Raw genomic sequence first — 57,671 nt, forward strand, 5'->3', positions numbered from 1 at the left:
ATCACCCTCTCCATCAGGAAAAACGGTGAATCACAAGACGCCTTCAGTGTCACCTCTCGATTCAGGATTCAGTGGAACTGCTCTAGATAGCGGCGATCATCTACAAACGGACCAATGACATCAGCCGGGCGGCTGGCGCGAGAAACAATCCGCACGCACTTTGTGCCCGGTGGCAGCATGAAGCTATATTTGTCATCTTGCACACGCATCGGCCGAATGCTTGCACCCGTTTGGGTGACAAGGTGCAGATCAGGATCTGTAGTTTGTGCTACAATAACTTCCCTCACATGGGTACCACTCACGCTATTTTCCCGTAATTCCAACTGGCGGAACAAAGGTTCAACGAAAGCCCGATCAACACATAGCGGAGCTGCTGCATTGTCTACCCATGTGCGTGTCATGCCATTCAGGATTGCAACCTTGCCGACCTGATGGAAGGAACGACGGTTTCCGGTATCCAGATAGCTTTCCGTCAACATGCCATCAGCGGTAATGACAGAATGCTGTGCCGTTTCTACGTGGTAGTAATCGTAAGATGTGATGGATTTATCAAAGAAAATCGAAACACCATTTACCAGCATACGAACCGGCACAAACTTGTCCTCAAAGAACAGGCAATGTTCTGGCGTGATCAGCATATCCTTATACGGAACGCCATCGGCAATGGCATCCTTGAGGATACGCACGGGATAACCCGCTTCATCATCTGCTAGGCCAGCACGCACCGTGGCGTGGGATTTGCCAACCCAAACAACTGGGCTGCTGATTTCACGGTTGTTTTGCCAGTCAAAGACAACAACTTCATCACCAATCTGAACGTCTTCTACGGCAACATCACCTTTTGCTGTGCGAATCATGCTGCCAGATAGAAAACAGACGGTCTCATCTTCAACCAACCAGCCGGTTGTTCCATCTTGCACAATAGATGCTGTCGCTGGGGGTTCGTAGCCATTGGCAGGCACAACATCTGCATACTGAACGACATTCCCATCTGCCAACTGAACATTGAGCGTATAGGAGCCATCGCCATTATTCGTGTAAATTGCGGAAGTTGGTTCTGCTGTTAAACCGGAAATACCAAAATGCGTGTTTTTGGAAATACCATTAACCAGAACGTTGCCATTAACACCTTTATCACCACTATCATCAATATAAATGGTGTTTACAGTCTTTGGATCAACGTTAATGGTGGTTTTGTCCGAGTAGCTAATGCCCGGTTCTGCAAACAATGTGCTATTCTGCTGCATGTTTACAGTGCCGCCCTGCACCCATACAGGTTGATCTGTCGTACCCAGAGAGGCATTGATCAGATTAAGCGTGCCACCATTATTCAAAACACCGTTATCAAGGGTTACATGCCCTTGATTATTCATGATGGTGATGGTGCCATCACTGCGATTGGCGGTAACACCACCCAGTTCTACATTGGATGGGGTATCAATGATAATCGTTCCGTCATTTTCAAAACCAGCCGTTGCAAAAACATTCCCAACATATTGAGAATCACCCTGCGCCGTAATTTTAAGCGTGCCGTTTTTGTAAACACTCAGGCTACGGATCTGGTTGTAATCTGGAGCATTGTCCACCACAGTTTGCGGCGTAGTGGTATTACCCTCCCAACTGATATTCACATCCGCATTCTGTTGGCTCTGCGGAACAGGGTTGCTCGTCCAGACACTTGCATCGGATGTATCAACTTTATTGCCGGTAGAATCAAGCAACTCCCAGTTGGAAGAATCATTCCAATCACTACTGGTAGTCCCCGTCCAATGCCAAGACATATCATGCTGGTGATAGCTGGTTGGCGTACTGGAATACTGAGAGGTATCTCCCCCAGCGTTTGTTGAGCTTGTCGCAATGGCGCTTAGCTGTTGGTGCAAGGCGTTGTCTGTATAAGCACCTGTAGCAGAAGCAGATGATGTATCTTCAATATCCCAGCCAGAAGCTGCTGTATCCTGCACAATAGTGGCTGTAGCAGGCGGTGTATAACCATCTGCCATATGCAGGTTGCTGTATGTCAGATTGCTGCCATCTGCCATATCAACAGTCAACGTATAAGAACCATCCTTATTCTCTGCATACGTTGCAGATGTAGGCGCAGACGCCAGACCAGAAATACCGAAGCGTGTGTTTTCAGAAATACCGTTGATAACAACATTCTGAGCATTGGTCGCGCCAGCCCCGCCATGCAGAAAACCATTATCCTGCACGTAAAGCGTATTTACTGTTGCCGGATCAACATTGATGGTTGCAATAGATTCAGCCGAATTCATAAAGATGCTGCTATTCTGTTGCAGATTAACGGTTCCACCGCTCACCCACACAGGCTGTCCAGCAGACCCCAAGGACGCGTTGATAAGGTTAACCGTGCCGCCACTATTCAGATTGCTGTCATCAAAAATTACGTTGCCATGGTTATTCATGATGGTGATGGTGCCATCATCGCGATTCATGGTAACGCCACCGAAATCTACCTTCGATGGGGTATCGATAATAATTGTACCATCGTTTTCGAAACCAGCAGTAGCAAAAACATTGCCATCAATACTGGAACCAGCCTGAGCCGTCACTTTTAGTGTTGCATTCTGCCAAACGCTCAGGCTGCGAATCTGATTGTAATCGGGCGCATTCACAACAACTGTAACGGAATCTTCGCCACTTGCCGGAGACAGGCTAACATCTGCATTTTGTTCTGCCTGAGGTACGGAACCTTCTGTGGTAACTGGATTATTGGTGCCATCGTAAAGTGTCCAGTTAGCGGGATCGTTCCAATCACCTGTGGCGCCGCCAACCCAGCGCCAAGACATATCATGATGATGGAAACTGGTTGCGGTGCTGTCAGATGATGTACCGCTTCCAGTAGCGATTGCATCATCATTGATTGTTTTAAAATCTATGGGTGAATCTGCCATTACTTTAAACTTTCCTAAATCTTAATTTTAGCAATAAATTATGTTAGTATAATACTATCAATATAAAGTTTTATGTTGTGCCAACAATTTGTCTCGTGTAGTAATTGTTGCGTAGTACCCGTTAGGCAAGTCCACACATTTGAGCTTGCCAAAATTAAGATTAAAGCAAGGAACTCTTTTGTTTTTTCAGGAGTTTACGCTTTAATGAATATATCTAAATCGCACCGTAAAATCGGATATGCCCGCGTTAGCACGATAGGCCAGACTCTAGAACATCAAGTTAAAACCTTAAAGGAATACGGATGCCACCGGATTTATTGCGAAAAGGCAAGTGGAGCCGACACCAATCGGCTAGAACTACGCAAGCTCATTGAAAATCTGAGGGAAGGACAGTCCATTGTGGTCACACGCATTGATCGGCTGGCTCGCAGCACATTTGATCTATTCGCTATAGTTAAAAGTATTACCGATAAAAAAGCTCAGTTTTACTCTTTGGCTGAACCTTGGACCGACACAAGTACCAGCACCGGACGGCTTATGCTAGCTGTTCTCGGCGGTTTAGCTGATGTAGAAAGAGATCTCATCCGCACTCGCACCTCAGAAGGTCGCGCAAGAGCGATAGCTCAGGGAAAGAAAATGGGGCGCCCTCGGCGCATTACAGATATCCAACGCATAGAAATTATCCAAAAACGCAAAAATGGCGAAACGCTAGAAAAAATTGCAAAAACTTTTGGCATAAATTCAGGAACTGTTTCTCGTATCATATCTCACGCTAAAAAAAATAATCATCATCGAAATTTCCAGAACATGTCATCAGTTAATTTCAGTGATGGTTGAAACGAGTTGGTCGGCTGGCAAGAAATACTGATATATTAGCCTGCCATAACGCGCCGCGATGCCCGTAGACTGTTTGAACCCAACGAACAATCATCTTGCCCAATTACTGCCAAACCCGTTGGATCTCAAACGCGCAACTGGTCACCGTGATCTGAAATCACTGGATATTCTACTATCAGCCCATTTCTGAGGAAATTAATCGGCAGATCGAAAAAGCAGAACATGTGCAAAACACACTTTGCGCCGATGATGCCAGCAGCCCATAATCGTTGCTTCCATGCTGCGATCCGTCAATGCCTCCAAAAAACGCAATACGATCTTCCAGAAGCATTGATGCAATAAAAGAGAATCTGGCCCAGCATGAGTACATCTTACTGGAAAAAAAACTCTCATAAGTCTTTACATTTAGGCCCTATTGCTTCTTTCCACACTCCAAGCGACACTCAGCAACAGAAGCGTGCCAACACAACATAATACAAGTGATGGCAGCGTCTGCCCCAAGCCAAGAAAAATAAAGAAGCCCAGTAATATTGGCATTGTCCATTGTGCCGCACGCGCTATGTAGAGCCCGGATGCCATACTTGTTTCACCTAACGCCACCATGACAAAAAGCTGACATCGTTCAACCAAATGACTGCCTAAAATTCGTATATGACCGCCCCAGAATGCGTTTATAACTGAGGATCAAGGCATGATTTGCAGGTAATTTGGCAACCACAAAGACTGGTCGCCCCATCTGCATCACTGCATAGCAGATCGGACAGGCTGAGGCGATTGCGCTGCATCTTCTGCCAGCGCTTTGCTTTCTGTAACACCCAATCCCACAGATACACCCAAAGCAACAGCCACGCGCAGACCCTTGCCTTGTGAACTCGGGTGAAACAAATCTGATCGACTCATTTACCGCACTCTTGGTGAACCCTAGCTTCTGGTTCACCTTAATGAGGTAATAGGGACGAAACGTATAGTTGATAATAATGCTTATATTCAGAAGCAAATGATTATCAAATCGTATGGGTGTGTGTTTGCTGCAACAGACTGTTACAGTGACCAAAAATATCTATGAACTAAAATTTGTAAAATAAATTTTAATTTTTCAATCTGTTAGCCAGATATCACTGTTTACATAAAGACATTTAACCATCTGAATCATACAGACACTTTGCAAAACATTAGGACATTCACGCTCAGATGATAGTGATTCTCACTTGCGTATTCGTGGGCTCTTTGTTATTTGCTGTTTGAGATATGCCGCGCGTGAGAAAGCATAGGGCACCTTTTTCTAATTACACCATTGGTTGTTCCCTATAGGTTCTTCCGTGCGTCGCTTCATTATCTGTATTTGCGAAAGCACTTGGTATCTTATGCCCTTATCAGAATCATCTAATCAGATTCCGCTTTCTTTCTCTCCATGGGAGATGTTCCTGAACGCAGGCTCTGTCGTGCAATGTGTCATGATACTTCTGGCTCTTGCCTCGCTTCTGACATGGACCATTTTTATCGCCAAATCTGTTGAGTTTTTAAGTGTTCGCAGAAAGCTAAAAACAGCAGAAAAAATGCTGGAAGAAGCCGACACATTGGCTTTGGGAGAAAGAAGCACACGCCCAAACAGTATTGCCCACACACTGGTTATGGCTGCGGAAACTGAAAAAGCTGTTTCTTACGATATTCCCAATGATAACGAAGGACTTAAGGAACGTATTGTTTTACATTTAGAGCGTCTGGAAGCTGCTGAAGGGCGCCGCCTGATGCGCGGCACAGGCTTATTGGCCACCATTGGTGCAACATCACCCTTTATTGGACTATTTGGCACTGTGTGGGGCATTATGACATCTTTTACAGGCATTGCCGCCAGTAAAGCCACCAGCCTTGCTGTGGTCGCCCCAGGTATTGCAGAAGCCCTATTGGCCACTGCACTTGGGCTTGTGGCCGCCATTCCTGCCGTGGTGATCTACAACCATCTTGCACGCCAATCTGCATCCTGCAGGGCACAAGTGGCAGATCTGACATCCCTTGTAATGCGCTTGGTTTCTCGTGATCTTGGCCGCACGCACAAACTTGCAACAAGCGCCCAGATTACTCCCTTTGATATCAACCGTATGGTTGGGGAATAAACCATATGCGCCGTATCCAACATGCTGATGAAAACCCGCATGAAGCAAGCGAGATCAATGTAACGCCTTTCATTGATGTCATGTTGGTGCTTTTGGTAATTTTCATGGTAACAGCCCCCCTTACCACAGTAAACGTGCCTGTAGATCTTCCTTCATCAACGGAAAAACCAGCTCCACGCCCAGAGAATCCAGTTTTTTTAACTGTAAATGCAGATCATGCACTGACACTTGGTGAAGAGAGTATCTCAACCGACAACCTGCCAAAAGCGTTAGAAATAGCAACCAAGGGCAACAAGGATGAACGCATTTTCCTGCGTGCAGACAAAACGATAGATTACGGCACACTGATGAGTGTGATGGATAGGCTTCGTTCTGCTGGTTATCTCAAGGTTGCTCTTGTTAATTTGCAAGATCAGGCAGATGGCTCTGCTCCAGCCGCAAAGACCGAACAATGAGCGCAACAACATCTTTTTCCGATTGGAAAATTCACCAAACACGCAGAACCAGAAAAGAAGATACTTTCCGTTGGGGCATGTCTTTTTTGATTGTTATATCATCAGCAGGAATTGCCACTTTATCTTTCCTGCACATACCTCATACAATTCCGCCTATACCGGAGGCCCCGCCAGCGGCTATTGCTATTGATATGGCGCCAGAACCTGTTGCAATCCCTTCTCCACCCACAGATACACCACCTACCCCTCACCAAACAATTTCGGAATCAGTTCCTTCTCCTGTTGATCCCGCTAAACTGGGGGCTCCTCCCGCGCCTGCCCCACATCCACCCCTTCCAGTTCCCAAACCCGAAAAACTGCGTAAAATTATAAAAAAACACAAACCTACCGTAAATCTTAAAAAACCAAATCCTGACAAAACACTACCGGCGGAAAAAACAACAGATCCCCCATCCTCCAAAGCGCCACCAAACCGAACACAGACAGCGCCTATTGATGGGTCATCTTCTTCTCACGTTTCCCAAAGTCCAGCCACATGGCAAGGGGCTTTGCTGGCGCGGCTGGAGAAATATAAACGTTACCCTGCAGAAGCTATGTCTGCTCATCAGGAAGGTGCGCCCAGGCTACATTTTACCATGGACCGAAAAGGACATGTACTTTCGGTACATATTGAAAAAAGCTCTGGCCATTCATTATTGGATAGCGAAGCCTTGGCATTAGTGCATCGTGCAGAGCCGTTACCTAGTCCACCCGAAAGCGTGGCAGGCGATTCCATTACCCTCACCGTGCCAATAGAATTTTATATGGAACACATACAGGATTAAAAATCACTTCTTTAATAATCATCTTTCAATACCTGTTCAGTGTGTTAAGAAAATACGATCCTTATCCTATTTTCTGGCGCAAGAGCGCCCATTCTGCCTCTACGCTGTCTGCAACGCGCCGTGCTACGACAGATAAAGGGCGCGCACGATCATGCGCAAGCGCCAACCGCAAAGGAGAAACATGCGCCCCTGCCAGCGGGGTAAAGGCCATGTCTCCATTTTGAACCTCATCCATCACATCCAGATAACTGAGAATAGTAATCCCCAGTCCAGCCTTAACCAAAGACTTTATCATCTGCACATTATTTGCCCCGGAAATCACATTCGGGTTCACCAAAGTATCTGCCTCCAGTTTTCTAAAAACAGACGAAAGGGCCAATGGTTCTTCTGGCACAATCACTGGATATTCTGCACAAACTGAAAACCGAGCTGAAGAGTGCTGAGTGACTGGATGCTGCGGCAGGCTTACCACGCCAAGTGGAAAAGAAAGCATTGAACGCACCTGCAAGTCTCGCAAATCTGCGGGGTCTAACAAAAATGCTAGATCTCCTTCTCCTGCAAAAAGACGTTCCCCCAATTCTGCATTATCATGGATATGGATGTTCAGAACAATTCCGGGATATTGTTCTTTTAGGCGCGCAGCAATGCTGGGTAAAAATACGCGCGCCAAAGCCTCTGGGGCCAAAATATCTATACGTCCACGGCGCATACCCTTTAAATCATCAATCTGGCGGTTCAGGCTTTCAAAATCCTTCGTCCACCGGCTGGCATGCGCATAAAATAACTCTCCCACCGCAGTTAAACGCATACCGGAAGAAAGGCGCTCAAATAACGGTGTTTGAAGAGCCTGCTCTCCCAAAAGGATATGTCTATCAATTGCAGAGGTCGCAATATGCAGATCTTCCGATGCTTTACGTATGGAGCCATGCCGTGCCACAGCCAAAAAATAGATCAAAAAGCGCGAAAAGGGATTCATTGACCTGTTCTCAGTTTGAGAATGGATACTGCATGAAATAGATATATCCGATAATATACGCTTAATGAAACACTGTCTCCTAAAGGAACGAGAAACATTCCCTATTCAGGAGATTAAGCTGTGACATCCCCAGCCTGCGCCCGCCCCGCCGACACCAAACTCCCCCGCAAGCTCAGTTTTGATGCTGATGACTGGCTTATTCTGGCCTCATACTGGCATCCCATTGCCCTTGTGCGTGAACTGGAAGACAAGCCCTTAGGCGTAACGCTACTTGATGCACCTTTGGTTGTTTATCGGGCTGGAGAAGAAATTGTTGTAGCAGATGACCTGTGCCCGCATCGTGGCGTGCCACTCAGCATGGGTAAGGGTAACGGCCAAACAGTTGCTTGCGCCTATCATGGCTTCCAATTTGGCCATCAAGGCCGATGTGTACGTGTTCCCGCCCACCCGAATAACGCCATTCCTTCCCGCCTGAACCTGCGGACTTATCCTGTGGTAGAAAGATATGGCTTGATCTGGACGTGCCTACGTCCCCAGGAAAATGCAGAAATATCTCTTCCGTCCATGCCACATTGGGATGAAGCAGGTTTCCAACACATCAACTGCCCTTGGATAGACATTGCCGGTTTTGCAGGGCGGCAGGTTGAGGGCTTTATAGACGTTGCTCATTTTGCATTTGTGCATACAGAAACTTTTGCTGACCCAGACAACCCTATAGTGCCAGCATACATGCCCAAAATGACGCCCTATGGATTTGAGGCAGAATATCGCAGCAATGTCGGCAACTACCCTATTGGACAATCAGAACGCGGCCGACCAGATTTTGAATGGCTGCGCCATTTTCGGGTGCATGTTCCTTTTACGGCCACGCTGGAAATTCATTTTCCCGATAACGGCAGGCTGGTCATCATGAATGCAGCGTCCCCTGTTTCCGCCAAGAAAACGCGCATGTTTGCACCCATGTGTCGTAACTTTGATACCGACCTACCTTTGCAGGATGTTTATGATTTCAACCTGAAAGTTTTTGAGGAAGACCGCGCCTTGGTAGAAGCCCAGAAACCCGAAAACCTACCGCTTGACCCTTCTTTGGAAGTACATGTGGTGGCAGATCGCAGTTCCATTGCTTACCGGCGCGCCTTACGCACCATTGGCTTGAGCCAGTTCTTTACCGCATGAAAGGATAAGATCATGGCTCCTTCTTCCTCCGTGAAGATGAAGGTTATTCTGGTATTGACCTACCATTTTCATGTGAACACAGGAGCCAGATTGCCCAATGCAGCCTCAGCACGCGCAGCCCCTTACCCACACTGAATGTCTAACATTCACAATAAAAATATGGTCAAACCCCGTATCATTACATCCATGTAATTATACCTCTATAATCTAGGACTTTATGCCTGAATATTCATCTTCCACATTGTTTACGCCTAGAAAACTCAAGAAAAAGAGATATACCCTCTCTTCCCAAACGATATAAACACGCGTTACCCTACGTGAGTCTGCGCGTATATTCTTGATATAACACTATATATTCCATCAGGATGCACCACAGGCACAAAAACAAGAACAGAAAGATTTTTAGGCGTGCTTCCATCATCTGCTCCCCTTTCCAGTTCACACCAACGCTTCCTTTACCTTCAGGTTCTGGTGGCTGTGGGTGCAGGCATTGCCGTGGGTGCAATGTTCCCCTCTGTTGCCACCGCACTTAAACCGCTGGGAGATGGGTTTGTTAAACTTATCAAAATGGTCATTGCACCTGTTATTTTTCTAACCGTGTGCACAGGCATTGCTGGCATGGCAGACCTTAAGCAAACTGGCCGCGTAGCTGGCAAAGCCATGCTGTATTTTTTGTGTTTTTCTACTTTGGCACTCGCCATTGGCATGCTTGTGGCTAACGTTCTGCAACCCGGTGCTGGGCTGCACATTCGCCCCGAAAGCCTTGATACAAGTTCTGTTACACAGTTTGTAAGTGCTGCCGCGCAGCATCATTCCTTTGCAGATTTTTTGTTGCAGATCATTCCTTCCACAACCGCCGGAGCATTTACATCGGGTGAAATTCTGCAGGTTCTGCTGGTTGCCATCCTGTTTGGCATCAGTCTGGCCAAAATGGGTAAAGCGGGGGAAGCCGTCCTTAATCTGTTTTACAGCCTGACAGAACTTGTTTTTGGGGTTGTACGTTTGGTGATGTATCTGGCACCTGTTGGGGCTTTTGGTGCCATGGCTTTTACCGTAGGTAAGTTTGGCCTGCATTCCATTCTGCACCTACTTGCCTTGGTGCTAACATTCTATCTTACAGCCATTCTGTTTGTAGGCGTTGTTCTGGGTGTTGTGGCACGATTAGCTGGTTTTAGCATTCTGCGGCTCTTGGTCTTTCTAAAAGAAGAGCTGCTGATTGTGTTGGGCACCAGTTCTTCTGAATCCGCCCTACCCGGTTTGATTGCCAAATTGGAAAGGGCTGGCTGCTCCCAAGGGATTGTAGGGTTAGTTGTGCCCATGGGCTATTCTTTTAATCTGGATGGCACCAATATTTACATGACTCTTGCTGCGCTGTTTATTGCGCAGGCAACTGATGTGCACCTAAGCTTTCAGGAACAACTTGCCCTGCTGCTAGTCGCTATGGTGAGTTCCAAAGGTGCTGCTGGTGTAACAGGCGCTGGTTTTATTACTCTGGCTGCCACACTTTCTGTTGTACCCAGCGTGCCTGTGGGTGGCATGGCGCTTATTCTGGGTATTGATCGTTTTATGTCTGAATGTCGTTCCCTTACCAATCTGGTTGGTAATGCTGTTGCTGCTATTGTTGTCTCACGCTGGGAAAATGCGTTGGATGATACGCAACTTCATGAGGCCTTGCACACGCAACCACAAATTACAAAAACACCTTCAGTCTGATACCTCTTTTACGTAGGTAGCTCCTCTGGCTGCCTACGGATTTCTTGTATTTGTAATTGAGAATAAACCTTGTTGTAACAGTGTAATTTTGTAAACTTTTTCTTGAGTATTCGTTATAACAGAAAAAAATCCTTGAATCTTTTTGATTGTAATTTAATTTCCATAATATGCGATAATAAAAACAAAAAGAAACGTGAGATCTAAAAAATGTTTGCTAAAATTACAAAATCTATTTTTTAAAGAGAAAGCACCCAGCCGCCTTTCCCTTTAATCTTTGTATTTCTTTCCCCTTGTTTCAGAGATGCGCCGTTGCTGCATGCTACTTGTACGCAATGGCCGTTCTTGCGCCATGAGGATCGGGCAATGCCCTCAACTTATATCATTTCAAATTCAGAACAAAAAACATCACGCTACCAGCAAGAGTGTTTATCCATTCTTCGCTTGCTTTATATCGGGACAGTTCTTTTCACATTTGATATTGCTTTTCACGCTACCTCTGCGCGCGCTCAACAGAATGAAACCACCAAGTCTTTTGAGAAACCTGAATTTTCTTCAAAACCTATCGTTAACGCCGAGATACCAAAAAAACACAAACGCCCGATAGCTGAAGAACGTCTGGACGCCCTGTTTGATACTGAAAGCCTTTCCTACCTGTTAAACCATAATAATACAGCGTTACGCAGGCAGGATATCAGTGCGGGGTATTTTGTTGCTGAACAGGCCTTTGGCAATCTGGCTCCGGGCCTTAAACCTTGGCGCGACAGACTAAGCGAACGCGGCTTTACCTTTGAGTTAACATATAAAGGTGAAGGTATAGCCAATCTTGCTGGCGGTCTTTCAAAAGGTATGGATTATACGCATGAAATTCGTGCCAGCATGTTGTTTGATCTCGGCAAGCTTACCGGTTGGAATCCGCTACAAGGGTGGTACCTGCATGGTATTGTTATGAACCGTGAAGGCCGACAAGTCGGCTGGGATCATGTTGGGGAAAGAAATGTACTTCTTACAGAAGTATGGAGTATTCACGGCCCCGCAGCAGCCCGCCTTGCCGATCTGTATCTAGAAAAATCTTTTCTCCACAACCGTATCAATATCAATGTCGGACGCATTTCACTTACACATACCTATTCTACTTCTATTTTACTGTGCACATTCATGACCATGTGCTCTGCACCCATGGCTATACGAGAACCGGCAGGTTGGAGCGTTTACCCCAAAACATCATGGGGAGGCACAGTGCGCTTTCGGCCAACACATGATCTTATCCTGCGCACTGGTATTTATCGCATAGGCCCCAAAGCACGTGACAATACAGGTTGGGCATGGGGCGATGAGCCTTATACAGGTATTCAAACTCCCATTGAGTTAACGTGGGAACCGTTTTTTGGCACGCGCAAGCTTCCGGGCCATTACAAAATCGGTTTTGGGCATGACACGTCTCCTTACCCCGATATGGTTGGCACCATTCCCGCTGCTTTTGCGGGCTCTGTGCATCCGCACAAACTCAAACCGCGTGATACATTTTATATAGAGGCAGACCAGATGGTGTATCGCAGCCATGGCGAACATCAGATGGCTGGCGGATATGTGCTAGCTGGCTTCATTCATAACACGCCAAGTAACTCCACATTCTCAAACGAGTTCTACGCAGGGGCTTCCCTTTTGGGTATTATCCCCCACCGGCCTTTGGATCGTCTGGGCGTCATGTATTCCTATTACCAACTCAGCCCACGCTTGGCCTATGGGCAACGTATGCAGGAAGCTGCGGGCGTTCCCCTTGGCCCCTATATCAATGGGCCACAAACACATTCTGCAATTCTGGAAGCATATTACGGCATTCCTGTCACACCGGGCTTGGTTATTACATCCGAGTTTGAGTACATGATGCGCCCCGGAGAAACCTCGGTTATTCCCAATGCTATTCTGGCAGGGCTTAAGGTTATTGCTGCCCTGTAAGGCAAAGCGAGGCGCAAAAACATCTCACCTGCCTTGCTTTTCTCATACTGGCACCAAACCTGCTTATTGCTAGAATATATATTCGAACAGATGGATGGTGCTGCGCAAGCGGCTTGAAAGGGAATGCCGTGTACGGATTTCTGCCTTAAATTGAAGCAGAATCTTTATAGTCGGCAGCTGCTCCCGCAACTGTAAGGGGAGGTTTGACCTGCTGCCGGTCACGGCTAGCCACTGGCCGATAAACACGGCTGGGAAGGTAAAAGGTCTAACATACCATATCCCCAAGCCAGGAGACCTGCCTCCATCAGGCACATCATACCGGGCGGGATGAACCGGCAGCGGCAAAACAGGCAGTAACATGCATAAACATGCCTTTAGCTCATTTTTAACAGCACTGCTTCTTGCATGGAGCAATATACCCTCCAACGCTCATGCAGAAAGCGCCTCCACACCAGCCATAACCGGACAATGGATTACGGAAGACGGTAAAGGCGTATTCAATATCCACACCTGTGGCGATAAAATGTGTGGGAACCTTGTAGGGTTAAACCTAACGCAAGATGAAGAAGCTTCTGGCCGTAGAAAAACAGAATGTAACCTTCAGATGCTCAAAGGCTTCCATCCCATGGAAGACCGGCATGACCACTGGAAAGGTCATATCTTTGATCCTCAGAGCAAAAATACTTACGATGCCATTATATGGATAGCGGACGATGGTGCCCTGAAACTGCATGGTTTTTTAGGTTTGGAGCTCTTTGGTAGAACAGATACCTGGCAGCCATTTCATGGCCGTATAGGCAACAACTGCCACATTAACCCCTAAGCATACCTGCTTCAACGAAGCATGAAATAACCTATTATTCCATTACAACAGCTTGCAAGCTCAGGCCGTCCCTATAAAACTACCCGTAATTTTGAACTCGATATTCTCCGCAATGTTTCATTCTGACAAGGCGGAGCCCGGTTTTGTAGGGAGAATCCGAAGAATGAGACAAACGCACGAGGGGCAGCCTGTGGCGGAGTGGTGTTCATCTCCTAACGCCATGCGCCTGAATAAACTGTTGCGCATGTCCCGTCGGGATGTGCTTTTAGGTGGTATTGGTCTTTCTGTTGCAGGCACAACAGGTGCGGCGCTTGCTAATACCGCGCCTACTACACCAAACACTGAAGACCTCTCTCACTTTATGCAGATATCCCAGCGACTGACAGATAGAGATACGCTAAACCCCCAGATTGGTGCGGCCCTATATGCCAATATCGTGCATGCCAATGCCGATCGACAGGATAAACTTAACGCCCTGCATACTCTACTAGAGCGAGAAAAATTTACGACGGCATCTGCCTTTGCTCATGCAGCAGAAAAATCTGATCCCAAACTTAAAAATGTCATCCACGAAATTCTAACCGGCTGGTACCGAGGTATTGCGGATGGCAAAGTGGTGGTTTACCGCTCCGCCCTGATGTTCGACATCACCAAGGATGCCGTTTACCCCAAAACCTATGCAACAGGCGGCCCATTCTACTGGACAAGCAAGCCACCAGAAGTTGCACGCCCAAAAGGGCACCCTGCACTTTCTGCTTCCGCCCTTGTTATCGAACCGACCTGATCTTACGGGATACCCCGCTTTATGCCCTCCGAAGAAAATCTTTCAGCCGACGTTGTGATCGTAGGATCAGGCGTTGCAGGTAGTTCTATTGCCAACGAACTGGCGCGCGCCGGTATTTCCGTCATTGTGCTGGAAGCTGGCCCACGTGTTGACCGCCAGCATTTTGTAGAAAACTTCCGCAATCTGGAAAACAAACCCTCTTATCAGGGGCCATTCCCGGCTGTACCTTGGGCACGGCATCCGCCTGATCAGCAAACCCCTAACGAGTATCTGCATACCTCCGGCCCAAATGCCGAAGCCTATCAGCAGGTTTACTTACGTATGATGGGCGGTACCACATGGCACTGGGCTGGGTGCGCATGGCGTTACCTACCATCAGACTTTGAACTCAAAACACGTTACGGTCAGGGCCGCGATTGGGCCTTGACTTACGATGATCTGGAACCCTTTTACTATCAGGCAGAAGTCATGATGGGGGTTTGCGGGCCAGATCCTGCGGTAGAAGATCTTGGGTCTCCTCGCAGGCAGCCATATCCTATGGATGCACTGCCCATTTCCTACGCTGCACAACAATTCCGCAAACTGATTCAGGAAAAAACGCCGTGGCGCGTGGTGCACGAACCACAAGCACGTAACACTCGCCCGTATGATAGCCGCCCAACGTGTGAAGGGCATAATAACTGCATGCCCATCTGCCCTATTGGGGCCATGTATAACGGTAGCTATTCCGTTTACCATGCAGAAGCTGCCGGGGCTAAGTTTATCCCCAACGCTGTGGTGTATAAGATTGAGCGAGACAGCGCGAACAAGCGCGTAACCGCCGTGCATTACTTTGACCCCGACAAAGGGTCACACCGCGTTACGGGCAAATATTTTGTTATTGCTGCGCACTGCATTGAAACAGCTAAACTGCTGCTGCTTTCTGCTGATGAACAAAGCCCGGATGGTGTTGCCAACAGTTCCGGCCATGTAGGCCGCAACATGATGGATCATACCGGTGTACAGGTTACCTTCATCAGTGGCGATCAAGCCTTGTGGCCGGGCCGTGGGCCGCTGGAAACCAACGTGATCGACAATTTCCGTGATGGAAACTGGCGCTCAGACCGTGGGGCCTACCTTGTGCACATGGTGGATGATAACCAAGTGGATCTGGCTACCCAGTTAGCTATTTCCAAAGGGTACGTTGGCCGGGAACTGGAAGAACAGATTCGTTACCTAGCTTCACACACTGTGCGGCTGTTCAGCCATAACGAAGCTCTGCCAGATCCCAACAACCGTCTGACACTCAGCAAAGATCATAAGGACATTCTGGGGATTCCGCACCCAGAAGTGTACTATAAGCTGCCCGAATACACTGTGCGCAGTTGTGAACACACACGCTATGTTTTCCGCGACCTAATCAAACTGATGCACGGTACGGATGAACAGTGGACTCCGGGCTACTTCCCGCAGGATCATCCCGCAGGCAGCACCATTATGGGCGCAGATCCCAAGGATTCCGTGGTGGATGGCCATTGCCGAACGCATGATCATGACAATCTGTTTATTGCCAGTTCCTCGGTTTTCTCAACCGTTGGCACCGGCAACATCACCTTGACTGTAGCTGCCTTGGCGCTACGTGTTGCCGATACGCTGAAAAAAGAACTTGCTCATGCCTGATTTTTCCAAAACCTTGCGCACCCTTCTTTCGGCAGGCACGGTGCTTGGTGTTTGCGCTCTTACCCAGCCACCTGTCCATGCAGAAGATGCAGCCCCGGATCAGGCTGTTCTGGATCGTGGTGCTTATATTGCCACTGCATCAGATTGTATTGCCTGTCACACCAAGCCCGGTTCGCAGCCATTTGCTGGTGGCCTAAAAATTGCAACACCTATGGGTGATGTAATTTCCACCAACATTACGCCAGATCCAGAGCGCGGCATTGGCAAATACACAGAGCAAGACTTTGAACAAGCCGTACGCCATGGCGTACGCAAAGATGGCGCTTACCTGTACCCTGTTATGCCTTATGTTTCTTACGCAGGCATGACAGATCAGGATGTGCATGCGCTTTATATGTGGTTCATGCACAGCGTAAAACCAGTTGCCAGCACCCCGGCAGAAACAACGCTGGTGTTTCCTGCCAATATGCGCAGCGCAATGGCGGCCTGGAACTTTGTAACCACCAAGGAAGAGCCAGAAAGCGGAGATTCCAGCACATATGATCCGCTACGCCGCGGCAAGTATCTTACCAATGCGCTGGAACATTGCGGCACCTGCCATACGCCGCGTAACTTCATGCTCAGTGAAAAGCAGGACAGATATCTGGCTGGCACGTCGCTTGATGGATGGTACGCCCCCAACATCACCACCAGCAAAACCGGCGGTATAGGCAACTGGAGCGAAGAGGATATTGTCGCCTACCTGAAAACAGGCCATGCCAATGGTCATGCTCAAGCCGCAGGCCCCATGGCAGAAGCTGTGGAACACAGCACCAGCCACCTGACAGATCAGGATCTGCACGCCATAGCTACTTATATTCACCAGGTTCCAGCTATGGACGATGATATGGAACATCAGGCACGAGATAGCTTTGGCCAAGCTATAGAAGCACTGGATATCCGCCAGAGTGCCCCAACCCGAATTGATGATCTGACCGAAATGGACGGACAGCACGCATACGATGCCAACTGCGCGGCCTGCCATGGCCAGACTGGTACGGGCACGAAGGATCAATACGCACCTTCATTGTTCCATAACTCAACCGTGGGCAGCGCACGGCCAGATAACCTGATCATGACCATTCTGCACGGGGTGCAACGCAAAACCGAAGCAGGCAATGTATCTATGCCAGACTTTAGCGGTCATTCAGACGTGCAGCGTCTGAACGATGCTGAAATTGCAAAGATCGTGAATTATGTGATGGCAACCTTTGGCAGCGGAGACCAGCACGTAACAGCAGATCAGGTTGCACAGTTCCATAAAGACAAATGACAGCCACACCATACATAGGCTGATAAGACCACACACCAAAAAGGGCGGAGAGGTTTAAACCCCTCCGCCCTTTTTTACATGATCTTCAGAAAAAAACTGAAGCGTTAGAAAGAAGGCTTTTCATGAAGAGCGGATACCAGACGTGTAATGGTATGTGCCTTCAAAGCTTCTGGCCCACCTTCCGTGCCATAACCAGAATCTTTCATGCCACCAAACGGCACTTCTGGCACGCCAATACCATGGTGATTGACAGCAACCATCCCGGCTTCCAGCTTTTCACCCAGCAGGCGCTCCGTGCGTTCACAACGCGTGTAAACATAAGCCGCTAAGCCATATGGTAGGCGGTTGGCTTCCTTTACGGCGTCCGCCAGATCAGAATACTCATCCATAATGGCAATCGGGCCAAAGGGCTCTTCCTGCATAACCCGCATTTCCAGCGTTGGCTTCAGCACCAATGTGGGTGGGAAGAAGCACCCATCATTCGGCATGGAAATATCAGGCTGCCAAAGTTCAGCGCCTTTCTGGCGGGCATCATCCACCAGTTCGGTCAATGCTTTTACGCGGCGCTCATTCACCAATGGCCCCATGGTAACGCCTTCATCCAGACCATTGCCAATCTTAAGCGCGCTCATCTGGGCTTTGAATTTTTCAATAAAGGGCGCTGCAATTTCCTTGTGTAAAAGGAAACGTGTGGGAGCAATGCACACTTGCCCGGCATTACGGAACTTGGCGGCTGCCAAACGTTCGGCTGCGGCATCCATATCTGCATCCGGGCACACAATAACCGGGCCATGGCCACCCAGTTCCATAGTGACCGGCTTCATCTGCGCGCCAGCCAATGCGGCCAGATGCTTACCGACAGGCGTAGACCCCGTAAAGGAAATCTTGCGCACAACCGGATGCGCAATCAGATACTCAGAAATTTCCGCTGGCACACCATACACCAGAGAAACCGCACCTGCCGGAATACCGGCATCACAAAAACACCGGATCAGTTCTGCCGGAGAAGCTGGCGTATCTTCCGGAGCCTTTACAATAACCCCACACCCGGCACCCAAGGCAGCACCCAACTTGCGTGCAATCTGGTTGATGGGGAAGTTCCACGGCGTAAAGGCAGCCACAACACCTACAGGGCGGTGCATTACACGCTGTTCTACATAAGGGGCGCGCGGGGGCACCAATTCATCATTTAGGCGACGGCCTTCTTCACCAAAATATTCAATAACACCAGCCGCACCCTGAATTTCAATAATCGCTTGAGCAAGGGGCTTACCCTGCTCTTCGCTCATAATACGGCCAATCTGCTCTGCCCGTTCACGCAGCATATCTGCCGCCTTGCGCATAATCACAAAGCGATCCCACGCAGTAAGGTTACGCCATGCTTCGTAACCCGCCTGCGCACCCGCAACCACTTTTTCCAGATCAGTTTTGGAGGCATGAGCAACCTGCCCAATAATCTGGCCCGTAGCCGGATTGGTTACCGGAATGGTGCGACCATCTGCCGCATCTTGCCATTTCCCGGCCACCAACAGCTGCGTGCGTATTTCTTTTTCTGACATCTACATCTCTCAAGCAGAACGGGCAGACATCCACCATGGAGCCTTTGTCCGGATTTTTTTTGCTGACACCATTTTATGTACTGCCATGCAAGAAAAAAGAGGTCTATACACCCCAGCGCATAATGGCCTCCTACCCGGTTCAGTTCCATACCGGCAGGGCTATTATCCTTCAAACCCTCAGTTGTATCAGTAGAAAGCCCATGCTTTTCAAAACCCTGTCCGGTCAGACAATAATCGGGCTGTGCGCCTTATTTGCCGCCACTTTTACGGCCATTACCAGCGAAGTTGCCCCTGTAGGGTTGCTGATAGATATGGCGAATTCCTTTCATATTACGGAAGGTAAAGCTGGTCTGGCCGTAAGCGCATATGCGCTGGTTGTGGCACTGGCGGCGGTGCCGCTTACCATTCTTACAGCCAGAATCAACCGCAAGACACTCATGCTTTGGGCTCTGATTGGCTATATCGCCTCTAATCTGATTGCCGCTTTGGCTCCTACCTTTGCCATTTTATGCTTGGGCCGTGCCGTGGGCGGGGCTGCCCATGCGCTTATGATGTCCATTGTTTCTGCCTATGCTGCGCATCTGGTACCCCCTCGCATGACAGGACGCGCCATTTCGTTTGTGTTTGGTGGCACATCGTTGGGGTCTGTTCTGGGGGTTCCCGGCACTGCTGCTATTGGGCAATTGGCAGGCTGGCGGGTTTCCATGATGGTGGTTACGGGTTTAGCCGCCATTCTAACCGTGTGCATCGCATTTTTTCTGCCCAAGGTGAATGCTTCCTCCAGTTCCGTGCATCTCCCTTCATTTCGCACCCCCGGTGTTGCTCGGGTTTTTGCGGTGGTGATTACCGTAAATACATTGTTCTTTTTGGGGCATAACCTTCTGTACACCTATGTTGCACCTCTGCTCATGTCTCATGGGTTGCCAGAAAGCGCGCTCAGCATTGCCCTGCTGGTTACAGGTGGCGTGAGTATTCTTGGGCTATGGGCTGCCGGACAGATAGTGGATTCCAAACCGGCACTTGGGCTGCTGGTAGCTGGCCTGATTACCGCATGTGGCATGGGTGCACTCTGCGGTTCTCTCCTTAGCGGATGGAGCGCGGTTGCGGCTGTTGGCCTATGGTGTGCCGGTTATGCCGCCCTTATCCCGGTTATTATGTCTGGCGCTATCCGTAGCCGCGCCACAACGGCTGATATTGCCGGTGCGGCCGTAAACGCCAGCAGCAATGTTGGTATTTTGTTTGGTTCCGCCGCAGGCGGAATGATTCTGAACACAGCTGGACTTTCTGTTTTACCGCCCATGGCTGTTGGTATTGTTATAATGGCTACAGCATTAGGGCTATGCAGCCCCGTTGCCTTCCCCCGCGTGTTGCATGATCATTCAGAATCTGAAAGCTAACACATAGCTGACAGTTATAAATCTTTCCCTTTAAGCACCAGTGGCAGCCCGGCTGCCACAAAAACAACTTGCCCTGCCTGCGCCGCTATCCGCTGGTGCAGGCGCCCTGCCTCATCTCTAAAACGACGGGCCAAAGCGTTTTCCGGCACAATCCCCAACCCAACTTCATTGCCTACAAGAATGGTGGGGGCCAAGCGCTCCGGCAACACCTCCAGCAGATAGTGTGTTGCCTCCTCAATATTTTGGTCATCCAGCAACATATTGGTCACCCACAAGGTCAGGCAATCTACCAACACAGGCAGATGTGCATAGGTTTTTAACACCCATGCAATATCCAGCGGTTCCTCAACCGTTTGCCAACCCTGCTCTGTTCGGCTGGCCTTGTGGTGTTCAATACGCTCCTGCATTTCTGCATCAAATGCCCGACCAGTCGCCAGATAGATCCAAGGAGAAGGCAAGCCTGTCAGCATTGCTTCGGCTAAACCACTTTTTCCTGAACGTGCGCCCCCCAAAATCAGAACAGTGCCCTGCGCCCCTGTTTCTGTTGGATTGAGAGATAGGACACTCATGGTATATGCGCCTCACTATTTTTGTTTGCTTACATCCTTATAACAGCACAAAATCAACGGCATGCCATCATCTCCTTCTTTTTCTAACGCGCCACTCTGCCTTGGTTCCATGCAGGAGCTCAGAAGCCTGTGTAGCAACTTGCCGCTGACAGATAAGATGGCCCAAAACGCCATTGCCCAGCGCGAACAGCAACTTACCAAGCCAGAAGGTAGCCTCGGCCGCCTTGAAGAGCTTACAAGCTGGCTAGGGGGGTGGCAGAAACGTGCCACACCAAAGCTGGAAAATGTGCAGGTTTTGGTTTTTGCAGGAAACCACGGCGTAACGCAGCAAGGAATCTCCCTCTGGCCTTCTGATGTTACAGCTCAAATGGTCAGTAATTTCCGTAACGGAGGGGCTGCCATCAACCAGATAGCCAAAACAGTTGGCGCATCCTTACACGTTATTCCTGTGCATGATCTGCAACCTACAGCCGATTTTACGCATGAAGCGGCCATGACAGAGCAGAATTTTTTGCAAGCTGTCACACTTGGTTACAACGCCGTTTCATCTCACTGCGATCTCTTGTGCTTGGGCGAAATGGGTATTGGAAACACCACTGCCGCAGCCACTTTGGCAGCAGCCTTGTTTAAGGAAAGCGGCATCATCTGGGCCGGACGCGGCACCGGTGCGGATGATGCCGGATTGAAACGTAAAGCCGCAGTTATTAACGCAGCACTTAGCCTGCATCGGCAAGCATGTTCTGATCCATTAGAAGCTGCACGCTGTGTTGGCGGATACGAACTGGCGGCCACATTGGGCGCCACATTGGCTGCCAGGCATAAAAGCGTACCTGTTCTGTTAGATGGCTTTGTTTGCACGGCTGCGGCCGCACCTCTTGCACGCTTGCACGCTGATGGGCTGGCCCATACCTGCCTTTCACATTGCGCGACCATAACAGGACAAACACATCGCCTTGCCTCTTATGTGAATCTAGAACCTCTTTTGGGATTGGGCCTCAGGTTAGGAGAAGGTTCTGGCGCAGCGCTTGCAGTTTCTATCATACGGGCTGCGCTTGCCTGCCACACAGGTATGGCTACTTTTGCAGAAGCCGCGGTAAGCCAGAAAACATGACCTCTTCTGGCCGCCTTTCTATACCAGATACATTACGTTTACATCTGGCCTGTGGTGTTGGGCTTCTTACGCGCATACCTGTTGGCTGGCTGTTGCCATCTGCTTACAAAAACAGTTCCGCTTCTTGGCCCTTGGCACAATCCATCTGGTGCTGGCCTCTTATTGGTGCAAGCATTGGAATATGTGCCGGTGGCCTGTCCACAGTATTACAATGTAGCCATATTCCGCCTCTGGCAGCCGCAGGCATAGCTTTAGGGATGCAAATTCTTGTAACAGGCGGTCTTCATGAAGATGGCTTGGCCGATACCACGGATAGTTCTGGCGGCATGACACCTGAACGCAAGCTGGAAATTATGCGTGACAGCCGTATTGGAAGTTACGGTGTTCTGGCTTTATGTTTGGCAATCTTAATACGCGCGGGCGTGCTTTCATCTATACATTCCATCGCACTGGCTTGCCTGATATGTGGCATTGCTGGCTGTCTGGCACGTGGCGCATTTTTGGTTGTTACAAAAACAATTCCACCGGCCCGGCCTGATGGTCTGGCACGATCACTTTACCCTTTGGCACAGCGCAATCTCACAATTGCTTTGGCTGGAATAATCTGTCTTTGCATTTTACTGACAGTATTTTTAATGCCAGCACCGCTTACGGTAGCATGTTTGCTAACATTTATAGTTTTTCCTATTCTACTGGCTTTGGCGGTAGCTTTGTTGATAGCCCGATATGCACAACGCAAACTTGGTGGCTACACAGGTGATATTCTGGGTGCCTGCGCCATTATAACCGAATGCACGATCATGACGGCATTATCTGCGCTTTTTTATTAAAGCGTATGCCAAGCCTGCAAAGCTGCTTCTAACCTGCGCCATTGCACCTCGGAAGCTGGTAACCCCATACGCAGCCAGTGCGCATTATAAGGAAAAATCCGGGTTACGATGCCTTGCTGACAAAGATGCTGCCATAACTCTGCTACACGTTCACATTCTACCAACTCAAACAAAACAGCTTGGCCTTTATGGCTTAAGCCCGCTTTAGTCAGCAATTTTTTTAGGCGTAAACTGGCAGCATACAGTTTGGTTGATGTCTGTTTTAACCATTCCTTATCCTGCAAGGCTTGGCACCCAACTGCCAGCGCAATGGTGCTAACGGGCCATGACCCTAATAAATCTCGCGCATATGCAGCCACACTGGGTTGAGCCAACAAAAACCCAAGCCTTACCCCGGGCAATCCATAAGTTTTTCCAAAAGAGCGTAAAACCAGTAAAGCTGGATGCGGCAGGGCAGATGCAACGCTCTGGCCAGTAATATCTGCAAAAGCCTCGTCCACCACCAACCAGCTTCCCGCTGCCTGACAGATATTGGCCAGATCCAGCAAGTGCAAGGCCCCTATCAAACGCCCATCAGGATTATTGGGATTACAGATAATACATACCGTATTTTTTTGCTGTGCCGCCAACTGTAGCTGAGCGAAATCAGGCACCTCGGATACCGGAATACCGTTCTTTTTCCATGCTTGCATATGTCCAGAATAAGTGGAGCCTAATATGCACGCGCGTTCTGCCTTCAGCACCCGTGGCAACAAAGCAATCAAGCTCTGGCTTCCTCCACCTGCAACCACCATGCTGGGGTCAGAAACACCATATGCTGTCGCAGCCGCCATCTGTAGCGCAGCTTCTTCTGCCTCCTCCGGTAATGTATGCAAAGCAGATAGATCAGGCAGTTTGGCCGGATAAGCAAAAGGGCTGATGCCTGTAGAAAGGTCTACAAATGGTTGCGGTGCGTTTGCAAACATCTGCATAACTTTTTGCACCTGCCCACCATGTGCAGGAATATGGCTTGATGCTGATGAAGATTTTGAAGGCATCACAGAAACCGCAGGTGCCTGTTGCGGCGGATACCCCTTGCCTTCTTGCCGCTTTTCCCGCACGCCTGCATCTGCCATGCTGCTTTATCCTTTTTCTATAACCCTGCCCGTTGCCGCCATGGCTGCGGGGCTGGAAGCCTTGTGCGGATATCCTGCACCGCTGTTTGCTGCAATAAGCCACCCCGTTGTGTGGATTGGCTTCTTGATAAACAGGCTGGAGCGGACGTTCAACAGGCCAGAGTGGTCAGATACAGCACGCCGGATATCCGGTTTTTTCGCGCTGTTGCTGCTTGTCGGTATTCCCGTCGGGCTTACGATATTTATACTCCATATCGGTTATATGTTTTTGCCGCCGCTTTTCATGCTTGGTGTACAGGCTGTTACGGCCTGTACACTGGTAGCTCAGAAATCTTTGTGGGTGCATGTCAAAGCAGTTGCCTCAGCGCTTCAACAGGCCGGATTAGAAGGTGGCCGCACAGCTGTAAGCCAAATTGTGGGGCGAGATACATCCGTACTGGATGAAACTGGCGTTGTGCGTGCCGCGCTTGAAAGTCTGGCAGAAAACTTCTCCGACGGCATTGTTGCGCCCTTATTTTGGACTGCACTACTCGGCTTACCCGGAACTGTATTTTACAAAGCCATCAACACGGCAGACAGCATGATCGGCCATCTTAACCCACGTTATGCTGCATTTGGCATGGCTGCTGCCAAAATGGATGATCTCATTAACCTGCCAGCTTCCCGCTTGGCCGCTTTGTGTATCCTGCTATCCACACGCCCCACACAGTGGCGCACGATTTGGTCCACCGCGTGGCGAGATGCCAGCCGCCATCGCTCCCCTAATGCTGGATGGCCTGAAACAGCTCTGGCCACTGCCCTTGGCGTAAAGTTTGGGGGGCCCCGCAATTATGCAGGAACTGTGGTTGATGATGGATGGATTGGAGAAGGCACCACAACGGCCACCCTACATGATCTGGAACGCGGCCTTATCCTTTACCGCAGGGCTTGTGGTATTCTGATAGGTGGGTTGCTGCTGGCCGCTATTGGCTGCATGATAAAGGCATGACAGCACCTTTTTTCTCACCTTCTTTTCAGAACCAATTAGAGCAACTGCTTATATGGCGGCGGGATGTGCGGCATTTTCGTACAGCACCTGTGCCAACACCTGTATTGGATGAATTACTGGAAACAGCCTGCTTGGCACCCTCAGTCGGGCTAAGCGAGCCATGGCGCTTTGTGCTGGTAAATGATTCCAACCGCCGCGATGCCATCCGCAAGAACTTTATGCGCAGCAATACGCAAGAACTGGAAGGGCGAGAAGGAAAAGACGCCCAGCGTTATGCGCGGCTAAAACTTGCCGGGCTGGATGATGCCCCTCACCATATAGCCGTATTTTGTGAGACCAATCCTCAACAAGGACGTGGGCTTGGACGGGCTACTATGCCACAAACCACCACATGGTCTGCCGTTATGGCCATTCACACTTTTTGGTTGGCTGCTACGGCCCACGGCGTTGGGGTAGGATGGGTTTCCATCCTTAATCCACAGGAAGCACATGCAGCTTTAAGCGTAGAGCCCAACTGGCAGTTTCTGGCTTACCTATGTGTTGGCTTTCCGGAACAACATGCCAACACACCAGAGCTTGAACGCCGAGGGTGGGAAAAACGTAACCCTGCAAGAAGACAGTGGATTCAGCGTTAAAGTAGTTGTCGTTTTTTAAATACCAGCCGGTACAGTAGCCAACTGCAACAAGACATCTAGATCAATGTGCTGTTCCAGATGGTTTGCCAACGCATCCAGCGCTTGTTCTACACTTTGATCATGCTGCGCTGGTAAATCTGCCCCGGCAGCATACCATATGCCATCTGGTTGAAATGCAGCCCCACCTACACGCGCAAGCAAAGCCATACGCGCAGCCCGGTGGTTAAAAATGCCATGCAGATAAGTGCCCCATACACGCCCATTTGCAGAAACAGCACCTTCTGGATGGTTATCCATGTATATCAAGGGGCTTTGGCAATCAGCCCCTGTTGTTTGGCCCACATGCATTTCGTATCCAGCAACTTTACTGCCTTCTGCCGCCAGTTTTCCTTCCTTGTGTTCTAGACTTTTATCTCGGCTTAAAACTGTATCAATTTTTAACAGCCCCAACCCTGCCGTCTGTCCTATAGCGCCTTCTGTTCCATAAGGATCAGCCACCGTAGCACCCAACATCTGATAGCCACCACAAATACCCATCACATAACCACCATTGGCAGCATGTTCTGCAATCTGCTTGTCCCATTTCTGTTCTTTCAAACAAGCAAGGTCAGATAATGTCGCTTTCGATCCGGGCAATATAATCAGATCGCATTCTGGCAAAGGCTCGCCACGTTTAACCAAGATAAGGTGCACACCGGGTTCTGCATACAGTGGATCCAGATCATCAAAATTGGCAATCATCGGCAAATGAGGCACAACAACACGTAGCGGCGCATTCTGATCTAAGTTTGCTTTTGAGTGCCTTACTGCATGCGCAAGTTTTTCATCCAGATCTGCGGCATCTTCTGCTGGCAGGGTTCTCACCTCTGGCAAATCCGGCACAAGCCCTAACGGCTGCCACCCTGTACGTTCGGCAATAAACTGCATGCCATCAGCAAACAGTGTTGGATCACCCCGCATACGGTTTACAATAAACCCTTTGATCCGTTGGGCATCTTTCTGACTTATAACAACTTGTGTACCCACAAGGCTGGCAATCACTCCGCCTCTATCTATATCTCCCACAAGCACAACCGGAGCATTTACAGCTTCTGCAAACCCCATATTGGCAATATCATGCGCTCGTAAATTTACTTCAGAAGCAGACCCAGCACCTTCTACCAAAACCAAGTCTGCCTTTGCGGCAAGTTTTACAAAGCTTTGCAAAACGGCTGGCATCAGAAGTGCTTTTCGGCTCTGATAATCCCGCGCTTTCACTGTTTCCTCAATCTGCCCCCGCACAACAAGCTGTGCGCCTGTCTCACCCTGTGGTTTGAGCAAAACTGGGTTCATATCAACGCTTGCAGGTACCCCACAGGCACGCGCCTGCAAAGCTTGAGCACGCCCAATTTCACCACCATCCCATGTTACAGCGGCATTATTGGACATATTCTGCGGTTTAAACGGCAAAACCCGCAGCCCTCGCCGGGTAAAGGCACGCGCAAGGCCTGCAACGAGTGTTGATTTTCCGACACTAGACCCTGTGCCCTGCACCATCAGAACACGGGTGCTCAAAACTCTATGCCTTCCTGCGCTTTTACACCCGCTTTGAAATGATGTTTCACCACTGTCATTTCAGTTACCAAATCAGCCGCTTCCAGCATGGCTTCCTTGGCATTGCGGCCTGTTACGGCAACGTGCAAGCTTGCCGGGCGTGCTGCAATATCTGCAAGAACTTGCTCCATAGGTAGGTAATCATACCTTAATGCAATGTTCAGTTCATCCAAGATCACCAACCCAACATCTGGGTTTGCCAACGCTTGTTGAGCAACATGCCATGCACGTTGGCATGCAGCAATATCCCGCGCCTTATCCTGCGTTTCCCACGTAAAACCTTCACCCAACGCGTGCCATTCTACCAAATCCTCAAAGCGTTCTAGCGCCTTGCGTTCTCCCGTATGCCATGCCCCTTTGATAAACTGCACCACAACAATACGCCGGCCATACCCCAACATCCGCAAAGCCAGACCAAACGCCGCAGTAGATTTTCCTTTTCCGGAACCTGTATTTACAATCAACAGGCCTTTTTCCACTGTTTTGCTGGCAACTTCTTTATCCTGCACAGCTTTGCGTTTTTGCATTTTAGTACGATGATGCTCTGCATCCTGTAATAATGCTGGCTTTTGCGGATCTATCATACCTGGCACGGCTCTTCCTTTTTATGATGTGTCAAAAAATCTCTTTGATTTGAAGCAAGTTCGTTCTTTTCTCCCACCATAAACAGGCGCGCAAAGCCTTGCGGCATGGATGGTGCGAGAAGGTGCGGTTTATACCCACCGGCAAAAGCGCTCAAAAGCCGCAATGGCCCTCCATGCGATAATACACACACATTTTCTTCACGTTGGCGCACTTCACGCCAGAAACTCTGAATCCTCTGGTACAGGTCTTGCCCGCTTTCACCTTCTGGCGGTGCAAAACCTTCTGGATTTTGGGCCCATTCATCCAGCAATGTGCGATCTATGTCCTGCCAACGCACACCTTCCCACCGGCCAAAATTCAATTCCGCCAATCGGTGATCCACGCGTAGTTCCATGCCTGCACTTTGCGCCAAACGCTGCGCCATCTGCCAGCACCTTTGCGCAGGAGAGCTATATAACACCTGGCAAACAGCACCCTTAGCCAGAACAGAAAGCCCAGAAACAATACTCTCCCACCCTGGGCTAAGGGCAACATCCTGCCTGCCGTAACAAATGCCCTGCGCAACCTGAACAGGAGCATGCCTTACCAGCAACACGGGAAAAGATCGCATTTCAATATCTCCTTCTCACCGCCTGCCCCGGCTTTATCAGGACGGCAGAACACTTTGTGCATACCTTGTTATCACACAACTTTCCGCGTTCGTTTTTGCATATGCTCTTTTCATAAAGAGGAAGAGTTCAAAATATTCTGATTGGAACACCGTGCCAGAACATGAAAGAATGACCCAGAAACTAAGCCACGCTGGCCACCACATGCACCAAGGGGCGTACCATCCCCTGCTGCCAGATCTGCCAATGGCGCGTCCTCACCTTTATCCATAACCGTTGCATAATGGAATTCGTGCCCGCGTAAACGTGTGCCTGTGTGGCCCAAAACATTATCTGTCAGCAACGTGGCCTCACGATAGCCTAAATGCAATTTTCGACGCGCGAAGGACGTTACATGTCCTAGCAAACCTGCCATAGCATGTGTCTGCCCCTGCGCATCTTCCAATGCACGACCCAAAACCATGTAGCCTCCGCACTCCCCATGTACAGGGTTCTTAAGCGCAAAATCCTGCAAGCCTTTTTTAAAATGCTCTGCTTGCGCAATCTGGCCTGCATAAAGTTCTGGATACCCCCCAGGTAACCAACAGGCATCGCAAGAGGTATCTGGCGCCTGATCGGCCAGTGGAGAAAACGGAACCAACTCCGCACCCACTTTTCTCCAAAACAAAGAAAGATGCCCATATAAAAACGAAAAAGCAGCATCATCCGCCACGGCAATACGTTGGCCCGGAGGCGGAATACATGCTTCTGCCAGAGATACTGGATCAGCCTTCTGTTCCACCAGAGGCGCTGCTGCTTCCAGAATAGCATCCAGATCCAGTTCACGTTCTGCCTTATCTGCAAGGTCTGATAACCACCCTGCCAGATTGCCATGCTCACGCGCTTGCACTAATCCTAAATGCCGCTCTGGCAGTACCTCACCCTTTTGGCGCATAAGCGCCCCACAAACAGGCAGGTCTGCCATGGCCACGGCAGAGCGCGCCAAACGCTCATGCCGTTCGGATGCAACACGGTTGATGACAACACCACGCACCTGCACAGTATCAGACCATCTCGCAAAGCCCTGTGCAATCGGCCCAACAGATTGCCCTTGCCCAGAAACATCCAGCACCAGCAAAACAGGAATCCCAAATAGAGCTGCAATATCAGAAGGCGCACCGCGTGCATTTTTTGGGGCCATTAATCCATCAAACAACCCCATTGCAGATTCCACCACAACCACGTCAACATCTTTGGCAGCGGCATTCATGATACCAGCCAGCAAATTTACAGGCATGCACCAGCTATCCAAATTAAGAGGTGACCGATGTGTGATAGCTGCATGAAAAGCGGGATCTATATAATCTGGGCCAGTTTTAACAGCCCCTACCCGTAATCCTCGGCGTTGAAAAGCCGCCAGCAATGCGAGTGTAACCGTTGTTTTGCCACCGCCAGAACGAGGAGCGGCAACCATAATAATACGAGGAGCTGTCATGCCTCATTTTCCTCATCCAGAACACAGGCCACACTATTCCCCTGTGGGTGCCACAAACCTCGCCGCCATACATCGGCAAACCGTGCACGCATAGCTTCCCGCGCTGCTGGGTTTTCCTGTTTTAAAAATGCATCACACGCGGCATTTCCCAATGTTTGAGCAAAAACCAGATCGAATTGCCTATCAAACCGTTGGGGCAATGTGGCTGCAAATCCGTGTAATGCATCTAATCCGCGCGCCATTTCTGCCGCACCCGCGTATCCGTGCTGCTGCATACCTTCAATCCATTGCGGGTTAGCCAACCGTCCGCGCACAATACGCGCCACTTCCTGCGCTGCTGTTCGCAACCGTGGCATATCTGGCCGAGATGTATCACCATGTAATACGGTCGGTGTTGCGCCCAATGTAGCGGCCGCAGCAGAAAGGCCACCTTCATGCGCAGCTATATCCGGGCTTTCTAAAATATCGGTTTCAGCATTGTCTTGCACATGCAGCACAGCTTCTGCTTGCCCCACCAAATTGGAAAGAGCCTGCATATCCTGCTGTCCATCTCGCCCACCACCATATGTCCATGATGAACCTTCCAGCCAAGCTGTTCCAAGTTCCTGCGTATGAGCCCAAGATCCCGCATTCAGGTGTTCCTCAACGCCTGTGCCGTAATTACCAACCGCAGCACCAAAAATACGAGCCGTAGCCCGCTTTCGGGCCTCTCCTTTCAGCCCTTTGGCAGATGCCGCCAAAGGATTCCATTCGGCAGGTTCATTCCGTTCCGCAACAGCCGCTACAGCCTGATCAAACAGGGCAATCTGATCTGCAAAAGCATCACGAAATAGGCCAGAAACACGCAACGTTACATCCACTCTTGGCCGGTCCAGCACTGGCAAAGGAATAATTTCAAACCCACAAACATGCCCTGTGCCAGCGGTGCGCTGTACCTCTACTCCCATAAGACGCAAGGCAAGGGCCATATCCTCTCCGCCGGTGCGCAAACTGGCAGAACCCCACATATCCATAATCATATGTGTTAGATGTTCACCCTGTTCCTGCAAATGCCTTGTCAGCAAAAGCTTTTCCATTTTCTCGGCCAACACCATGGCAGAAGGTGTGGGCAATGCGCGAGGATCCACGGTAAACAGATTGCGCCCTGTAGGCAGCACATCCACCCGCCCACGGGTTGGCGCACCGGCTGGGCCGGGTACTACAAAACGTCCATCTAATGCAGCAAGCAGGGCGTGTGCCTCTGCTTGCCCGCTTTGCATGATTTTATGCGCCACTTCAGACGTAAAAGCTGTATCCGCTTGCCGCCCACATGCCTGTGCAATAATTTGCACCAGTTTTTTGGATTGTACGGCTGGTTTGCCAAAAACATGCAAACCATCACGAATTTGCAGATCTTTTACATCGCACAAATAGGCATCAAGCCGCGCAAGCGCTTCTGCCTCATCCATTTCTCCGGGGCGCACGCCGCTTTCAGCCAACACACCCGTACGCACAGCTTTTTCTAAAATATCAGCACGTAGCAAAGCGCCTCGGCGGGGGTCTAGACCGTCTGCTTCAGCGTATTCATCAATCAGCCGTTCGAGTTCCTGCGCATCTACTGAAAGTTCCGCCTGCATGACAGGAGGCGTCATATGGCCGATAATAACAGCACCCAAACGCCGACGCGCAGCTGCGGCCTCACCCGGATTATTGACAATAAACGGATAAATAACCGGGACATCACCCGTCAGCACAACTGGCCCACAGGATGGAGACAACGCCACAGCCTTACCGGGCAACCATTCCAGCGTGCCGTGCGTGCCCAAATGCACCATGGCATCCAGCTTTTTTACATGTTGCAACCACAAGTAAAATGCAACGTATGCATGGCATGGAGGTGTGTCTGGATCATGATACAGCGCTTTACGGTCCGCTACTGCCCCTCTATCTGGCTGCACTGCCAGAGAAATATTGCCCAACTGGATGTAACGCTGACAAAACACGCCATCTTTTACATTAGCATCGTGTTCGGGATCACCCCATGCTGCAAAAACAGATTTTACAAAATCCGGATCTAAATATGCCAAAAACTGACGATACAGCTTTGTATCAAGAACAGGCTTTAAACTGCCACCAACAAGTGCTGCGGCAAGGGCTTTTGCATCAGGAACATTTTCTGCTCCTGTATGATAACCTGCCTTATACAAGAGCGTGAGAATGGAAGATGTAGATGCAAAACCATCTAACCCCACAGCATGCGCTATATGGGCCCCAGATTTTTCGAGCCCTGCACCTGGGTAGTCAGATAGAATAATAGATATTTTTTTGTCTGATTGCGCAATTTTCCGCAATTTAGCCCATGCAATTGCACGGCCTGCCACCAACTTTATACCCGGTTTATAAGGTTCTCTAAATGCAGGCTGTCCGGGCTGTGCATCTTTTCTGAAAGAAATTGGAAATGTTGCAATTGTGCCGTCCAGTTCTGGCAATACCACTTGCATGGCCATATCCGCCCGCGCCAGACCTCGTGGACTTTCTTGCCACAAATCCTGTGTGCACCCCGGCTGCAGAAGCTGCAAAATAGGCGCATCGGCCACATCCAATGGTGAAAAACCATTCTGGCTTCGTGCAGAAAAACACGTTGCATCCAGAACAACATCAGGTTTTACACGTTGTAGATAATAGCTTACATCATCAGAAACGTTAGGATCTTTCAAAGATGTAACATATACAATATCTACAGCACAGCCACGTTGCGCCAGTTCTTCTGCCAAACATTCCGGCCCTGCCACGTCTCCTACCAGCAAATGCGCGCGATAAAGAAGTATCACTGCTTTTATCTGCACCTGAACTGGCATGACGGTAGTAGGATAAGAACGATATACGCCCCATGCAGGCAATGCTTTAGGATGTGTCCCTTTATCTTCCTGCATCCCTGCCAGTGCAGACATAACTTCCAATGCTGCGCAGATGTTATCCGGCCCTCCTTGTTGGAAAAAACCGTTTAACCGCGCGTAATGTTCTGCGGAAATAGTGGAAAGTTCCGCCAGCCGTCCATCATCTCCGGTATGTACTGCCTGTTCCAGCACATCAGAAACAGAACTTTGTGACGTATCACCGGGTAACAAAGCCAGCGGCACGCCTGTTTCACGGCTCCATGCCGCCAGTTCTTCTGCCCCATAACGCCAGTAATCCAAACCACCCAACAGCCGCACCACAACACAGCGCGCTTTTTGCAATGTGGTTTCAATGTACAAATCGATCGACATAGGATGGCGTAATCTTGCCAGGCTTGTGACCTGCAAGGTGGGAAGCACTATGCCTTCTTCAGTTTGAGCACGTAGCAAGGCTTCTGCATGGCGCAGGGCCAGAAGATCACTTTCTGTAAAAGAAAGTACAACAAGATCAGCAGAGGGAAGATTAAGATCCTCTGCCATTTCCTGTTCATCGAGCGTCCGGTTGTCCCGCACCAAAAGATGCATAAGCCTACTCCGTCCTTAATCAGGCCGTTACCAAGGTGCCGCCAAGAGCCTTGGCTATGGATGCAGCATCCAGCCCCTTTTGCCCGATCACGACAATGCGGCCTTCTCGTTTTTCGTTAGCGGAAAGAGGACGATCAAATTCGTGCCGGAAACGCACCCCCACACCCTGCACAGCCAAACGCATAGCCTTGCCTGCTACCGCTGCAAAACCTTTCATGCGCAGTACATCATAACGGCGCGCCGTATCCTGCAAGAGCGTTAAAAACTGCTCGACGCTGTGCTGCTCAGGCACGCGCACGACAAAACTTTCAAAGTCATCATGTTCGTGTTCGCCATCCTCTGCATCATGATGAGAAGGACGCGCAGCCAAGTCTGCTTCTGCCGCTGCCCCAATCCCAAGCAATATGGCTGGATCCACCTTGCCTTCTGTGGCACGCACAATCTGAACTGGGCGTGGTGCCGTGTGGCGGATTTCATCTTCAACACGTGTCAGCGCATCTGCATCCAGCAGATCTGTCTTGTTCAACACCACAAGATCTGCGGCATTAATCTGATCTTCAAAAACTTCTGCTAATGGGTTGTCATGATCCAAGGAAGGATCTGCCGCACGCTGCTGGGCAATAGCTTCAGGATCATCTGCAAAACGGCCTGCTGCCACTGCTGGTGCATCTACTACCGTTATCACGCCATCAACTGTCATGCGGTTACGCACTGTTGGCCAACCAAAAGCCTTGAGCAATGGTTTAGGCAGTGCCAAACCAGATGTTTCAATAACCACATGTTCCGGTGGATCAGCCCGATCTAGCAGAGCTTCCATGGTTGGCAGAAAATCATCTGCTACCGTGCAGCACAAGCAACCGTTGGTCAGCTCTACAATGTCATCTTCCTTGCAGCCTTCCACTCCGCATCCGCGCAGGATTTCCCCATCAATGCCAAGGGAACCAAATTCGTTCACCACCACGGCAATACGGTGCCCTGCAGCACGCTGAAGCAGATTACGCAAAAGGGTTGTTTTACCTGCCCCTAAAAAACCAGTGATAATGGTTACAGGCACGCGAGATGCGATTGTCATGAAGGCTCCTGTTCATCATAAAGTTGTGCGGGAACACGCCCCAACACCATATTGGAAAGAGATGCCGGACGGCGCGAAGGCATGACTGTTCCCCGCGCAGACTTTGCATAGAGTTGGGCATAAGACAGCAGATCTTCTGCTTTTTCTGTACCCAGATGTCCTAATAACCATGTCCAACGCTCTGGCATAGCAATGGCTGCAGTGCATCCGCGATCGCAGGCTGCCAAACACTGAACCTGACGCAGCAGAACGGGAGCTTCCTGCCCAGTAGCTTCTGCTTCCTGCACCAAGGCCTGTAAACGTGCATATAGCTGGGCACCCGGCGGTTGATCCATAGCAGGCCCACCGCGCCGACACGTGACACACACATGCAAAACAGGACGATTCTGAGGTGATTTTTGAGAAGAATCGGGAGCTTCGGCCATGCTGTATCCCTGAAATAACCGCCATTCTCAAAGAACAGCCGCTTGACGGGGTGCAGACACCCGGCGCCTCTACCTCAGAGATAAGCAGAGGAAATATACCCTATGGTACATCTATGCCTGCCGGGCACCCCGCCAGCAGCAACGCCAGAACTTAATAATAACTAAGGCCCACCAACATGCTTACGCATACTGGCACCAATGGCAGGTTTCCTGGCTTGTACCCACATATACCCCAGCCTATAGGCCAGAACATAAAACGGCGCTCCCTACCTTCCCAGCCTGCATGCAGACCAGTGGTTGAGGCCCGAAAGCCCTTACGGAACACCATGGGTCACTTACAGTTGCGGGGGCAGCGACGGCCTTGCACCGTTCTTCCCTTTTCATCCCGTAAAGGACACCATTAGCCGGTGCACAATGCGCATAAGCGGCCTTTGCTTTCAACCCGCAGTTTTTATGACCTCACAACTTTAAGCTCTACCATCCGAAACAGGATTGAGGTTTCACGCTAATGTTCCTGTGCTTTGTAGCTTTATTTCCATTATTGACGCGCAAAACAGCTATGTTATATTCGTATGAATATACTTTATATATCAAATATTCTTTAGCTAACTAATGAGGATTCCATGACTTCTCCACGCGTTCTGCCCACACTGGATGAAACGCGTTTTTCAGACATGGCGCTTACCTTCCGTATTATGCGGTTAGCCACAGTCTGGCGCACGCAACTGGACAGGGCCTTGCGCCCCCATGGCATGACATTAGCCAGTATGCGCCCGATGGCTTATTTGATGATGATGCCCGATGGAGCCACGCAAAGTGATCTTGCAGCCGCCATGAACGTGGATTGTTCTGCACTGGTGCGTATTCTGGATTTGTTGGAAAAACAAAAGCTGATCACACGCCAACAGGATATGCAGGACCGGCGCGCCAAAAAGCTTGTGCTCACACCTGCAGGGCAAGAAAGATGTGTGCTGTTTCACACTATTTCTGCACAGCTTGAACAGACTGTCCGCCAGAACCTCACAGAAGACCAAGTGCGTAGCTTAATTCATGATCTTTCCTGCATGCTGGAAACACATCATGAACGCTAGATCCGAGCAAAGCAGTAACACACTATCTTCCTTTAACGCTGTGTTCTCCCGCTGCTTACCTGCCCTTTTTTCTGATGAAGCCCAGTGGAATGCCTTTAAGGCTACCGCAGGCTATTCTGCCCGCGTCTTTTTATGCATTGGCATTGCCGTTTTTCTGGCGTTCATGTTCCAGCTTCACTCTCCCCTCAGTGCAGCCACAACTGTTCTTATTGTGGCAAATCCAACTGTAGGGGCTATGGTTTCCAAAAGCGTATGGCGTGTTATCGGCACAGTTATTGGTGCCGTTATCAGCATTGGCATTATGGCTATATTTGTACAGTCCCCTGTTCTGTATTTTGCGGCTCTTTCTGTTTTTGTCGGAATAGCCTGCATGGTCGCCACATTCCTGCGCTTTTTTCGCGCCTATGCTGCTGTATTAACCGGTTATACAATTGTTATTATTGCCGCACCTGCTTTTGCGGACCCAGACAATATTTTTCTTTCTGCAATGGGGCGACTTTCTGCCGTAGTAACCGGTGTGGTGGTAACGGCTTGTGTATTTATGGTAACAAGCCCCCGTAAACCCAGTGCGGTGATGGAAAAACTGGGCAACGCCTTTCGTGACACCATTCTCCACGCAAAAAACTTTCATGCACAGGAAGGTATTTCTTCTCACCCAGAAGAAAATACGGAAAAAGAAAACAATCCTTCCGAAATAACAGATACTACAACCACAGGCACAGCATTCCGTAGCCTGCCGCAACCTCTTTATGATAGCCGCAGCCGCCTTCTGGCGGGTATGGCAGGATTAACACCAGCCATAGAATTTGCCGCAGCAGATGACCCCGACATGCAGGCCCGTATTTCCAACCTGCGCTTGGCACTTAACCGTTTAACCGGGCTTATTGTCAGCTATCATCCTTATTGGCTCAATCTCTCTTTGGTAGATGCGCAATCACGCCCTGTGCATCAGTATGTTGCCGAAACATTAGAGCAGATTCTGCACCTTACAGAACAACCCGGCTGGCTGGAAAACCCCGCCCCGGTTTCTGCCTGCCTGCATGAATGCCTGAAAAATCTGGAACAACTTTCACGCAACAATCCGGCACCCAGTTTGCTGGCCACATTGGATAATACGCGTGATATTTTGGTACAGATAGATCTTGCCCTATACGATCTTACAAGCCTGCGCCGCGATCGTGAATCTTCCCACACACGCCAATATCTGGAATGGCCTGTAGCCTTGCGCAATGGTGTGCGCGGCATGTTCATTGCACTTCTGGCTGGCATGCTGTGGTATGTGTTCCACTGGAGCGCAGGCCCTATGCTGATTGTGTATGTAGTCGCCGCATCAAGCCTGCTTTCAACAGCTCCCTCCGCCGGTAAAGCAAGCCCCATGATGGCAACAGGCACCATGTTGGCTGTGCCTATGGGTTTTTTATGCCATTCCCTGTTTCTGCCTCGTATAGATGGCTACCCGCTTTTATGGCTAACTCTCTGCCTGTTTCTACTACCTGGTGTATGGTTGCAATTTCACCCGCGCTACAGCATTGGTGCATTTGGATATGCAGTGTTTTTCACCATGCTGCTCTCTATTAACAACCCTATTATTTATAATGATCTCGCACTCACCAATAACTGGATAACCATGGTAGCAGCCTGCATACTTCTGGTGCTGGTTTTCCGGGTTATTCTGCCGCCAGACCATCGGTTGGATGCTGCGCGGCTGGTTTCTTCCCTTACGCGCAGCCTGCAACAACTCGCTCTTTCCCACAGTAACAAGCCCGTGCAATGGATTGCATGGGAAGGTCTCCAACTTCAAAAAATCACGCGGCTGATGATGCGTCTTTCCTTTATTCCTTCCGGAATAGACCGGCAGGGCTATACAGATGCGGCCTTTGCAACACTTTCTCTAGGTCGGCTAATTTTACGCCTGCGCTGGAATGCAGAACATACCAAGCTTGATGCGCAAGCCCACGCTGCTCTTGAAAATGCATTAAAAGCCTTTGCCCTATTGCGGCATACCCCACTGGCTACGGCAGATGCTCTGGAGCAGGCTGCTGCAATTCTCCATACAACCGCCACAGATCAGAATGGTGCCTCCCTTATGCGGGATAGAACCATCTCCTGCCTCATGCAAGCAGCGGGCATTATCCGCGCCATTCCCGGGTTTTATGGCAAATACGGCCCCATCCATCGCTCTGTGGATGAGGTTGGGGCAAATGCCTCTGTTTCTACACTTATGGAGTCTACTTCTGTGGGATGAAATAAAGAAAAAAGTTTCCTAAAATAAAAGTCATGATGATGAATTTAATTTTATCTAAATTTTCTTTTTATAGAGAACTTCTGCTCTGCCATTTACTTAATGCTTAAGTCATCACTCATAACAAGAAGTATCTGGCATGGCATATTCCGACACCTCGCCTCCGGTGACATACCGAAGAGCCAACCCAGCCCCATTAGGCTTAATGGGCTTTGGGTTAACAACCGTTCTTCTCAATTTACATAATGCAGATCTGGTACCTATGGGTTCTGTCATTCTGGCCATGGGGCTAACATTTGGGGGTGTTGCCCAAATTCTGGCGGGAATGCTGGAATATGGCAATGGCAATACCTTTGGCATGACAGCTTTTAGCGCCTACGGTGCTTTCTGGCTTTCGTTCGTGGCACTTATTGGCCTACCTCATACTGGCATTGTGGATGCCAGTAGCCCTAACCTTGTAGGAAGCTACCTACTCGCGTGGGGATTGTTCACATTTATCATGTTTATTGCCACGCTCCGTGCCTCACGGGCGCATCAGATTATTTTTCTAAGCCTGACAGTTCTATTCGCTCTCCTTGCCGCGGGTGATATGCTGGCTATGCCAGTTGTTACACAGTTTGCTGGGTATGAAGGATTGTTCTGCGGTTTTTCCGCCATCTATCTCGCTGCTGCTGAAATTCTGGAGGACGCCTTTGGATATGCAGTACTGCCGATTGGCAAACCTGCACCGGCTTCCATAGCTTTCCGAACTGCAGCCGCCTAAACACCCCAAAAACATTATGCCCCGCAGCACAAAATGCTCCGGGGCGACATGTTTGCATTACTTCTCAAAACAATTTTGAGCTTCCTGCTTATTCACTTCCGCCAAAGTTGGCGGCATCCACGCAGGCTGGTTATCTTTATCAATCAAACGTGCCCGAATTCCCTCTACAAAATCTGGCCGGGCCACCATATGGCGCACCATATTTTCCTCCAGCACAAAAGCTGCATGTAACGAGGAAGCAGCCCGTGCCTGGTACCATCCATACCATGCTACCTGCACAGAAAACGGACAAGCACGTGATAAAGCTTCAAGATCCTCTTGCGCATCTTCTGATCCGTCCGCTTTCAATTTTTCAATAACCTGCAAGATATCTGGCGCATCATAACAGGAATCCAAACTTTGCACGTCCAGACTTTCAGGCTGGGAATGAAGGCGGCTGAATACATGTTCTGCACTTTCAACGCTCAACGTTTCTCTTAAATCTATAAGAGAAGCCGATGAAACCAGAACATCTGCAAACCCCATGGCTATGGCCTCTGCTCCGTTCATGCGCCCACCGGTAACGGCACGCCGTAAACCAGAAAAACCAGGCGCACGCGCTAATAACCAGCTTCCTCCTGCATCGGGAGCCAAACCAATAGCCGTTTCCGGCATAGCCAACACAGATGCTTCCGTAACCACCCGATACCGCACATGGCCACCCAAGCCGATACCACCCCCCATAGCTACGCCATCTAAAAAGGAAACAATGGGTTTTTTGTAATCTGCCAACAACAGCATCACATCATATACGCGCTTCATCAGTTCATATGCCGCCAATGCCCCTTGGGCTTTCAGACGATCATAAATGGCGCGTAGGTCTCCCCCTGCGCAAAAGGCACGCGAGCTGCTGCTTTCCAGAAGAATGGTATGGACGGAAGGATCATGCCGCCACATTTCCAAAGCGGCTTTTACGCCGTTGGCCATACTGCTATCAACGGCATTCAACCGTTTGGGGCGGTCTAAAATAATACGTCCCAGATGCCCTTCCTGCTGCATTGTTACGCCAGATACGGCGGAAAGAATTTGCTCTGTCATTGCTTTCCTCTTTATTTCGTGCACAAACACGTACGAACCATCTTTGATTGATTTAAGGAGAGCAGATGTTGGCTCCGGAGACCAGCGCCTACCGCGATGCCATGGCCCGACTTGGCGCAGCTGTGAACATTGTTACAACAGGAACGCTGGAAAACCCCGTTGGTTTTACAGCCTCCGCAGTGTGTTCCGTAACAGATACCCCACCTACGCTCTTGGTCTGCCTGAACCGTGGAAGCCGTGCCAGACAGGCTTTTCATGAAGGTAGCGCATTATGCGTAAACGTGCTGGCATCTACCCAGCAGCATCTCTCTAACCTTTTTGCCAGCCCCAACTCCATGCAGGAGCGATTTGCCACTGGGCATTGGAGCGCCTTGGCAACAGGCGCACCTGTACTGGAAGAAGCTGTAGCCTCGTTTGACTGCAAGATCAGCCAGATTGTAGAAGTTGGCACACACAGCGTAATGTTTGGTATTGTGCAAGCGTTACGCACCCATGCAACCGCACATGGGCTTGTTTATTTTAATAGAATGTATCACGCTCTGCCCCATACTCCAGCCCTAAAGCCCTAAGGGCTTTAGGCATACAATCAAGGTGTTGAAACATGTCACAGGATTATCATGATGATTATCCAGTAAAAGGGGATGATGATTATATCCCGTTTATTACTGTCAAAGCCCTGATTATCATGCATGTTGTGCTGCTAGCAGTCGTAGCTTTATGGTCTTGGCTGGATTGGTCCTTGCCGCAGTAACAAGGGCTAGCTAGATTTTTTAGCTGCCCCGCAAGCGGCAAAACAGACTGGCGGTTATAAATACACCGCCACCTAACGCTGCAATCCAAAATGCTGTAGGGCAATTGGTGTACCAAGCCAACACCAAACCCAACCAAGCTTCCAGCAACGCAAGTAACGTTGCAATGCCCATTCCCAATAAGGATGAAAAACCCATACGCAAACTTGCTGCGGCAGGCGCAATCATAAGCGTAAATACCAGCAAAACACCTGTGATCTGGGCACATTGCGCTGTAGCTACAGCAACAATCATGAGAAAAAGAATATCAAGCAGGCGCATATTCACACCCCGCGCCTCTGCTTGCTCTGGCTGAAGCGATGCAAAAAGAAGCGGCCTTGCCACAAATGCCAGCGCTATCAAACAAGCTACGGAAAGAACACCCAGCCAGCCTAACATAGAAGACCCAATACCCAGAATATCACCAAAAAGCAGTGCTGTGGCTGAACTGGCAGAATGGGTTAGAAAATGCAGGCACAGCGCCCCAAAGCCCATGGCGACAGAAAGCACTAGTCCGATTGTTACGTCTCGGCCTACCAGCCTATCTCCCACCAGCCCTATGGCAACACCGCCACCAACAGCACCAAGCCCAAGTCCAAGCAAAGCGGGCTGACCTAACAGAAGGGCTGCAGCGGCTCCGGCAAAGCCTACGTGCGAAAGCGCATGACTGGCAAAGCTTTGCCCACGCAAGACAAGAAACCACCCCACAGGCCCACACACCAGCGCCGCCAAAAACGCTGCCAGAAAAGCGGTGCGCATAAATTCATACTCAAGCATCAAGCACTATGCCCCACGCACATACAGGACTGAAGTGATGCCCCACCACCTTCTGCCACAACAAATAATCTGTTTCCCGCCTTAATCACCTCAACCGGTGCGCCGTAAAGTGCACTGAGTGTTTGGGTTGTCATCACATCTTCCACGCGCCCCAGCACTGCCTTGCCATGCGCCATGTAAAGAACATGATCCATCAACCCCATAAGAGGGTTGATATCATGGGTAGACATGAGCACCGTTATATTCCTGTCTCGTGCCAGTGTATGAATACGTTCTGCTGTTTCACGCATACGAACAGGATCTAGGCTGGCCAAAGGCTCATCAAGCAACAAGATATGTGGGTTATCCAGCAATGCCTGCGCCAACATAAGCCGCTGCCTTTCTCCCCCGGAAAGGGAGCCTACCGGTCGCCGCGCCAGATCCTGCGCATCTACTGCGGCCAAAGCTGCATCAATATCCGCTCTAGCCTGTTTGCCGTAAAATGGCAGGCCCCATTTCCACCCCTGCTGCGCAGCGGCAACTGTGCTCCAGCCGCTAAGTTGTGCAGCCACCATAGCGCGCACCTGAGGCATATACCCTATAGGCATACGGCCCTTTTGCACCGGCTGGCCTTCTATCCATATTTGGCCAGCCGAAAGTTTTTCCAACCCCAGAAGAGTTCTAAACAGGGTTGTCTTTCCAGCCCCATTTCCACCCAAAACAGCTACAAAACTGCCTGTAGGAATTGTAAAACTGATATTATCCAGCACTGTTTTTTTCTGGCGTAACAGAGTTACGCCAGCCACTTGCACAGCAGAAGATGACATTACGGCGCAACACCAAGAAAATGCGCAACTTGCGTAAGAGTTGAACTGATCCATATTTGCCAATGGGTATCCTGCGGCATAATTTCCGCTAGCGGCAGAATAGGCACATCTGCTTTATGGGCCAGATCTATCAAACGTTTGCTGGCTGGTTCTTCCACCTGCACATTATAGGCAAGTAGCCGTAGTTTTTTTTGAGCAAGATCTTGCTCAAATGCAGCAACAGCAACAGGTGGAGGTTCAACATCATTCATGATTGCAATCTGAAAGGCATTTTCCTTCATGTCCAAACCAAGGTAACTGGCCAGCGGGGTAAATAGAGGTTCTGTTGCGGCCACAGCCATACCTTGCACATGCGGGCGTAATGCTGCGGCCTGGGCCTGTACGCTGGCAATATCAGCCCCCAACTTCCGAGCCCGCTCAGCATATGCTTTTGCGTGTGCTGGATCTGCTTGCTCGCACGCTTTTCCAAATCTTTGAGCAAAATCTGCCACAGCGTTCAAATCATACCATAAATGGGCATTCCCGCCCTCGTGCCACCCAGACCATGTATCTGCACGCACATACCGCGCCTGCGGCAAAGCAGAAGCCTGCACCAAATGATCCATCCATGCATCGTATCCCGCACCATTGGCTACAACCAACGTAGCATCTGCCACACGCCGCGCATCATCCGGTGTAGGAGCATATAAATGCGGATCAACAGCAGGTGATACAAGTATAGATGTCACGTGCATGTCTGGCTCAGCAATCTGCGCAGCCAAGTCCCCCCATGTATTTTCTGCCGCCACAACAGACAAAGGGCGCGCGGCCGCACTACCTGTGCCCATGGTTGCAAAACCAAGCACAGCCACCATGCCCAACAACATCCGGCGTGAAGTGCCTTTTGTTTTCATCAATTCCATACGCGTTATCCTACCATGCTTGAATGCAATGTAATATTATTACATTTTATCAGCTGCACGTCACCTCCTCACCCGCGCAAATTTGGTCTTCACCTCTCAGATCAGTTACGCTAAGAAATACAGAGAACGGATGATGAACATGCCCCACCCTACGTCTTCTTCCACAGCAACCTCAGCTCATGCCTTTCCTGCGCATATTGAGCATCAACTCGATAAAGCTACTGCTCTATGCACCCAACAAGGTGCGCGAATGACGGCCCAGCGCCGTGATGTGCTCGGGCTTATTCTTATGCATGCGCGTCCAGTTGGGGCATATGATCTGCTGGAAGAACTTAAAACAGCAGAACGGCGCCCCGCCCCTCCTACAGTATATCGGGCACTCGATTTTCTACTTGAACACGGCCTGATCCACCGTATTGAACGCTTGTCTGCTTTTATTCCCTGCACCAATCTGCGCCATTGTTCTCATACGCATGAGCACTCGGAAGCCTGCTTACATACGGCCCAGTTTCTCATCTGCCGCAACTGCAAAGCCGTAACAGAAATAGCGGATACAACTGTTCTGGAAACCCTGAAACACATTTGTAAAAACGAAGACTTTGTAATTCAGAGCACCTCGGTTGAAGTGGAAGGGCTATGTGCAGAGTGTGCATCAAAACGGCCCACAAAAGAGATCCCTCATCAAGGTGCATAATGGGTAATCATCACCTGTTGTCATTACAGAATACATTACCGGGGCTGCCTCTGCCTTTTGCGAAAGAAAGACAACGTACAACCAACTCAAAACCACATCATGTTCAACAGAAGCACCGAACCGACGCGAAAGAAACGCAAACGGACTTATTCTCACTTCCGCTTCTTCCACCCTTACGCACACATTTTTTGCCAGATGAGATCCGTCTGACACGCATACCTTCCTTGGCAGCCACGCACGCCAAGGAAGCAGGCAATTTTCTGTATCATATTACTGATGCCCCCGTAGCATCTCTGTTGTTACAAAACGGGCTTCCCCTAAATAAGCGGCACCCTCTTATGCTAACAGAGCAGAACGGCATTAGTGCGTGGTTGGCAAAGATATCGGAATATCTACACGGCAATGCTTCCGAAAAAGCCGTTATCCTACGGTTGCGCCGTGTTATGGTAGAAGATGCACTTGAACCTGATCTTGACCATACGGCAGAATTTGCAAGCAACTGCTATCTGCTAAGCGGCAACTTTAATCGTACGATTAGCTAAAAAGGGAACTCTATTTTCGTATGCCATCTGCATATATTCACAGATAGATCCAGAATATTTAATTAAAAAAAAGCCCACCCCGTTTTTACCGGAATGGGCTCTTTTTAAAACAACATTATTTTACTGATAAATCTCTAAACCAGATAAAATACCGTTATATTTAGGATGCCCGGGTGCGACGGGTTGTTTTAGCCTTTGTCTTCCGTGCTGCGGGTGCCTTTGCCGAAGTTTTTTCAGCCTCTGCTGCTGCCAAACGTTCATACCGTTTACGGCGACGTTCTTCCTGCACAATACGCAGCTTTTCCACGGCAGAAAGCTTCTTTTTAGCTGCGGGTTCTACAACACGCACAGTCCGCTTACGGGTTGCTGGAACTGCTGGTTTTGCAACCTTGCTGGCTGCTGTTGCTTTTGGGGTACGTGTAGCACGCACAGGTTTGGCTGCCTCAACCTTAGTAGCTGACTTTGCAGTTTTACGCGTTGATGCAGTGACCGGAGCTTTAGCAGCACGTGTTGCTTTGGTTGCACGCACCGGCTTTTCCACAACGTCTTCCGCTTTGGCTTTAGTGCGCCGCGTTGGCTTGGGAGCAACCTTGCTTTCAGCCTTAGCTGCTACTGTTTTTTTACGTGCCGTTGTTTTAGGCGCTACTGTTTTTTCTTCAGCAGGCTTACGGGCAGCAGCTTTACGCACATAAGAACGGCGTGGCTTAGGAGCTTCTGGCTCTGCTTCAAAATCAAAAAGTTCTTCTACTTCGACAACTTTTGCGCGAGATGTGCGCTTTTTGGGGGTTGCGGCGGCAACTTTACGCTTAGAAACCGTTTTACCCGCAGCAGGTTTTCGGCGGGTTCTTGTCTCACTCATTTTAACTCCCTCTCAACCTCCTTTAAAAATAAGGAGATATATAAACAAAATTTTTAAACTTCAAAACTTCTCTAACTGAAGCACATACCTACAAGAACAGGTATAGCCTTAGATTTTCATTCTACATAACAAATGCTATAGAAAATGCAAAAAAATACTTTCAGATTTAAAGATATATTTCATTCTTCTGATCTATTTACCTTAAAAATGTTCTAAATACGTTCTCAAAAATTTCATGTGCTTGTACCCTGTTGCCCAAAACAGGTAATCATCCTTATATCCTAAACGCAGACCTCTCCTTCTCACGGAACATGCTTCATGAAAATCAATGGCACCTCTTTCCGCAGTGTATGGGTTGATGAAAAAGACCTGTGGTCTATTCATATTTTCGATCAGACACGCCTTCCCTTTTCACTGGACATCCTGCGGCTTACAACTGTTCAGGATGTAGCCCATGCCATTACCAGTATGCAGGTACGTGGTGCTCCGCTTATTGGTGCTGTTGCCGCATATGGTCTGGCATTGGCATTACGCACAGACAGCAGCGATACCAGTCTTGAACAAAACGCAGCCATGCTTGCAGCAACACGCCCTACCGCCATAAATTTGCGTTGGGCGCTTGAAAGAATGCTAAATACTCTCCGGCCTATCCCACCAGAAAGCCGGATATCCGCTGCTTATGCAGAAGCCCTGCGTATTTGCAATGAAGATGCAGCCCAAAATGAAGCTATTGGCAGGCATGGCCTTAAACTTTTGCAGGATATTGCCGCCAAAAAAGAAAAAGGCCAGCGCCTGAACATTTTAACCCACTGTAATGCTGGATGGATTGCCACAGTGGATTGGGGGACAGCCTTGGCCCCTATTTACATGGCGCATGATCTGGGCCTGAACGTGCATGTGTGGGTAGATGAAACACGCCCACGCAACCAGGGCGCTGCCCTTACTGCATGGGAACTCGGCAGCCACGGTGTTCCGCATACTGTTATTACAGATAATGCAGGAGGCCATATGATGCAGCATGGCCAAGTTGATATTGTTATTGTTGGAACAGACCGCGTAACACGCAATGGAGATGTTGCGAACAAAATAGGCACTTATCTGAAAGCTCTAGCTGCGCAGGACAATAAAATACCATTCTGGGTTGCATTACCTTCTACAACCATAGATTGGCGTATTGCCGATGGTATCCGTGATATTCCTATTGAAGAACGTGCAGCATCCGAAGTTACGCACGTGCAGGGGCGTATGACAGACGGAAAAATAGGTTCCGTGCAAATCACTCCAGATCATAGCCCTGCAGCTAACCCCGCCTTTGATGTCACACCCTCCAGACTTGTAACTGGGCTGATTACAGAAAAAGGCTGCTGCCCTGCTACAGAAAGCGGTCTCCTCGGCCTGTTCCCCAACCATACGTAAAGACCATTCTGCATACCGCTATGTTGCATGGCGGTATGCAGCCTCCATGACTTGACGCTAAGAGTAACTATTGAATAAGCGAAACCATGTGCATGCCTTGCAAAAGGCACAATGCTTCATGGATTTTCCAGAAAGGGCTACCATGTCAGAAACCATTGAAACACCAACAACGCAGTTTCTGACTGCTCATGGCGTTGCCTTTACCCTGCATGATTATGATTATGTATCAGACCCCGGAAAAATTGGCCTACATGCCGCTGCTGGTATTGGTATCGACCAAAACAAGGTTTTTAAAACCCTAATGGTTGAAATTGATAAAAAGCAGATTGTTTGCGTGGCCATTCCTGTTCATAAAAAAATGGATCTGAAAAAAGTAGCCACCCTGTTTGGGGGACGCAACGCGCGTATGCTGGGTGCAGAAAAAGCCGAAGCCCTAACTGGGTTTAAGGTGGGGGGTATCAGCCCCTTTGGCGCACGCACGCAAGTACCGGTTGTATTGGACGAAAGTGTTCTCAAACTGGATACACTCTATATTAATGGCGGCGGCAGAGGTTTGGTGGTGGCACTTAAACCGGCAGACGCCATCCAGTGCGTCAATGCCCGCATGGCAGATGTAACCGTGCCTGACGCCTGATAACACAGGCGCAAAAAAGAAACAGACGCCGCACAAAAACACAAACCCTCTTCCACCCAGAACAACAGGCGCTTATTGCTATATCATTCAGACTTCCGACCAATGGTTGTCTCGCGCTCCGGATCTGCCGGAGAGTTGTTCTGGTATGGAGACGAGATTGTCACGCAAGCTTACCGTTGCCCTGCTGGCCCCTTTGTGTCTGGCAGCATGTGCCACTCAGCAACCACAGCCAGGTGCACGCCCCACCCCAAGCGCTGCTTCCAGCACCAACGCTTGGAACACAGCCAGTGGTGGCTACGGCTATGGTGGCCATGTGCCGGATTTTGCCACCCGCAATTTTGAGCCCTTTAACCGGCAGGATGTTGTTGGAATTGCCATGCGTGAATGGCGCCTGTTTGGAAGCCCGGTGAATGATGATGACCCGGAACAGCGCCCAGAACCACAAGTGGCCTCTGTTAAGCCAGAACGCGCGCCCGGCCTGTGGGAACGCGTAGGAGAATACTGGTGGATTGGTATGGACCCGGACATGACCGAAACATCATGGACCGGTAAACACGATGCCAACGGCCGACTAACCGACTTTGTGCATGATGGATCTTATGCGTGGTCCGCTGCTTTTATTTCCTACGTTATGCGCGTAGCCGGGGCCAACAGCCGTTTCCCCTATTCTCCCAATCATTCTACTTACATCAACGCAGCAGCTTCTGGGCAATCTCCCATTTTGCGGGCGCAAGACCCTGCAAATTACACCCCAAAACCCGGTGATCTGATCTGCGTTGCACGTGGCCGTAGCAAAGACACTATCCGATTTACCAGCCTACCAACATCTTACGGGTTTCCTGCCCATTGCGGCTTTGTTGTAGCAGTTGGCCAGAATGGGCAGCCTTTTGGTCGGCAGATCAGCATTATCGGCGGCAATATTGATGATGCCGTGGCCCTGACACATGTACCAACAGACACCCAAGGGCGCCTCACCTCCCCCGATGGTCAGAGCTATGATTCACGCTATCCGTGGGCGGCGGTGCTGGAAGTGCTGTACGATGCTGAACAGGAACCAACAGCTGGCCAATAAAAAAAACTGCACAAGCTGCCATGTTCCATCTGTTTGCCCTTGGGGCAGAATTTTCAGGTGGGGCATGATAGTCTGATCAACGCATTATAACGTGACAGCATAAGGTGTAACCAAATGACTGAAAATGCCGTTTCCACCCCTCATCCCGGCTGGACCACACTTTCTGCCGACATGCCGGGTGCTGTGGGCGGAACCCCACTGGTACGCCTGCGCAAAGCGTCTGAAGCCACGGGGTGTGATATTTACGGCAAGGCCGAATTCATGAATCCGGGCGGTTCCGTCAAGGATCGTGCAGCGCTGGCTATTATTGAAGATGCAGAACGCCGTGGCGTGCTAAAACCCGGAGGCACCATTGTTGAAGGTACGGCAGGCAACACAGGCATCGGCCTCACACTGGTTGCCAATGCGCGCGGGTATAAATGCGTTATTGTCATGCCCGAAACTCAGAGTCAGGAAAAAATCGGCTTCCTACGCATGATTGGGGCAGACCTTCGCCTTGTACCAGCCAAGCCTTACCGTGATCCGGGCAATTATGTACACGTTTCACGCCGTCTTTCCGAAGAAAACGGATGGGTGTGGGCCAACCAGTTTGACAACATTGCCAACCGTGAAGGCCACCGCGCCACCACCGCGCCAGAAATCTGGCAGCAGATGGGCGGCAAGGTAGATGCCTTTACCTGCGCTTGCGGCACAGGCGGCACGCTGGCTGGCATAGCCTTGGGCCTGCACGATGCAGCCAAACGCGATGGCGTAGCTGCCCCCCGTATTGTGCTGGCAGACCCAGAAGGTTCTGGCCTGTATGGCTGGGTGAAAAGCAATGACCTATCTGTTTCTGGTTCTTCCATTACAGAAGGCATTGGCCAGTCCCGTGTAACGGGCAATCTGGAAGGCGCACCTATTGATGATGCCGAGCGGATTCCAGACCCGGAAGCCCTGGACATTATTTATAGCCTGCTAGGTGAAGAAGGCCTTTCCGTTGGTGGATCTTCTGGCATTAACGTGGCTTCTGCAATCCGCACCGCACGCAAACTTGGCCCGGGGCATCGGATTGTCACCATTCTTTGCGATGGTGGTGCCCGTTATGAATCCAAACTGTTCAACCCTGAATTTTTGCGAGCAAAAAATTTGCCAATCGCACCTTGGTTGAACAAGTAAGATATTTGACAAGGAACCAATAAAAAAGGCCGGGGGCTTTACATCCACCCGGCCTTTTTTACGATGGGAAACTTATTCCCACTCGATTGTAAATTATACAACATTTCACTTTAAATACAACATCTTATGGTATGGTCTGATATTAGATGCCATGACTGATACCATGTTAAGCGCTGCCTCATATTTATCTGATGGCCCTAAATAGCTTTTTCAGATAGGTGCTTCCGCCCTCTTCCATGAATAACACATGACGCCGCTCCAACTCGTCCTTCTTGGTAGGATCGCCCACGTTGAGCAGATCGGCGAACTTCGTCGGTGACAGGACGAAGGCATTCAAGATCAGCGGCGGTTCGCCTACCTTGGCCTGCCCGGACAGCGTCGCCTCCAAAGTCTTTACTTCCTTATACAGCCCAAGCTTGGGGTTCGACAGATCAAGGTTGCGCAGCCCCTTCGGATCGACGAAGGTCAGCCACTGCTTTCCGTTGGTGTCGTCCACCAGCCACAGAAGGAAGTCGGGATAGAAGTTGCCCGCTAGCGCGAAACCCAAGCCTTTCTCTTCCCGATCAGCGTTGCGTAGTAGGTAAAGGCTGCGCGCGCCTATGGCAGCCTTGCCTTCCACTGATTTGTAGAAGGCTTCCAAATCGCGAACAAACTGCCATTCGCTCGGCGCGTCAAAAGCCAGCGGACGCAGCTTCAGAGGCACTGCATCCTTGTCCTCCAATGCCAACAGCGGGTAGTACAAATGCCGGGCGAAGCTGATGGCCACCATGTGCGGCGCGTTCCATTGGCTAGCCTCGCCGATCTTGCCGTCCGCCACCAGCTTCTTCAGCACTTCCAGCTTCGCCTGATATTCCAGACCGTCGTCACTGTTCTCAATCTCGAACTGGTACAGCTTGAGCATCGACCCGTGATCTTCATCGATGTGGATAATGTTGTAGAACTGGCCTTCGTAGCCCGTCTTCAGGGCCTTATAGAATCGGTCGGTGTAGTCCGTCAGCAGTCGAAGCAGAATGTCTTCCTGCTTGCGGATGTCGGCGAACGTCGTCACGTTCAGTTCCGCCGCCGGGATGAACAGCGTGTACCAATTCTGGGTGCCTGCACAGAAGTCAATCAGCTTCTGCCGTTCCAACCGCAGGTTGCTCCAACTGCGCTGCAACTTGTAATCCTGCAACGCCAGATAGATGCGATCCCAATTGAAAGCCAGGAACAGCGTCTGATTCAGCTTGCCCTTGTTGCGCGCTTCCGTCGTGGAGGTTGTACCCTTGTTCTTGCTGGACAGCGCTTCGACACGCGGGTACAGGTCGAGTACCACATGGGGGGGCTTGATCTTGCCTTGGAACTGCCTGGGTATTTCGTATAGCCACGGAAAGTGCGTGCGCTTGAACCCAAGTTTCTGGTTGTCCTTGTAGCCATCCTTCAGCGCTAAGGTCTTGAGTTTGCCTTTGGGCAAGTTGGCCCGCGTTGGGAAGTCCAGCTTCAGCACTTCGTCACTGGGCGTGATGCCTTCCTCGCGCAGGTAGTCTTTGAACGCGGCCATGTAGCTGGCGCGCACACCGAAGATGTTCAGTGCCTCCAGCTTATCCAGATGCACGCCCTTGGGCCGGTCCTGCGGCAAGGTGCGCTTGAGCGAGAAGCCCTTGCCTTTGAGGCGCACTCCTCGCCCGAACAACTGGATGATCTGCGAGCCTTCACCCTTCCCCATGTTCAGCAGCCCCATCGTGGACACGCGCCAACTGCTCCAGCCTTCCGTGAATTTGCGCGAGCCGATCAGCACGTTGAGGCGGCTGTCCTTGTTGTTCAGCGTGCCGAACAGCGCACCGCCGAAGTCATCGCGTTCGCTGTCGAAAGCCTCGACGTCCTCCGCCATCCCGAAGAAGCCCGCGTCGTCGCCGATGTTGATGAGGCCGAAGGGTTCGGCATCGCCCACGCGCAACGCCAGCTCACCTTTGCTGCTCTTGATGTTGACGAGTTTCAAGCGCTGACGGGCCGAGGCATTGAACACGCGCAGCAGGATGTCGGCGTACAGCTCATCCACGCGACCGCCGAAGCCCATCAGGGGCGTGAAGCGCCCGCTGAAGATGTTGTTGCCCTTGGCGTCCAGAATCTGCGCCTTGTCCGCAATCAGGTCGGCCAGCCAAGTCTTGATCTGCGCGTCGCTGTTCAGGAAATCGGCGAGGAAGTTCACCACCTCCAGAATGTCCGACTCCTCGCCTGACACCGTGTTGCCCACGAACACCCACAGCGGCTTTTCGATGTTGAAGTCGGCAAGCGCCGTGCGGTGCGTGCTCCACAGCCAGAGCTGCTGGTAGTAGGCCAGCAGACAGGCGGTGAAGTACTTGCGCGCGTTGTCTGCATGCTCATAGGCCTCGCCGCTCATGTTGAGGATCAGCGACTCCTTGCCGTAGCCGTCCTCATAGAAGAACTTGTACGAGTAATCGAACAGGATGCACTTGGCGTAAATCTCGCGCGTAGCAGTGATGCGCGCACGGCGCTTGTCATCCAAGGTCAGCGCAAGTTGCGCCTTCTGCCCGTCGTCCAGACTGCGCAGACTGGTGGTGTTGAATAGCATCTTGGCGCGCTTCTTCTGGATGTCTTCTTCCGCCGCTGCCACGGTCATGCCCTTGGCCACCGCCTGCCCAAAGGTGGCCGAGTACTCGAAGGCAAAACCACCGCGCACCAGCGCATCGCGTCGAGCCATCCACGCACCCGCCGCCGTGCCAGTGCCGCGATGCCCTTCATCCACCAGCACCAGGTTGTTGCCCTCGAAGGCATCCACGGCGACGGTCTTGTCGCCCATCTCATCGCCCAGCTTGTTGATGTCGATGATTTCGATTGTGCCGCGCGGCGGCGTCTGAGCCTTGTTGAAGAACTGCGAGAAGCCGAAGCCCGATAGCTCCAGCTCCTCTAGGTGCTGACGGCTCAAGCCTTCATTGGGTGTAAGCAGGATGATCTTGTCGGGATAGCTGCCGCTGCGCCCAGCCTGGAAATAGTGCAGGTACTGGTGAATATTGACGTGCAACAGTAGGGTCTTGCCGCTGCCGGTGGCATTCCAGAAGGCGATCTTGTTCAGATCATCCGCCTCGAAATCGCGGAACGGTTCCGCACCCGTCTCGGCGCGGTAGCGCGTCATTTCCTCGTTCAGACCGTCGAGCAAGTCCTGGCGGTGGTTGAAGTACCAGTCCAGATACAGCTCGGTGAACAGCAGCGAGAGGTACTGGAAGTACTTCATCTGCAACTCATGGCCTTCCAGCTTGTTGCGCTGAGCGGTGATGGCCCGCCAGTGGGCGACGACGTTCAAGTCATAGCGTCGCAGGTCGGCCTCGGGCACCTTGTTGGGGTCGAACAAGCCTCGGATCAGTTCGTGGAAGAACTTGGTCTGGCCGTCCTCGTCGATGCCCTCGAAGCGGTCATCGCCCACGCGCATCTTCAGCGCCGCCAGCGTGCCGCCCTGAAAGAAACGAAGCACCCAGCGGTTGAGCACCAATTCCTGATGGAAGCTGCGCTTCTTGCCGCCGCGACTGGAACCGGCTGCGCCGCTTGCGCCCGAACCGACGGCAGGAGTCTTGCGTGGTCGCGCCATCAGATGTCCTCCACCGAGAACATGCGCTCCAGAAACTCCGGCTCGATCTGGCGCAGCTTGAGCACGCGGGTGGCACCGCCTTCCTCGGCCGTCTGCGTCAGCACGGTGGGGATGTTGTGGTCGCCGTTGATGTAGACCACGTCAAACTCGTTGTCCGCCGGGTTGATGGCCAGCTTGTCGCAGAGCTTGCTGACGCCTTCGTAGTCCAGCACATCACAATCGCGCCACAGCACGAGGCAGGTTTCACTCGGACTCGCTCCATGACTCGGCAGCGTGCCGGTGACGGTGACAAAGCCGCGCTGCGGCTGGGCGTCAATGTGCTTGACTCGCAGGCCGATCAGGAAATTGAAGGTTTCGACCAGATCGATCTTGCGCGGCTCGAACGCGCCCGCCGAATCCACGGCCACGTTGAGGGTGTAGTCGAAGGGCTTCCTGAAATCCTCTACCGACAGCAGCGAGCCACGGCTCTCCACGTCCAGCTGGTAGTTGAGCAGGTAGTCGTCCTTGGCCTGCTGTGGCAGTGTGTTTAGCAGATTGCCCTGAGCAGACGTACGGCGCAGTTGGAGGTTGTTCAGAGTATCTTCGTAGCTTTCGAGATACAGCACCTTGAAGGTATGCGATATACCGTTGTTAGTTGTGGACGGTCGACCATCTTTCCACGTTGGGCAGTAGACAACCTTCTGAATACGAGGCTTTATCACGGCATCAAAATAGTCTCCCTGTTCAACAAGGAGATACTTCCTTGACCCAGAATCCTTTCTATTCATATTGATCAGTGCGTGCCCGGTTGTTCCTGAGCCTGCAAAGTAATCAACTACGTAGGCACCTTTTTTGGACGCACAGTTGATATACAACGCATCCTCTACTGCATTAATGCTCTTTGGAAATGAAAATCCTGCGCCTTCACCAAAAAGAGCCTTAAGCAGCTTAGTTCCATGCGAAGAGGCATCGTATTTTGGATTCACCCAGACGCTTTTCGGTCTTGTTCCATCTTTTATACGATCAATAATCTGAACTTTCCATTCTCCCCTGCGATTGGTTGAGAAATTTATCTCTCCCTTCTCCAGATGCTCTAAAAAGGACGGAGGAGTTTTTCTCCAAACTCGATGATTGCCTTCGCTGTCAATCGGTAGGATTTTTTCGGCCCCCTCAAACTCCTCGAGTCGAGCCTCTTTGGTTTCGGGATTGAAGAAAATTGGGTAGTAGGAGTTTGGCCTCTCTTGCGGTGTTGAGTAACCGCCAGTCCTCAGGAAGTCTCTCCATTTGAAGTTTCCCTCGCCGTCTCCTAGACTGTACTGGGCTGCCTGCTCCTCAGATAACGGAAAAAAGTTGATATCTGCATCAACAGCGTTTTTGGCGTAGAACAACAAATATTCATGACTTGTTGCTAGGTATTTGTCGTTTGTCCGACCCGATGGCTTAATTTCTACCACAAGATTGCCCAGCCGATTTTCGGGCTGAAAAACGGCGTCAAGCAGCCCTTCAAGATAGGGGAGTTCAAAGTCATCAATTGCACAACTCATGACCCCAGATTCTTTCAAAATATTAAGGGCAGGAGCGATGCGGTTTTGAATCATCGACAGCCACGATGATTCCTTATACTGATTCTTGTAGATAAAACTATTCTCAGAGGTGTTGTAAGGAGGATCAAGATAGATGTAGTCCACCGCACCCTTGAATCTCTGTGAAATAAGCTGGATTGCCTGAAAGTTATCGCCCTTAATCAAAATGCCATCGGTGCATGAATCTAGATCATCAATTAATGCAATGATTTGGGCAAGAAACTCCTTGTCAAACAATGAGGTGTCAACCGATAGATGCGGGTTCGCTTTGATGAATGCAATGGCGTCAGGCAGGACGCGTGACGCAAAATCTTTGTTTGCATCCTTGAGTAACTTTAGGCTTGCCCACTGATCCCACTGCCTTTGATTGGCGGCAATAGTCGGGTAAAGAAACTCAGGCACCCGATCCAGCGTGATGCAGTAATGGCTGGACACCACGAACTTCTTTTTCAGCCACAACTTCTTTTGAAAGTCTTCCAACTGGGCCAAGAAGGTGATCAGTTCCAGCGCGATGCTGCGCAGGCACTGGATCATCCGAAGGTTCTTCTCGATGTCGGCGAACGCGCCCGCGTTCTGCACGTCATCCAGATGCATGACTTCGTTCTTGACGTAGAAGTCCAGCTCGCGCCGCAGGAAACCACCCAGATCCTTGTGGATGAAGTAGTCCGCCGTGTTTTTGGTGGTGTAGTCGCTCAGGTGCTTTTCCAGCAGGGTGCGCTGCGGGTTCTTCTCGGTCGGCGCACGGTTGCCCAAGGCCAGCCAGCGGGCCTTGACGGCGGCGTCTGCCAGTACGGCCGCTACGGCTTTGGTGACCAGCGCGTCCTGCTTGGTGCCCTTGGGCTGGGCGGAGTACTCGAAGCGGACGATCAGTTCCCGCTTGCCGTCTTTGCCCGCCACTTCCTCCACGGGCACCAGTTCTTTTTCGTATTCGTCGCCGTTTTCATCCATACGGGTGACGGTCTTCGCCGCCACCAGGGCAAAGCGACGTTCCTTGTCGTTGTCCTTGCGGTTGTCCTTGGCGGTGTCGGCGGCGGCAAGGCGGAAATGCACCGTGCGGCCGTCTTCGAGCTTGAAGCTGTAGTTGCTGAAGTTCTCGCCGCTCTTGGTGTAGTACTGATCCTTGTTGGCCCAGTGCAGCATCACCTCTTCGCCCGCATAGGGGATGGCGTAGGTGTCGCCCTTGTAGCGGCGCTGGCTGATGAAGTCGCCTTGCTCGTAGTAGCGGGAGAAGAAAGCCAGCAGGTGCGAGAACACGGCGTTCTCGTGTTCGCTGCTGCCTGCGGTGGCCTCCTTTAGCTTGGTGCGCAGTTCCTGCACCTTGGGCACGGCATCGGGGCTGACGCCCAAGGCTTGGGCGTTCTTTTCGGCCTCTTGCAGTTCAGCCTGCAATTGCTGCGCGCTGGCGGCGCTGCCCGCCGAAAGCGCCTCCTGCACCTTCTCGGCCAGCCGGTTTTGCAGGTAGTCGTTGATCTCGCCTGCACGGGCGTTGAGGATGCGGTAGATACCAAAGTCGAGTTCCGGGCGGTCGATCTGGAAGATCTCGCGCAGCTTGGCGACGAGCTCCTGGAATTTGGGGTTCTGTTTGTTGGTCATGGCTTGCCCTGGTCTTGGGATACTTGAATCGGGTCAGAGCACCTGCCAGCGCACGCTGAACAGGGTCTCGTTGTTTGTCTTTTCCTGCAGGCGCTGCTGGAGCGAGGCAATCAGCTCGTCGCGCTTGGCGATGATCTCGTCCTCGACGGCGAAGATTTCCTGCCGCAGGCGGCGCTGCTTGCGTTCCAGCTCCGACAGTTCGCGCTGGATACCCTCCTGCTCCTGCAAGGTGGCGGCCTTGCGGGCGTCGCGCTTCAACTGGGCGATGCGCGCCTTGGTGTTCTTCAGGGCTTCCTCTGCGGCCAGCAGCTTGTCGTCGGCCCAGCGTTCCAGCTTGTCGCGCTCTTCATTGAATAGGCGCTGGTTGGCTTCCAGTACCTGGGCAATGGTGGCGGCAACCGCGCGCTGGCTGTTGGCCAGCAGGGCATCGGGCACAGGGTTGTTAAAAGGAGTGGGCTTGCCTGCTGCTGGAATGGCCATCAGCTTTTCGCAGGTTTCCTGATCCAGCACCTGACCATCGTCGGTGAGGCCGGAGAACAGCAATGCCTCGGTAGTCTCGAAGGCGCTGACTTCCAGCCGGGCCAGCGTGAGCCAACCGGATTTGCCGCGTAGTTTCTCGACGACGGAAACGCGCGCACCGTGTTTGCCGTAGTCGAGCTTCAAGGTGGCAACGGGCGTGGCTGCGTTCAGGCCGGCCTCGATACTCCATTCCCCCAGCGGGTGGCTGAGGCGGTAGGCGTGCGCCAGCATGTCCGGCTGCGCCGCGCCACGAATGAGCTGGTAGCGGCCCATCGGTACGGGAGGAGCGATGCCAGTTGGCGGTGCGCTCAGAGAGAAGGCGTAGGACTGCTCGTCGAAGCGCGCGCGGCCGTCCAATGCAAAGCAGGTGACACCCCAGAACCAGCGCCCCAGCTTGTCGAGCCGCGCTTCGGCGTCTTGAAGACGCAGTTTGAGGCGGTCGTGAACGCCTTCGTCGAAGTTCTCCAGCAGTTGGGACTGGGTGTCTTTGATACGGTCGGCTATTGACTCTTCCAGCTCCGATTGCAGGGCATTGAAGGCGGCTTCGATCTGCTCGGGCTGGCGACAAGTGTCGTAGATCTGGAGGATGCGTTTCTCGAAATCGAGGCCGCCTTCAATGCGGCCCAGCACTTCATC

General features: G+C 50.7%; 49 protein-coding genes and 2 riboswitches (1 of these 51 running past the window's edge). Of the genes, 28 read left to right on the forward strand and 21 right to left on the reverse strand.

All coding sequences use genetic code 11. The features are described 5' to 3' along the window. Nucleotides 1-68: 68 nt before the first annotated feature. Nucleotides 69-2,912: a Hint domain-containing protein gene (locus tag FKW19_RS02310; RefSeq protein ID WP_238331255.1), complete on the reverse strand. Its 2,844-nt coding sequence runs from the start codon at nucleotides 2,910-2,912 to the stop codon at nucleotides 69-71. 204 nt (nucleotides 2,913-3,116) lie between these two features. On the opposite strand from FKW19_RS02310, the gene FKW19_RS02315 reads away from it, so the two are divergent. Further along, on the forward strand, nucleotides 3,117-3,749 hold the full coding sequence (locus FKW19_RS02315; protein WP_089179522.1) for a recombinase family protein: 633 nt from the start codon (nucleotides 3,117-3,119) through the stop codon (nucleotides 3,747-3,749). Nucleotides 3,750-4,490: 741 nt separating this feature from the next. Here FKW19_RS02315 and FKW19_RS15310 read toward each other — a convergent pair. Then, nucleotides 4,491-4,649, reverse strand: a complete 159-nt coding sequence (locus FKW19_RS15310; RefSeq protein ID WP_162870671.1) for a hypothetical protein — start codon at nucleotides 4,647-4,649, stop codon at nucleotides 4,491-4,493. Nucleotides 4,650-5,113: 464 nt separating this feature from the next. Between FKW19_RS15310 and exbB the strand changes: the two genes are divergently transcribed. Genes exbB through FKW19_RS02335 form a run of 3 tightly spaced genes read left to right on the forward strand, consistent with a single transcriptional unit; the run spans nucleotide 5,114 to nucleotide 7,142 of the window. Next, nucleotides 5,114-5,863: a tonB-system energizer ExbB gene (gene exbB / locus FKW19_RS02325; protein WP_089179523.1), complete on the forward strand. Its 750-nt coding sequence runs from the start codon at nucleotides 5,114-5,116 to the stop codon at nucleotides 5,861-5,863. A gap of 5 nt (nucleotides 5,864-5,868) precedes the next feature. Continuing rightward, on the forward strand, nucleotides 5,869-6,318 hold the full coding sequence (gene exbD, locus FKW19_RS02330) for a TonB system transport protein ExbD (RefSeq protein ID WP_089179524.1): 450 nt from the start codon (nucleotides 5,869-5,871) through the stop codon (nucleotides 6,316-6,318). Next, nucleotides 6,315-7,142, forward strand: coding sequence for an energy transducer TonB (locus FKW19_RS02335; protein ID WP_089179525.1), 828 nt, complete (start codon nucleotides 6,315-6,317; stop codon nucleotides 7,140-7,142). Before exbD ends, FKW19_RS02335 begins: the two co-directional genes overlap by 4 nt. 61 nt (nucleotides 7,143-7,203) lie before the next feature. Here FKW19_RS02335 and FKW19_RS02340 read toward each other — a convergent pair whose 3' ends face one another. Then, complete coding sequence (locus FKW19_RS02340; RefSeq protein WP_162870687.1) at nucleotides 7,204-8,118, reverse strand: LysR family transcriptional regulator; 915 nt, start codon at nucleotides 8,116-8,118, stop codon at nucleotides 7,204-7,206. 120 nt (nucleotides 8,119-8,238) lie between these two features. Between FKW19_RS02340 and FKW19_RS02345 the strand changes: the two genes are divergently transcribed. From FKW19_RS02345 to FKW19_RS02375, 8 genes are all read left to right on the forward strand, one after another. Continuing rightward, nucleotides 8,239-9,294 carry an aromatic ring-hydroxylating dioxygenase subunit alpha gene (locus FKW19_RS02345; RefSeq protein WP_089179527.1) on the forward strand — a complete coding sequence of 352 codons (1,056 nt, stop codon included), beginning with the start codon at nucleotides 8,239-8,241 and terminating at the stop codon, nucleotides 9,292-9,294. 12 nt (nucleotides 9,295-9,306) lie between these two features. Continuing rightward, nucleotides 9,307-9,429, forward strand: coding sequence for a hypothetical protein (locus FKW19_RS15925; RefSeq protein ID WP_255411708.1), 123 nt, complete (start codon nucleotides 9,307-9,309; stop codon nucleotides 9,427-9,429). A 273-nt stretch (nucleotides 9,430-9,702) separates the two neighbouring features. After that, nucleotides 9,703-11,007 carry a C4-dicarboxylate transporter DctA gene (gene dctA, locus FKW19_RS02350; protein ID WP_006117331.1) on the forward strand — a complete coding sequence of 435 codons (1,305 nt, stop codon included), beginning with the start codon at nucleotides 9,703-9,705 and terminating at the stop codon, nucleotides 11,005-11,007. Between the two features lie 363 nt (nucleotides 11,008-11,370). Beyond that, a complete protein-coding gene (locus FKW19_RS02355) occupies nucleotides 11,371-12,963 on the forward strand; it encodes a carbohydrate porin (protein ID WP_089179528.1) in 1,593 nt (530 codons plus the stop codon). Between the two features lie 78 nt (nucleotides 12,964-13,041). Next, a riboswitch (cobalamin riboswitch) is annotated at nucleotides 13,042-13,281 on the forward strand. Between the two features lie 40 nt (nucleotides 13,282-13,321). Further along, nucleotides 13,322-13,786 (forward strand): DUF2147 domain-containing protein, encoded by a 465-nt coding sequence (locus tag FKW19_RS02360; RefSeq protein ID WP_063354577.1) that lies wholly within the window; start codon nucleotides 13,322-13,324, stop codon nucleotides 13,784-13,786. 112 nt (nucleotides 13,787-13,898) lie between these two features. Beyond that, a complete protein-coding gene (locus FKW19_RS02365; RefSeq protein ID WP_089179529.1) occupies nucleotides 13,899-14,570 on the forward strand; it encodes a sorbitol dehydrogenase family protein in 672 nt (223 codons plus the stop codon). A gap of 21 nt (nucleotides 14,571-14,591) precedes the next feature. Continuing rightward, nucleotides 14,592-16,229 carry a GMC family oxidoreductase gene (locus FKW19_RS02370; RefSeq protein ID WP_089179530.1) on the forward strand — a complete coding sequence of 546 codons (1,638 nt, stop codon included), beginning with the start codon at nucleotides 14,592-14,594 and terminating at the stop codon, nucleotides 16,227-16,229. Beyond that, complete coding sequence (locus tag FKW19_RS02375; RefSeq protein ID WP_063354580.1) at nucleotides 16,222-17,541, forward strand: cytochrome c; 1,320 nt, start codon at nucleotides 16,222-16,224, stop codon at nucleotides 17,539-17,541. The genes FKW19_RS02370 and FKW19_RS02375 overlap by 8 nt, the downstream gene beginning before the upstream one ends. Before the next feature lie 104 nt (nucleotides 17,542-17,645). Here the strand turns inward: FKW19_RS02375 and FKW19_RS02380 are convergent, their stop codons facing one another. Next, nucleotides 17,646-19,100 carry an NAD-dependent succinate-semialdehyde dehydrogenase gene (locus FKW19_RS02380; RefSeq protein ID WP_089179531.1) on the reverse strand — a complete coding sequence of 485 codons (1,455 nt, stop codon included), beginning with the start codon at nucleotides 19,098-19,100 and terminating at the stop codon, nucleotides 17,646-17,648. A 200-nt stretch (nucleotides 19,101-19,300) separates the two neighbouring features. Between FKW19_RS02380 and FKW19_RS02385 the strand changes: the two genes are divergently transcribed. After that, complete coding sequence (locus tag FKW19_RS02385) at nucleotides 19,301-20,497, forward strand: MFS transporter (protein WP_089179960.1); 1,197 nt, start codon at nucleotides 19,301-19,303, stop codon at nucleotides 20,495-20,497. A gap of 14 nt (nucleotides 20,498-20,511) precedes the next feature. On the opposite strand, the gene cobU is transcribed toward FKW19_RS02385, so the two are convergent. Then, nucleotides 20,512-21,066: a bifunctional adenosylcobinamide kinase/adenosylcobinamide-phosphate guanylyltransferase gene (cobU, locus tag FKW19_RS02390; RefSeq protein WP_089179532.1), complete on the reverse strand. Its 555-nt coding sequence runs from the start codon at nucleotides 21,064-21,066 to the stop codon at nucleotides 20,512-20,514. 61 nt (nucleotides 21,067-21,127) lie between these two features. Here cobU and cobT point away from each other — a divergent pair, with 61 nt between their 5' ends. Next, a complete protein-coding gene (cobT, locus tag FKW19_RS02395) occupies nucleotides 21,128-22,177 on the forward strand; it encodes a nicotinate-nucleotide--dimethylbenzimidazole phosphoribosyltransferase (protein ID WP_089179533.1) in 1,050 nt (349 codons plus the stop codon). After that, a complete protein-coding gene (gene cobS / locus FKW19_RS02400; protein WP_089179534.1) occupies nucleotides 22,174-23,007 on the forward strand; it encodes an adenosylcobinamide-GDP ribazoletransferase in 834 nt (277 codons plus the stop codon). The genes cobT and cobS overlap by 4 nt, the downstream gene beginning before the upstream one ends. Here the strand turns inward: cobS and cobD are convergent. After that, a complete protein-coding gene (gene cobD, locus FKW19_RS02405; RefSeq protein WP_089179535.1) occupies nucleotides 23,004-24,122 on the reverse strand; it encodes a threonine-phosphate decarboxylase CobD in 1,119 nt (372 codons plus the stop codon). The genes cobS and cobD overlap by 4 nt on opposite strands. On the opposite strand from cobD, the gene cbiB reads away from it, so the two are divergent. Next, complete coding sequence (cbiB, locus tag FKW19_RS02410) at nucleotides 24,121-25,110, forward strand: adenosylcobinamide-phosphate synthase CbiB (protein ID WP_089179536.1); 990 nt, start codon at nucleotides 24,121-24,123, stop codon at nucleotides 25,108-25,110. The genes cobD and cbiB overlap by 2 nt on opposite strands. Continuing rightward, the gene (bluB, locus tag FKW19_RS02415; protein ID WP_063354586.1) at nucleotides 25,107-25,745 is read left to right on the forward strand and encodes a 5,6-dimethylbenzimidazole synthase; all 639 of its coding nucleotides are present in this window, start codon (nucleotides 25,107-25,109) and stop codon (nucleotides 25,743-25,745) included. Before cbiB ends, bluB begins: the two co-directional genes overlap by 4 nt. A gap of 15 nt (nucleotides 25,746-25,760) precedes the next feature. Here the strand turns inward: bluB and FKW19_RS02420 are convergent, their stop codons facing one another. From FKW19_RS02420 to FKW19_RS02450, 7 genes are all read right to left on the reverse strand, one after another. After that, on the reverse strand, nucleotides 25,761-27,281 hold the full coding sequence (locus FKW19_RS02420; RefSeq protein ID WP_089179961.1) for a cobyric acid synthase: 1,521 nt from the start codon (nucleotides 27,279-27,281) through the stop codon (nucleotides 25,761-25,763). A 14-nt stretch (nucleotides 27,282-27,295) separates the two neighbouring features. Next, entirely contained in the window at nucleotides 27,296-27,922 is a 627-nt protein-coding gene (cobO, locus tag FKW19_RS02425; protein ID WP_089179537.1) for a cob(I)yrinic acid a,c-diamide adenosyltransferase, read from the reverse strand. Continuing rightward, complete coding sequence (locus tag FKW19_RS02430; protein ID WP_089179538.1) at nucleotides 27,919-28,533, reverse strand: histidine phosphatase family protein; 615 nt, start codon at nucleotides 28,531-28,533, stop codon at nucleotides 27,919-27,921. The genes cobO and FKW19_RS02430 overlap by 4 nt, the downstream gene beginning before the upstream one ends. Before the next feature lie 110 nt (nucleotides 28,534-28,643). Continuing rightward, nucleotides 28,644-30,005 carry a cobyrinate a,c-diamide synthase gene (locus FKW19_RS02435; RefSeq protein WP_089179539.1) on the reverse strand — a complete coding sequence of 454 codons (1,362 nt, stop codon included), beginning with the start codon at nucleotides 30,003-30,005 and terminating at the stop codon, nucleotides 28,644-28,646. After that, nucleotides 30,002-33,466 carry a cobaltochelatase subunit CobN gene (gene cobN, locus FKW19_RS02440; protein ID WP_089179540.1) on the reverse strand — a complete coding sequence of 1,155 codons (3,465 nt, stop codon included), beginning with the start codon at nucleotides 33,464-33,466 and terminating at the stop codon, nucleotides 30,002-30,004. Before cobN ends, FKW19_RS02435 begins: the two co-directional genes overlap by 4 nt. Before the next feature lie 19 nt (nucleotides 33,467-33,485). Continuing rightward, nucleotides 33,486-34,538, reverse strand: coding sequence for a cobalamin biosynthesis protein CobW (gene cobW / locus FKW19_RS02445; RefSeq protein WP_089179541.1), 1,053 nt, complete (start codon nucleotides 34,536-34,538; stop codon nucleotides 33,486-33,488). Next, nucleotides 34,535-34,963 carry a DUF1636 domain-containing protein gene (locus FKW19_RS02450; RefSeq protein ID WP_089179542.1) on the reverse strand — a complete coding sequence of 143 codons (429 nt, stop codon included), beginning with the start codon at nucleotides 34,961-34,963 and terminating at the stop codon, nucleotides 34,535-34,537. Before FKW19_RS02450 ends, cobW begins: the two co-directional genes overlap by 4 nt. Before the next feature lie 182 nt (nucleotides 34,964-35,145). Next, nucleotides 35,146-35,380: riboswitch (cobalamin riboswitch) on the reverse strand. Between the two features lie 206 nt (nucleotides 35,381-35,586). On the opposite strand from FKW19_RS02450, the gene FKW19_RS02455 reads away from it, so the two are divergent. The 3 genes from FKW19_RS02455 to FKW19_RS02465 all read left to right on the forward strand — a co-directional run bounded on the left by FKW19_RS02455 (nucleotide 35,587) and on the right by FKW19_RS02465 (nucleotide 39,059). Then, nucleotides 35,587-36,054 (forward strand): MarR family winged helix-turn-helix transcriptional regulator, encoded by a 468-nt coding sequence (locus FKW19_RS02455; protein ID WP_089179543.1) that lies wholly within the window; start codon nucleotides 35,587-35,589, stop codon nucleotides 36,052-36,054. Beyond that, complete coding sequence (locus tag FKW19_RS02460) at nucleotides 36,044-38,299, forward strand: FUSC family protein (protein ID WP_089179544.1); 2,256 nt, start codon at nucleotides 36,044-36,046, stop codon at nucleotides 38,297-38,299. The genes FKW19_RS02455 and FKW19_RS02460 overlap by 11 nt, the downstream gene beginning before the upstream one ends. 136 nt (nucleotides 38,300-38,435) lie before the next feature. Continuing rightward, nucleotides 38,436-39,059 (forward strand): acetate uptake transporter, encoded by a 624-nt coding sequence (locus FKW19_RS02465; RefSeq protein ID WP_089179545.1) that lies wholly within the window; start codon nucleotides 38,436-38,438, stop codon nucleotides 39,057-39,059. A gap of 57 nt (nucleotides 39,060-39,116) precedes the next feature. Here the strand turns inward: FKW19_RS02465 and FKW19_RS02470 are convergent, their stop codons facing one another. After that, a complete protein-coding gene (locus FKW19_RS02470; protein ID WP_089179546.1) occupies nucleotides 39,117-40,136 on the reverse strand; it encodes an enoyl-CoA hydratase/isomerase family protein in 1,020 nt (339 codons plus the stop codon). 65 nt (nucleotides 40,137-40,201) lie between these two features. Between FKW19_RS02470 and FKW19_RS02475 the strand changes: the two genes are divergently transcribed. Beyond that, nucleotides 40,202-40,705, forward strand: a complete 504-nt coding sequence (locus tag FKW19_RS02475; protein ID WP_006117307.1) for a flavin reductase — start codon at nucleotides 40,202-40,204, stop codon at nucleotides 40,703-40,705. A 32-nt stretch (nucleotides 40,706-40,737) separates the two neighbouring features. Then, complete coding sequence (locus FKW19_RS15315; RefSeq protein ID WP_162853393.1) at nucleotides 40,738-40,887, forward strand: hypothetical protein; 150 nt, start codon at nucleotides 40,738-40,740, stop codon at nucleotides 40,885-40,887. A gap of 19 nt (nucleotides 40,888-40,906) precedes the next feature. Here the strand turns inward: FKW19_RS15315 and FKW19_RS02480 are convergent, their stop codons facing one another. Genes FKW19_RS02480 through FKW19_RS02490 form a run of 3 tightly spaced genes read right to left on the reverse strand, consistent with a single transcriptional unit; the run spans nucleotide 40,907 to nucleotide 43,409 of the window. Next, entirely contained in the window at nucleotides 40,907-41,701 is a 795-nt protein-coding gene (locus FKW19_RS02480; protein WP_089179547.1) for a metal ABC transporter permease, read from the reverse strand. Beyond that, on the reverse strand, nucleotides 41,701-42,507 hold the full coding sequence (locus FKW19_RS02485) for a metal ABC transporter ATP-binding protein (RefSeq protein WP_089179548.1): 807 nt from the start codon (nucleotides 42,505-42,507) through the stop codon (nucleotides 41,701-41,703). The genes FKW19_RS02480 and FKW19_RS02485 overlap by 1 nt, the downstream gene beginning before the upstream one ends. Next, the gene (locus FKW19_RS02490; protein ID WP_089179549.1) at nucleotides 42,507-43,409 is read right to left on the reverse strand and encodes a metal ABC transporter solute-binding protein, Zn/Mn family; all 903 of its coding nucleotides are present in this window, start codon (nucleotides 43,407-43,409) and stop codon (nucleotides 42,507-42,509) included. The genes FKW19_RS02485 and FKW19_RS02490 overlap by 1 nt, the downstream gene beginning before the upstream one ends. 130 nt (nucleotides 43,410-43,539) lie before the next feature. Between FKW19_RS02490 and FKW19_RS02495 the strand changes: the two genes are divergently transcribed. Both FKW19_RS02495 and FKW19_RS15645 read left to right on the forward strand, forming a co-directional pair. Next, a complete protein-coding gene (locus tag FKW19_RS02495; protein WP_035352352.1) occupies nucleotides 43,540-44,103 on the forward strand; it encodes a Fur family transcriptional regulator in 564 nt (187 codons plus the stop codon). Nucleotides 44,104-44,291: 188 nt separating this feature from the next. Beyond that, complete coding sequence (locus FKW19_RS15645) at nucleotides 44,292-44,645, forward strand: hypothetical protein (protein ID WP_035352372.1); 354 nt, start codon at nucleotides 44,292-44,294, stop codon at nucleotides 44,643-44,645. 160 nt (nucleotides 44,646-44,805) lie between these two features. Here FKW19_RS15645 and FKW19_RS02505 read toward each other — a convergent pair whose 3' ends face one another. Continuing rightward, complete coding sequence (locus FKW19_RS02505; RefSeq protein ID WP_089179550.1) at nucleotides 44,806-45,504, reverse strand: histone; 699 nt, start codon at nucleotides 45,502-45,504, stop codon at nucleotides 44,806-44,808. Nucleotides 45,505-45,822: 318 nt separating this feature from the next. On the opposite strand from FKW19_RS02505, the gene mtnA reads away from it, so the two are divergent. The 4 genes from mtnA (at nucleotide 45,823) to FKW19_RS02525 (ending at nucleotide 49,781) form a co-directional block, all read left to right on the forward strand. After that, nucleotides 45,823-46,920, forward strand: a complete 1,098-nt coding sequence (mtnA, locus tag FKW19_RS02510; RefSeq protein WP_089179551.1) for an S-methyl-5-thioribose-1-phosphate isomerase — start codon at nucleotides 45,823-45,825, stop codon at nucleotides 46,918-46,920. 118 nt (nucleotides 46,921-47,038) lie between these two features. Further along, the gene (gene ybaK / locus FKW19_RS02515) at nucleotides 47,039-47,554 is read left to right on the forward strand and encodes a Cys-tRNA(Pro) deacylase (protein ID WP_035352354.1); all 516 of its coding nucleotides are present in this window, start codon (nucleotides 47,039-47,041) and stop codon (nucleotides 47,552-47,554) included. Between the two features lie 145 nt (nucleotides 47,555-47,699). Further along, complete coding sequence (locus tag FKW19_RS02520; protein ID WP_089179552.1) at nucleotides 47,700-48,626, forward strand: DUF2272 domain-containing protein; 927 nt, start codon at nucleotides 47,700-47,702, stop codon at nucleotides 48,624-48,626. A 114-nt stretch (nucleotides 48,627-48,740) separates the two neighbouring features. After that, entirely contained in the window at nucleotides 48,741-49,781 is a 1,041-nt protein-coding gene (locus FKW19_RS02525; RefSeq protein ID WP_089179553.1) for a cysteine synthase A, read from the forward strand. A 184-nt stretch (nucleotides 49,782-49,965) separates the two neighbouring features. On the opposite strand, the gene FKW19_RS02530 is transcribed toward FKW19_RS02525, so the two are convergent. The 3 genes in view from FKW19_RS02530 to FKW19_RS02540 are tightly spaced (at most 33 nt apart) and all read right to left on the reverse strand, a layout consistent with a single transcriptional unit that may run on beyond the window. After that, complete coding sequence (locus tag FKW19_RS02530; protein WP_089179554.1) at nucleotides 49,966-53,361, reverse strand: DEAD/DEAH box helicase family protein; 3,396 nt, start codon at nucleotides 53,359-53,361, stop codon at nucleotides 49,966-49,968. Beyond that, on the reverse strand, nucleotides 53,361-56,516 hold the full coding sequence (locus FKW19_RS02535; RefSeq protein WP_089179555.1) for a site-specific DNA-methyltransferase: 3,156 nt from the start codon (nucleotides 56,514-56,516) through the stop codon (nucleotides 53,361-53,363). The genes FKW19_RS02530 and FKW19_RS02535 overlap by 1 nt, the downstream gene beginning before the upstream one ends. A gap of 33 nt (nucleotides 56,517-56,549) precedes the next feature. After that, nucleotides 56,550-57,671 carry the 3' portion of an SNF2-related protein gene (locus FKW19_RS02540; RefSeq protein ID WP_089179962.1) on the reverse strand. It continues 1,818 nt past the right edge of the window, so the window shows 1,122 of its 2,940 coding nt (coding positions 1,819-2,940); its start codon lies off the right edge, out of view — the gene reads right to left on this strand; it ends in the stop codon at nucleotides 56,550-56,552.

The sequence above is a fragment of the Acetobacter sp. DmW_125128 genome (assembly GCF_008704325.1).
Taxonomy (GTDB): Bacteria; Pseudomonadota; Alphaproteobacteria; order Acetobacterales; family Acetobacteraceae; genus Acetobacter; species Acetobacter oryzifermentans.

Coding starts and splice junctions, on each gene's coding strand:
- FKW19_RS02310 (WP_238331255.1), bottom strand. CDS start 2,912: ATGGCAGATTCACCCATAGATTTTAAAACAATCAATGATGATGCAATC.
- FKW19_RS02315 (WP_089179522.1), top strand. CDS start 3,117: ATGAATATATCTAAATCGCACCGTAAAATCGGATATGCCCGCGTTAGC.
- FKW19_RS15310 (WP_162870671.1), bottom strand. CDS start 4,649: ATGAGTCGATCAGATTTGTTTCACCCGAGTTCACAAGGCAAGGGTCTG.
- exbB (WP_089179523.1), top strand. CDS start 5,114: ATGCCCTTATCAGAATCATCTAATCAGATTCCGCTTTCTTTCTCTCCA.
- exbD (WP_089179524.1), top strand. CDS start 5,869: ATGCGCCGTATCCAACATGCTGATGAAAACCCGCATGAAGCAAGCGAG.
- FKW19_RS02335 (WP_089179525.1), top strand. CDS start 6,315: ATGAGCGCAACAACATCTTTTTCCGATTGGAAAATTCACCAAACACGC.
- FKW19_RS02340 (WP_162870687.1), bottom strand. CDS start 8,118: ATGAATCCCTTTTCGCGCTTTTTGATCTATTTTTTGGCTGTGGCACGG.
- FKW19_RS15925 (WP_255411708.1), top strand. CDS start 9,307: ATGGCTCCTTCTTCCTCCGTGAAGATGAAGGTTATTCTGGTATTGACC.
- FKW19_RS02355 (WP_089179528.1), top strand. CDS start 11,371: ATGCCCTCAACTTATATCATTTCAAATTCAGAACAAAAAACATCACGC.
- FKW19_RS02360 (WP_063354577.1), top strand. CDS start 13,322: ATGCATAAACATGCCTTTAGCTCATTTTTAACAGCACTGCTTCTTGCA.
- FKW19_RS02365 (WP_089179529.1), top strand. CDS start 13,899: ATGTTTCATTCTGACAAGGCGGAGCCCGGTTTTGTAGGGAGAATCCGA.
- FKW19_RS02370 (WP_089179530.1), top strand. CDS start 14,592: ATGCCCTCCGAAGAAAATCTTTCAGCCGACGTTGTGATCGTAGGATCA.
- FKW19_RS02375 (WP_063354580.1), top strand. CDS start 16,222: ATGCCTGATTTTTCCAAAACCTTGCGCACCCTTCTTTCGGCAGGCACG.
- FKW19_RS02380 (WP_089179531.1), bottom strand. CDS start 19,100: ATGTCAGAAAAAGAAATACGCACGCAGCTGTTGGTGGCCGGGAAATGG.
- FKW19_RS02385 (WP_089179960.1), top strand. CDS start 19,301: ATGCTTTTCAAAACCCTGTCCGGTCAGACAATAATCGGGCTGTGCGCC.
- cobU (WP_089179532.1), bottom strand. CDS start 21,066: ATGAGTGTCCTATCTCTCAATCCAACAGAAACAGGGGCGCAGGGCACT.
- cobT (WP_089179533.1), top strand. CDS start 21,128: ATGCCATCATCTCCTTCTTTTTCTAACGCGCCACTCTGCCTTGGTTCC.
- cobS (WP_089179534.1), top strand. CDS start 22,174: ATGACCTCTTCTGGCCGCCTTTCTATACCAGATACATTACGTTTACAT.
- cbiB (WP_089179536.1), top strand. CDS start 24,121: ATGCTGCTTTATCCTTTTTCTATAACCCTGCCCGTTGCCGCCATGGCT.
- cobD (WP_089179535.1), bottom strand. CDS start 24,122: ATGGCAGATGCAGGCGTGCGGGAAAAGCGGCAAGAAGGCAAGGGGTAT.
- bluB (WP_063354586.1), top strand. CDS start 25,107: ATGACAGCACCTTTTTTCTCACCTTCTTTTCAGAACCAATTAGAGCAA.
- FKW19_RS02420 (WP_089179961.1), bottom strand. CDS start 27,281: ATGGTGCAGGGCACAGGGTCTAGTGTCGGAAAATCAACACTCGTTGCA.
- cobO (WP_089179537.1), bottom strand. CDS start 27,922: ATGATAGATCCGCAAAAGCCAGCATTATTACAGGATGCAGAGCATCAT.
- FKW19_RS02430 (WP_089179538.1), bottom strand. CDS start 28,533: ATGCGATCTTTTCCCGTGTTGCTGGTAAGGCATGCTCCTGTTCAGGTT.
- FKW19_RS02435 (WP_089179539.1), bottom strand. CDS start 30,005: ATGACAGCTCCTCGTATTATTATGGTTGCCGCTCCTCGTTCTGGCGGT.
- cobN (WP_089179540.1), bottom strand. CDS start 33,466: ATGCATCTTTTGGTGCGGGACAACCGGACGCTCGATGAACAGGAAATG.
- cobW (WP_089179541.1), bottom strand. CDS start 34,538: ATGACAATCGCATCTCGCGTGCCTGTAACCATTATCACTGGTTTTTTA.
- FKW19_RS02450 (WP_089179542.1), bottom strand. CDS start 34,963: ATGGCCGAAGCTCCCGATTCTTCTCAAAAATCACCTCAGAATCGTCCT.
- FKW19_RS02455 (WP_089179543.1), top strand. CDS start 35,587: ATGACTTCTCCACGCGTTCTGCCCACACTGGATGAAACGCGTTTTTCA.
- FKW19_RS02460 (WP_089179544.1), top strand. CDS start 36,044: ATGAACGCTAGATCCGAGCAAAGCAGTAACACACTATCTTCCTTTAAC.
- FKW19_RS02465 (WP_089179545.1), top strand. CDS start 38,436: ATGGCATATTCCGACACCTCGCCTCCGGTGACATACCGAAGAGCCAAC.
- FKW19_RS02470 (WP_089179546.1), bottom strand. CDS start 40,136: ATGACAGAGCAAATTCTTTCCGCCGTATCTGGCGTAACAATGCAGCAG.
- FKW19_RS02475 (WP_006117307.1), top strand. CDS start 40,202: ATGTTGGCTCCGGAGACCAGCGCCTACCGCGATGCCATGGCCCGACTT.
- FKW19_RS15315 (WP_162853393.1), top strand. CDS start 40,738: ATGTCACAGGATTATCATGATGATTATCCAGTAAAAGGGGATGATGAT.
- FKW19_RS02480 (WP_089179547.1), bottom strand. CDS start 41,701: ATGCTTGAGTATGAATTTATGCGCACCGCTTTTCTGGCAGCGTTTTTG.
- FKW19_RS02485 (WP_089179548.1), bottom strand. CDS start 42,507: ATGTCATCTTCTGCTGTGCAAGTGGCTGGCGTAACTCTGTTACGCCAG.
- FKW19_RS02490 (WP_089179549.1), bottom strand. CDS start 43,409: ATGGAATTGATGAAAACAAAAGGCACTTCACGCCGGATGTTGTTGGGC.
- FKW19_RS02495 (WP_035352352.1), top strand. CDS start 43,540: ATGATGAACATGCCCCACCCTACGTCTTCTTCCACAGCAACCTCAGCT.
- FKW19_RS02505 (WP_089179550.1), bottom strand. CDS start 45,504: ATGAGTGAGACAAGAACCCGCCGAAAACCTGCTGCGGGTAAAACGGTT.
- mtnA (WP_089179551.1), top strand. CDS start 45,823: ATGAAAATCAATGGCACCTCTTTCCGCAGTGTATGGGTTGATGAAAAA.
- ybaK (WP_035352354.1), top strand. CDS start 47,039: ATGGATTTTCCAGAAAGGGCTACCATGTCAGAAACCATTGAAACACCA.
- FKW19_RS02520 (WP_089179552.1), top strand. CDS start 47,700: ATGGAGACGAGATTGTCACGCAAGCTTACCGTTGCCCTGCTGGCCCCT.
- FKW19_RS02525 (WP_089179553.1), top strand. CDS start 48,741: ATGACTGAAAATGCCGTTTCCACCCCTCATCCCGGCTGGACCACACTT.
- FKW19_RS02530 (WP_089179554.1), bottom strand. CDS start 53,361: ATGGCGCGACCACGCAAGACTCCTGCCGTCGGTTCGGGCGCAAGCGGC.
- FKW19_RS02535 (WP_089179555.1), bottom strand. CDS start 56,516: ATGACCAACAAACAGAACCCCAAATTCCAGGAGCTCGTCGCCAAGCTG.